The following is a 56,446-nucleotide window of genomic DNA, read 5'->3' as shown; positions in this document are numbered from 1 at the left end:
CAGCGTGATCACTACCACACCAGTGTTGCTACTTCGGAGCCTTTGGAGACTTCTACGGGTCTTACCGCTGTGACACTGGAGTCCAAGCCGGTCGCGCCTATCAAAACTTCTGCGACACCGCGTATGGGGAGCAGTAGTACGAGCAGCCTGCCAGCAGTGTCCTCGACCCGTGTAGTCGGGACGCCTGCACCTGTTGTGGCGAGTAGCAAGCCCACATTATCTGCGACCTCTGCGCCACTGGCAGCGGGAAATTATCTGCAGGTAGCCGCTTTTAGCTCGGCGCAGGCTGCAGATCAGCTCAGTCAAAGATTGAAACTGGAGTTGGGGGAGCAACGTGCTAAAGTCGACCCCGCCGAAGTGAATGGCCAGACGCTTTACCGTGTGAAGATTGGTCCACTGCGTGAGGGTGAGGATGTTTCCTCGCTTTCGGCAGGCCTTGAGGGAATCGGTTTAAGTCAGCCCTACCTTGTGAAGTTGCCTTGAGGCCCACAAGGGCGGTCAGAGTGAAGGTGCTGAAAGCGCTATCACTCTGAGCGTTGCTGGAGGGCTTTCCGGTTAAATTGTTGTTCGTCAGTGAAATCCAAAGACCGAACCTGTCATGTTGAATACAGTACGTACCCTTAGTGCAAGTTTCCTCACCGTTCCTTTGCTGTTTTCCGCCGTGGGAGTGCATGCCGAAACGGTGCCTCTCCCCACTCCTGCGCCTGTCAATCAGGTAATGGTGCCTGCTGCGCCGGACATCGCTGCCAAATCCTATATTCTGATGGAGGCCACAACCGGCCAGATTCTGGTGGCCAGCAACGAGCACGAGCGGCTTCCCCCGGCCAGTCTGACCAAGTTGATGACGGCTTACATTGCTGAGTCAGAGATGGATCGTGGCCGTCTGAAGCCCAATGATCTGGTCAATATCAGCGTTAACGCCTGGAAGACCGGCGGCTCCCGCATGTTCGTTCGTGAGGGGACTCAGGTACCGGTCATGGACCTGATGCGCGGTATCGTCATTCAGTCAGGGAACGATGCCACGGTGGCCATGGCGGAACACATTGCCGGCAGTGAAGATGCGTTTGCTGATCTGATGAACCAGATGGCTCAGCGCCTGGGTATGAAAGATACCCACTTCATGAACCCTACGGGCTTGCCCCATCCCAATCACTACTCCAGCGCTTATGACATGGCAATTCTGGCGCGCGATATCATCCAGAACTACCCCGATCACTACGCCCTGTATGCTGAGAAAGAGTTCACCTACAACAACATCCACCAGCCTAACCGCAACCTGCTGCTGGATCGTGATCCCAGCGTTGACGGCCTGAAAACCGGCCATACCGATGAGGCCGGTTATTGCCTGGTAGCGTCTGCCAAGCGGGATAATACTCGTCTCATCGGCGTGGAGTTTGGAACCGACAGCATTCAGGCTCGCGCCCAGGAAATGCAAAAGCTGCTGGCTTATGGTTACCGCTACTATGAAACTCAGCACCTGTACGATGCTAAACAGTCTCTGCAGAGCCTGCGTATCTGGGGTGGTGATGTTGACCAGCTGTCAGTGGGTCTGGCGACGCCGCTGAATGTGGTTATTCCACGTGGTCAGGGGGCAAATCTGCAGGCCTCTCTGGAAGTGAACCATGCGCTGGAAGCACCGATTGCCGAAGGTGAGCAGATGGGTACTGTCAGCATCAAGCTGGGTGATCAGGTGGTGCGTCAGGTGCCGCTGGTTGCGCTGAATAAAGTTGAAGAGGGTGGCTTCTTCAAGCGTATGAGCGATAGCGTGATCCGTAAGGTTCAGGGCTGGCTGTAACGTATAGAACTGCTCCCCTGACGTAAGGCGTTGCGCCTTTCATGGGGGATGGATTCTGTGTTAACCGTCACAAGTAACTCCCTTCATGCCCTGGCATGAAGGGAGTTATTTTTTTGCCTGATCGAAGGTATCAGCACTGTGTGCTGGCCTTCAGCAGCTGAAGCTGGAATGACGATGAGAGGAGAGTGTCCATGTCGACGGTATACCTCAATGGAGTCTTTATGGCGGCGGAGGAAGCAAAAGTCTCGGTATTTGATCGGGGCTTTCTGTTTGCTGATAGCGTCTATGAGCTAATTCCTGTCGTTGATGGCCAGGGTCTGGAGATGCAGGCCCATCTGCAGCGTTTCGCCACTAGTCTCAAGGCTATCGGCATTACTGTTGAAATGGACTGGCAGAAGCTCTGTCTGCAGCTGGTTGAGCGTAACGGCGGTGGTCATCAGGCAGTCTATCTCCAGGTCTCCCGTGGCAGTGAAGGTCGTCGAAGCATGACCTACAGCGCTGCCATTCAGCCGACGGTGTTTGCCTGTTGTCAGCCCATTCCGGCTCCTCTGGCTAGGCCAGTGGAACAGGTCAATGGCGTCAAAGTGGTGTTGACTGAGGATGTGCGCTGGGGTCGTTGCGACATCAAATCGACCATGCTGTTGCCGAACATACTGGCCCGACAACTGGCGCAGCGCACCGGTGCGGAAGATGCGTTGCTGGTCAAGGAGGGGCTGGTGCTCGAAGGATCGAGCTGCAATCTCTTTATTGTGCGTCATGGAGAGATTGTGACACCGCCGCTCAGTCCCCATATCCTAGGGGGAACGACCCGAAGTCTGTTGCTGCAACTGGCCAGGCAGGCAGCGATGCCTGTCTTTGAAGCGGATATAAGCGTGGCTGAGCTCTGCAGTGCAGATGAGGTGTGGCTTAGCTCCTCGTCGCGCGGTGTGCTGCCAGTGGTTAAAGTGGATGAGCAGTCTGTTGCAAATGGACAACCGGGTCCCGTTTGGGCAAAAATGGCTGCCCTCTATCAGCAGCATACGGGTACCTATACCCAGCCTTGAGTTTCCGGACGCACAGGCTCCGTTATGACGCATCGTATAAGATTCATTAGCAGGACAGACGGCATATGAAAGAAACCGATCCGCAAGCACCAAAGATCGAGTTCCCTTGCCCCAATTACCCCATCAAGGTGATGGGAGATAACGTACCGCACTATAGCCGGGTCGTTATCGAAATTATTGAGCGTCACGCCCCCGGCTTTGATCAGGCCATCATTCGTGAGAGCATCAGCCGTAATGGTCGTTTCGTATCTCTGACCATGGAAATTACCGCTACAGGCACAGCTCAGTTGCAGGCCATGTTTGATGATCTGAAAGGTACTGGGCTGGTGAAAATGGTGCTCTGATGCAGGACAGCGAGAAGACTGAGTCTGCTGTGGAGTTTGTCAGGTCACTGATTGTCCGGGATCTCGGGGTGCAGCCCTATGAGCCGATCTGGAAAGCCATGCAGTGCTTTACCGATCAGCGTGGACCTGAGCAACAGGATGAGATCTGGATCGTTCAGCACGCCCCGGTGTTCACTCAGGGGCAGGCGGGTAAAGCCGAGCACGTCCTGGCTCCAGGCGATATCCCGGTAGTCAATGTGGATCGTGGCGGCCAGGTCACCTATCACGGCCCCGGTCAGCTGGTGTGTTATTTACTGCTCGATTTGCGCCGTAATCATATTGGTGTCAGGGAACTGGTGACACTGATGGAAAACGCGGTAGTGACCGTATTGGGGCAGTATGGTATCAGCTCTTATCCCAAGGCCGATGCGCCTGGCGTCTACGTCGATGGCGACAAGATTTGCTCATTGGGGTTGCGTGTTCGCCGCGGCTGCAGTTTTCATGGCCTGGCACTCAATGTAGACATGGATCTCAGCCCTTTCCAGCGTATCAACCCTTGTGGCTATCAGGGGCTACAGATGACTCAAGTCGTGGCGCATCACCCTGGCATCACAGTGTCCGATGTCTCTGCTGCGCTGCAGAAATACCTGACTGCAAAGTTAGGCTATACTCACACCTCTTTTTACCAGCATCTGGACCACGTTTATGTCTGAGCATGTACAGCCCCTCGTTGCGGAACCCCACACTGCGGCCAGTGACGCTGCCGTAGTTGTTGAACCCAATACTCCCAAGCGGGTTGAACAAGGCGTCAAACTTCGAGGTGCCGATAAGATGGCGCGTATCCCGGTCAAAATCATGCCGACCGAAGAGATGCCGCGTAAGCCTTCCTGGCTGAAGGTTCGTATTCCCGCTTCTCCTGAAGTACAGCGTATCAAGGCCAAACTGCGTCAGCACAAGCTGGCCTCGGTCTGTGAGGAAGCCAGCTGCCCTAACCTGGGTGAGTGCTTTAGCAAGGGCACTGCTACCTTCATGATCATGGGTGAGATCTGTACCCGTCGCTGTCCTTTCTGTGACGTGGCGCACGGGCGTCCCAATGCTCTGAGCAAGGATGAGCCACGCGAACTGGCTGAAGCGATTGCCGATATGGGTCTTCGCTATGTCGTTATCACCTCGGTAGATCGTGATGATCTGCGCGACGGTGGTGCGCAGCATTTTGCTGAATGTATCCGTGAAACCCGTGAGCGCTCACCGAAGATCGAAATCGAAGTGCTGGTGCCTGACTTCCGTGGCCGTATGGATATCGCTCTGGATATTCTTGCTGGCACACCACCCGATGTCTTCAATCACAATATGGAATCGATCCCACGGCTGTATCGGAAGATTCGTCCTGGTTCTGACTACCAGTGGTCATTGACCCTGTTGCAGCGTTACAAGGCGATGCGTCCTGAGGTCAAAACCAAGTCGGGCCTGATGCTGGGGTTGGGTGAGACCAATGAAGAGATCGTCCAGGTACTGAAAGATTTGCGTGCGCACGATGTGGACATGGTTACCATGGGACAATATCTGCAGCCTTCGCGCCATCACTTGCCGGTAGACCGGTTTGTTACGCCGGAAGAGTTTGCTGAGCTTGGGCGCATTGCCGAGGATCTGGGCTTCCTGCATGTTGCCAGCGGCCCTCTGGTTCGCTCCAGTTATCATGCCGATAAGCAGGCACATGGTGAGAAAGTAAGCTGATTCTTACTACCTCCTTCTGTAAAAAAACAAAAGCAGCCCACGGCTTAATGCCAGTCAGTTAAGCCCAACAGCTTGACCTTTTGCGCCCTGAAACGAAAATCCGATGCTTGTTTTGAGCATCGGATTTTTTATGCGACTGTCCCGCGCCTTGGCACTGACTCACGAAGCCGCTTCTACTACTCACGCCCTTGATGAACTGGGGGCGCTGCTTGATCCAGACCTGGTCAGCACCGCACTGGAAACGGCGGGAGTGGCGACCTTACGTAAGCGACGTCTCCCCCTTGAAGCCATGATCTGGTGCGTGATCGCCATGGCGTTGTTTCGCCGGATGTCAGCCTGGGATGCCGCTAGCCGTATGGGCATCATGCTGCCTGGACAGAGGCCATTGGTAGCACCCAGTGCCATCGTGCAAGGTCGGCAACGCTTGGGCAGTGCGGCGGTGCGAGAAGTCTTTTCCCTGACGCAACAACGCTGGCATGCCAGCGCCAATCACCCCACCTGGGCGGGTTTGCGCCTGCTCAGTGTCGATGGCGTGGTCTGGCGCACACCGGATACGGACGACAACCGCAAGCACTATGGCAGTGCCAGTAACCAGCATGGCGATACCGGCTTTCCTCAAGTGCGCATGGTCTGCCAGATGGAACTGACCAGTCACATGCTGGTGAGCAGTGCTTTTGCCGGCTACCACAGCAACGAGATGAAGCTGGCCGAACAACTGATCGACAGCACACCCGATCACTCGCTGACCTTGTTCGACCGTGGCTTCTATTCGCTGGGGCTTCTTCATCGCTGGCAACAAACAGGCACTCAGCGCCATTGGCTACTGCCGCTGCGCAAGGATGCTCAATATGAGGTGCTATACAAGCTGGGACGCCAGGATGCCATCGTCTCGCTAAAGACCTCGCCGCAGGCGCGTAAGCAATGGCCCGAGCTGCCCGACACGCTACAGGCCAGGTTATTAAGCAAGACCATCAAGGGCAAAGTCCGGCAAGTACTGACTTCGATGATCGATCCTCTGCGCTTTCCGCCAGATGACATCGTGGATCTGTACAGCCAGCGTTGGGAAATCGAATTGGGCTATCGAGAAATGAAGCAAGGCATGCTCGCGGGTCACTACACACTGCGCAGTAAAACGCCGGAGATGATTGAACAAGAGCTGTGGGGCGTACTGCTGGGGTACAATCTGCTGCGTTATCAAATGCTGGAAATGAGTCGCCACTGCCCTGGCATCTCCCCCTGCGAAATGAGTTTCACCGCCTGCACCTGGGCGATCCTGGGCTTCTTGAACGGGGTCTCTTTGAATCATCCAGGCAACATCCCTCGCTACCTGGCTGAACTACAGGCTTCGGCCATGCACTACGTCCTGCCTCATCGACGTGAGGAGCGCAGTTACCCGCGGGTGGTCAAGCCCAAGCCGTCCAAGTATCCGACCAGAAATAAAAATGCCAGTCAGCTTAACTGACTGGCATTAGCCCACGGCTGCTTTTGTTTTTTGGCGATGTCCTTTTTAACAAGGTACCGCTGCAGTTTACTGCGGTGGTGGCATGTCACTCTGCGGCGGATGATCGGGGCGGCAGGCCATGACCTTTTCACCCTGAGGCGGTGGTGGCATGTCGTTGCCTGACTGTTGTGGCTGAGGTGGCTGCTGATTTCCCTGACCTTCCTGTGGAGGGCGCATGGGGGGAGCGCTGCTACACACGCCGCTGACAGTTTCACCCTGTCGACCCAGGAATGAACAGGCCTGGCCTTCCTGCTTGCTGGCGCACGCCTCTATTGCCACTTTGGGTATATGAGGGCCTTTGTGATCGTCATTGGCCAGCGCAGCACCCGTGGTGCAACTGCCGAGTACCAACAACAGGGCAGTCAATCTCTGTTGCATTGTCGTGTCCTTGAGTGAGGGGAGTGACTTCCTGTACAAGTGTAGCGGCATTCGGCAAAGGGGAAGGTCAAAGATCTGTCTGGTGAATGTAAAGAGCAGGCCGGGTGCGCAGGCCCTGTCGCAATCATCACGGCAATCTCAGAGCGCGTGCATGGTTGCGGACTCGTGGCAGACAAGGCGAAAGCAGTGAGGCGACGCATTTTACCTGTGGTAGTAGTGTGCCTGAATGGGCATTAGCGGGCTTATCAACGTCATGTGGTCGATGTCTGCGAATCGTGAGTACGTGCTGAACTGACGGCAGGTGCACGGGTAAGCTCTGTCATTGACGGTAGAAAGGTAAGGGCAGGGGATGGCCTGTCAGATGAGATAGCCACAATTCCAGTTCAGTCCAGAACAGGGCGGTCTGCCCTGTCTTACTAAAGACATCCAGTTGCTGAGCCTGTCGCAGCAGAGCCATCAGTAATACCGGGCGGCAACGCTGCGCTGCTTTGCGAAGAGGAATCTGGCGCTGTTGAGGAAATATCCTGGCCTGTCGGCAGGCATTGTCAAAGTTCATACCGTCACGTTGCAGGCGTAGCAGTTGCAGCAGATCACGTAACTCACGAGTTAATGCCCATAACATCAATGTGGGCTCGGCGCCGTCCTGACGTAGGTGTGACAGGATGCGCAGCGTCGCTGGCCAGTCGCCACTGAAAGCAACTCGACACAGATCGTAGACGTCATGACGCGCGTGGTTACCTACCAGATCGAGGATCTGTTCATCATCGATTTCGGCGCCATCACTGACCAGAGCCAGCATATCCAGCTCCTGCATAGCGGCGAGCAGGTTTCCCTCTACTCGTTGTGCCAGGACTTCCACTGCTGCGGTTGTCAGGCGCAGGCCCTTTTGCTTGGCACGTTGAGCCAGCCAGCGAGGGAGCCCCTGAGCATCCATTGGCCAGATTTGTATCAGCACACCGGCCTGCTCGATAGCATTGACCCACTTGGCCTTCATCGCACTGCTGTCGAGTTTGGGTAAGGTAAGCAGTAACACCGTGTCCTGTGGCGGACGTGAGGCGTACTCAAGCAGTGCCTTGCTGCCTTGATCGTTCGGCTTGCCTGACAGCCTGACATCCAGCAGCTTTTGCTCTGCAAACAGAGAGAGGCTATTGGCAGAGGCCAGCACCTGTTCCCAGTTGAAGCCGGACTCCACATGAAAAACCTCCCGGTCACCGAAGCCACGCTTGCGCGCCTGGCTACGGATCTGGTCGGCACATTCCTGCATCAGTAAAGGCTCGTCACCGGTCAGCATATAGACCGGTGACAGACCTTTATCGAGGTGAGAGTCGAGTTGCTCAGCTTTGAGCTTCATGCGGGGCTACTTGTTACTCGCGGGGTTCAACACGGTGTTCCGCTGCACGATAGCGCATCAGCAGCTGATTGAGCAGTTCGCCCAGCATCTCATCGCGTATCTGAGCTTCCTGAGTATCAGAAGCCAGCAGTGTGTCCTGGTTGTAACGATAAGTGCGTTCCAGTCGCAGCTTCTTCGGCACATTAGGCGTGTCAGCCGAGGGGTTGACCAGCTTGTAGGTCAGCGTGGTGGTCAGCAGATATTCAGTTGCAGAGCCATCACTGCCCAACAGACTGCGGTCACGACGCTCGTCCACATACATGATCTGCATGTAGTCGCCGCCATGGTAGCTGCCATCAATACCCAATTGTGTCAGCTTGGCCTGAACCCGTTCTTCCAGAGGGGATTTGGCTTTCACTGGCATCACCAGACCGGTTTCGCCATTCTGGGCGCCACGCAGCTGGAAACCACAACCAGCCAGCCACAGGGCACTCAACAGCACTATCCAAAAACGCATGCTTATCTCCTTGCTTGAAGTGAGCAACGCGCGACATCTGGTCGCGCGTCAAGCCTTGTCTCTGAGGGGCTATCAACCACCCACAACGATGTTGACCAGCTTACCTGGAACAACAATCACCTTGCGGACGGTCTGATCTGCTACGTGGCGCTGTACGTTGTCTTCAGCCAGTGCCAGCTGCTGAATCACGCTGCGCTCGGTATCAGCCGCAATGGTGATCTTGCCACGGGTCTTGCCGTTGACCTGCACTACCATGTCAACAGTAGTACGTACCAGAGCAGCGCTGTCTACCTTGGGCCAAGCGCTGTCGCAGACCGCTTCACTGTGACCCAGATCCAGCCACAGTTGATGGCTGATATGGGGAGTGATGGGAGAAAGCAACTGCACGGCCATAGACAGGGCTTCGTGCTCCACCGCCAGCCCCTGCGCCGAGCTGTCGCTGAATTTGGAGATGGCGTTGCACAGCTCCATCACTGCGGCAATGGCCGTGTTGAAGGTGTGACGGCGATCGATGTCGTCGGTCACTTTCTGAACTGTTTCATGAGCCTTGCGGCGTAGATCACGCTGTTCTTCTGTCAGATTGGCCACATCCAGTGCGCCAGCCTGACCTTTGACGGCATGGTCGTTGACCAGTTTCCACATCCGCTTGAGGAAGCGGTTGGCACCTTCGACGCCGGAATCAGACCACTCCAGTGACAGTTCGGGCGGTGCTGCGAACATCATGAACAGGCGCACGGTGTCGGCACCGAAGCGGTCGATCATGGTTTGTGGATCGATGCCGTTGTTCTTTGACTTGGACATCTTGCTCATGCCGGCAGACAGCACCGGCTCGCCATCACTGTTCAGGGTGGCGCTGACAATATTGCCCTTGTCGTCACGCTTGACGGTGACATCCAGTGGTGAATACCAGTGCTGACCACCTTTCTCATCTTCACGGTAGTAGGTGTCAGCCAGCACCATGCCCTGCGTCAGCAGGTTCTCGAAGGGTTCATCCGAGCTGACCAGGCCCATGTCGCGCATCAGCTTGTGGAAGAAGCGTGAATAGAGCAAGTGCAGGATGGCGTGTTCGATACCGCCGATATACTGGTTGACCGGCGTCCAGTAGTTGGCCTCACCGTCCAGCATGGCGTTATTGCAGTTGCGGCTGGCAAAACGTGCGTAGTACCAGGACGACTCCATAAAGGTGTCGAAGGTATCGGTTTCACGTTCAGCTGCACCACCGCATTTCGGGCAGGTGGTTTCATAGAACGATGGCATTTTCTTGATGGGGGAGCCGACGCCATCAAATTCGATGTCTTCGGGCAACACCACTGGTAACTGTTCTTCCGGAACGGGCACGGCACCACAGCAGGCGCAGTTGATCACCGGAATGGGGGCACCCCAGTAACGCTGACGCGATACGCCCCAGTCACGCAGACGGTAATTGATGGTGACCTTGCCTGCACCCTGTTCTTCGAGGGTGGCGGCGATGGCTTTAAAGGCGATCTCGGAAGTCAGGTCATCGAAATCGGCAGAGTTGATCAGCACGCCTTTTTCAGTCAGCGCTTCCTTGTCGAGATTGACTTCGATCTTGTCATTCTCAGGTTTGATGACCTGAATGATCGGCAGGTTGTATTTTCTGGCAAACTCCCAGTCGCGCTGGTCGTGTGCAGGCACAGACATGACAGCGCCTGAACCGTAGTCCATCAGTACGAAGTTGGCGGTCCAGACCGGAATTTTCTTGCCGGTCAGCGGATGAATAGCCACGAAACCGGTATCGAAGCCTTCTTTCTCCAGCTTCGCCATATCCGCTTCGGCCACCTTCAGATGGCGGCAACGCTCGATATAGGCGGCCAGTTCAGGATTGTGCTCGGCGGCTTTCAGTGCCAGTGGGTGTTGTGAAGCAACCGCCACATAGGTCACGCCGTACAGGGTGTCAGGACGGGTAGTAAATACCGACAGCGGCTCTTCGCCTTCAACCGCGAACTGCAGATCCACCCCTTCGGAGCGACCGATCCAGTTGCGCTGCATGGTTTTGACCTGCTCCGGCCAGCCTTCCATCTTGTCCAGATCAGCCAGCAGCTCATCAGCATAATCAGTAATTTTCAGGAACCACTGGGGGATTTCCTTGCGCTCAACCGGAGCACCAGAGCGCCAGCCTTTGCCATCAATCACCTGTTCGTTGGCCAGTACAGTCTGGTCTACCGGGTCCCAGTTGACTACTGCGTTTTTCTTGTAGACCAGCCCTTTGTCCATCAGCTTGGTGAAGAACCATTGCTCCCAGCGATAGTACTCGGGGTGGCAGGTGGCGATTTCACGCTGCCAGTCGTAGCCAAAGCCAAGACGCTTCAGCTGGTTACGCATGTAATCGATGTTTTCGTAGGTCCACTTGGCGGGAGGAACATTGTTCTTGATAGCTGCGTTTTCAGCAGGCAGACCAAACGCGTCCCAGCCCATAGGTTGCAGCACATTCTTGCCGAGCATGCGTTGATAGCGGGTGATTACGTCACCAATAGTGTAGTTACGCACGTGCCCCATATGCAGTCGGCCGCTGGGGTAGGGGAACATGGACAGGCAGTAGAACTTCTCTTTGCTGTCGTCCTGTGACACTTCAAAGGTTTTGTTGTCTTCCCAGAATCGCTGGGCGGCGGCTTCGATGTCGTGCGGTTGATAGTGTTCGTTCATTCTGCTTGGTATCTGCTGTTCCGGATGGCCGCCAGGTCTGGCCTGGAGCTCGCCGTAGGGTTGACGCCAGTCAGACAGTCGTCAGATTCCGATGCTGTGTCGTGGCTGGGGGTCGCGGATTGGTAAGGCAAGCATTATAACCTAGAGAAACAACTGTGCCACTGCAAGGAGAAGGCGATGTCAGATCAGCAAAATCAAGGGAAACAGGTCTCGCTCTATCAGCGTCTGCTGGCGCGGATGGAGCAGTTGCTGGAAAGTGTGGAGGATCGGTCCTGGAAGGCGATTCAGGACCGGCTTGAAGAGGCCGCCAAACTCGAACTGGCCGCCGAGGATATGACCAAAGATGAGATCGAGCTGCTCAAGGCCTGGGTGCGGCGTGACATTCATTCGATGGCAACCAATGCTGGCTCCTCCCGGGAGGAACTCAAACGCTGGTTACAGTTTGATATAGAGCTGCTGGAGCATCGTACTGCTGACATGCTGCTCAGTCTGGCTGATCGCAGTCAGCTGGACATGCTGGAACTGCAGCATCGTCTTACACTCGAAGATGATGTGTACGTCAGTGGCGAGGTGGCAGCCCCCGGCACCTTTAAATGCAATGAGTGTGGCCATATGCATTGCATGACAGAGGCGGGCAGCATAAAACCCTGTCATGTCTGTAATAATCACTATTTTGTGCGGATCACCCGGCAAGGCTGATCAGTGTCGACAGTCAGAAATCAACGGTAGGTGACAGGCGCAGATCTGGCACTTACCGGGCCAGCCGAATGGATGGTTAGAAAAATTTACGCTTTATATAGAAAATAACGATATTGCATCAGGGTTTAATATTGCCTTTGGCTATATTAGCATCGGTCGCTGTTAAGAAGGTGTTCACGATCTCGCGCCAGACAAGGCGAGAAGAGCTGAGGAAGCGGAGTTTACTTGACGTAAATGAGCAGCCGAAGGTCTTTTCAACGCCGTATAACTGACGCGCAGCAGACCGTGAGCACGTTCCAAGTCTGTCACCGTGGTTGGGACGTCAGTACAGGTCTGCTAGTAGATGAAATCGTTACCCTTGTTTTTCGTCAGTCAGGGACGCCGGGCTCTGCTTATCGGTGGTGGTATGCAGGCAGAGGCCAAGTTGCGCCCCTTGCTGGAAGCGGGCTTCGAGGTTCATCTTGTTGCTGATGTGCTGGTACCCAATGTCGAACGCGCGTTGATGGACGCGGGAGCACATTACGAGATTCGCCACTGGCAGGAGGCGGACCTTGATCAGGCTGATCTGATCATTGCGGCCGATGTCAGCCAGCAGGAAGCTGAGCTGCTTGCTCAGCTGGCCTCGGTACGACATATCCCTATCAACGTTGTGGATCGTCCTTCTCTTTGCTCGGTGACCTTTCCTGCCCGGATTCAGCGTGGTGATGTGCAGCTTGCGGTGGGAACCGCTGGCAAGGCGACGCTGTTAGCTACCATTCTGCGTGAAGAGCTTGAACAGCTGTTACCCGCTGGCCTCGGCGAACTGGCTGAGGCGCTGGCGCAGAGTAAAGATCGATGGCAGGCAGCGTTGCCCAAGGGCGCACCACGACGTGACTGGCTGCGCAGCGTCTGGCAGGAAGCCAAACTGGGCTTGCCGCTGCAGCCGCAGGCGGTAGCGGACTGGTTGCAGCAGCGTCTTCCCGCCGAACGTACTCAGAACGGTATGGTCGTGCTGGTAGGCGCTGGGCCGGGTGACCCTGATCTGCTGACGCTGAAAGCATTGCGCGCACTGCAGCATGCCGATGTCATTATCTATGACCGGCTGGTATCGCCCGCGATTCTCACCATGGCGAGAGCGGATGCCGAACGCATCTATGTCGGCAAGAACAAAGGCCTGCATAGTCTGCCGCAGGATCAGATCAACGCCTTGCTGGTCGAGCAGGCGCAGGCTGGCAAGCTCGTCGTACGACTGAAGGGCGGAGATCCCTTTATCTTTGGTCGCGGAGGCGAGGAGGTTGAGGAGCTGATGGCGGCAGGCATTTCCTGTCAGGTGATACCCGGTATCACTTCAGCATCAGGCTGCTCAGCGTACTGTGGCATTCCCCTTACTCATCGTGATCATGCCCAGAGTGTGACCTTCATTACCGGCCATCTGCAGAACATCAACGGCAATCCTCAGGACAGCGAGTTGAATCTGCCCTGGACGTCATTAGCACGTCCACAGCAGACAGTGGTGTTCTATATGGGGTTGACTGCACTGGGCGCTATAGTCACAGGGCTGCTGAGTGGCGGTATGAGCCAGAGCACACCTGTTGCCCTTATTCAGCAGGGTACCTGCCCGGAACAACAGCTGCTGCTGTCGACACTGGCAGAGGTGGAGGCAGATCTGCAACGCCAGCCACTGGCATCACCGACCCTGATTATTGTTGGCAATGTGGTGACCTGTGCACCTCAGTGGGAGGCAAGAAAAGGCTGAGGGAATACTCAGCCTTCATATTTCGTGGTGCATGCTTTTAGTGAATTTCACCCAGCTTGCGGCGAATGATCAGCACCACGATCAGTGCCAGTACTCCAAGCAGCGCAAATCCACCGATCAGGGGAAGTACGGTACCGTTGAACGCCTGTCCAATCACGATGCCGATAGGGACAGAGACCAGCGTGGACAGGCAGCCTACTACCGCAGCACCCACGCCTGCGATATGGCCCAGTGGTCCCATTGCCAGCGCGTTGAGGTTGCCAAACAGCAGGCCAACACAGAACAGCAGTGGCAGTAAAAAAACCATCAGGACCGACAGAGGCGGCAGCCCTCCCATCATCGCCGATACGACGAAGCAGATCAGACTGATCACTGATACGGCCATCAGTGCATAAGTGGCGATTTTTTGCATGCCAAAACGCACCACCAGGCGTGCATTGGCTACCGAGGCAAGACCAATTGCCAGCGCCAGGGCAGCGAAGACAGCGGGGAAGTGTTCACCCAAGCCGTATTCCACCTGAAACAGCTGTTGTGCCGTATTGAGATAAGCAAGGAAGGCCCCTTGCACGATACCGGTCACCAGAGTGAAGCCGAGCGCCACCGGCGTATGACAGACCTCGCGAATGGCGCGCAGGATATTCCTGAGTGAGAAAGGTTTGCGTCGCTCAGGTGTCAGCGTTTCGGGCTGGCGCAGTTGCAGCCATACCAGCGCAGCAATGGCCATCAACAGCAGCAGTACGAAGATGCCCTGCCATTCGGTAAACAGCAGAATAGCTTGTCCTACCGCAGGTGCCATGGCGGGCACAATGATGAACACGCTCATCACGTAGGACAGCACCTGCGCCATCATGCGTCCTTCAAAGCGGTCACGGATCAGTGCTACGGCGACAATCCGCGGGCCTGAAACGCCCACGCCCTGCAGTAAGCGCCCCAGCAGCATCATGTTGAAGTCAGTCGCAAAGATGGACAGCAGGCTGCCAATGATGAAAAGCCCGTAACCCAGATGAATGGCGGGTTTGCGGCCGATACTGTCAGACAGGGGGCCGTAGATCATTTGGCCAACAGCCATACCAAGCATCAGGATGGAGACAATCAGCTGGTTGCGGTTGGGCTCGTTGACGCCCAGATCGCGACCAATATCGGGCAGGGCGGGCAACATGGCATCAATAGACAGCGCAACCAGAGAAATAATGAACGCCATCAGCACAATAAATTCTTTCGAAGCGCCGTGCTCGTGGCTATTGGAGGAAGTGGAAGAGGACATGCAGTCTCCATGGCACCAGAGCACTGTCTTTGCCCTGGTGAAATTAATGTTCAGATACAGAGGTTCACGATCTCACGATGATCACTGGCCTAAGGCGAGCTGTTCTTTGTCTGGGGGCCGATAGCAGCCAGATTATTTCGGGAAAATAGCGTGCCGCTGTTACCAGCGTGTGGCAGTGTGCCGTGGTCAGTGATTCAGGTCGATATGACGGGTGGGGAACACGCCGTTGCGCCGATCTTCGAAGTACAGCTTCAGCGCATTACTGATGGTCAGAAAGGCCAGCTCGTCCCATGGGATTTCTTCTTCACTGAACAGCCTGACCTCAGTACTTTCAGGGCCTGCAGCATATTCGGGGTGTGGCAACTCGGCCAGATAGAGCATCTGCACCTGATTGATGTGGGGGATACTGGTGATGGTGTAAAGTTCACCCACCTCCACTCTGGCCAGCGCTTCTTCCCAGGTTTCTCTTGCCGCAGCCTGACGTGTTGTTTCGCCGTTTTCCATAAAGCCTGCTGGCAGCGTCCAGTAGCCTTGCCGGGGGGCAATGGCGCGTCGACACAACAGAATCTGCTGCTGCCAGACTGGCAGGGTGCCAGCGATGATACGAGGATTCTGATAGTGAATGGCACCGCAGTGATTGCACATATAGCGCTGACGGTCGTCACCTGGTGGGATCTGGTGGGCGACGGGATGACCGCACTGACTGCAGAAATTCATGCATATTCCTCAAATTCGGGTGCCGGAGGCGTACTTTTGCTCTATAAAACTTAACAGGGAAACCGCTCAGCCATCAGGTAATAGCTTGTTATCCGGATTATCCTGCACTAGAGGCTTTCAGGGCGATGCTGTGATTGGATCCAGTATCGCACTTACCACCGGCCGGGTGATCCGCTAGATTCTAATCATCCGCCGGGTATGGGCAAGGTTTGATCGTCGTTTAACCGTTTTATCGCACCGCACATGTCATCACAACAAAATCAGGGGTTGTGTCAGTGCCTTGTCTTGAAAGTGCGGGCTCGCCGTCTCGCCGATACAGACTGAAGTGCCTGACTCAATAACAATGCCTTTATGATGTGTGGCTGACAGCAGATTGAGAACAGCTTCATGTGGAAAGAGGTGGCTTATCGTTTGAACCGGCATCAGCCGCGTACTCTTGGCCATGGTCGGGCTCAGGCAGGGGTGCTGATCGCCCTGACCAGAGATGAAAAAGTCCCGCACATCATACTGACCCGAAGGGCCTCTACCTTGTCTACTCATGGTGGAGAAGTCGCCTTTCCGGGTGGCAAACGTGACCCTGAAGACAGCAGCCTGGAACAGACCGCACTGCGTGAAGCCTATGAAGAAATTGGACTTGAACCTTCTCAGGTCGAAATTCTGGGACGCTCCGGTCAGGTTATTTCCCGCTGGGGGCTGCAGGTCACTCCGATTGTGGGGCTGGTGCCGAGCAAGTTGCAGTTGTCTCCCAATGAAGGTGAGATTGCCGCGGTGTTCCGTGTGCCTGTGCCGTTCTTTCTGGAAACCCCTCCCTCCCGCATTGACGCCATCGACCTGCGCGGTCTGCGCTCCCATATTCCTTGCTGGCACTATGAGCAGTATGAAATCTGGGGCCTGACAGCCTGTATGCTGGCAGAGTTTCTCAATATCGCCTTTGGTGCCGACTTCCGTCTCTATGAAGGTGCACGCTTTCCACTGCGCTAGCATTGGCAGGTTTTCTGTTGTTACAAGGTAACGTACACTGCGGCCCTCTTTAGCAATGGAGTGATCAAGGTGGGTGGAAAGTTAGCGGGCATATTCACACGATCGGGGACGAGGCTCCTGATCCTTCTGGGGCTGCTGGTACTCAGTCATTCGGCCTCGGCTCATCCCCATGTGTTTATCGACTACAGTCTGCAGGCGCGCGTGCAGGGCACACAGCTGGTTCAGCTGGAAGCCCGAATGGTGCTGGACCCCTTCTCAACCACCAATGTGATGAGTCAGTTCGATCTCAACAGCAATAATCAGCTGGATGAGGATGAAAAGCGGCAAGTGATCGCACTGCTGAACGAGTCCATGGAAAAGACGCATTATTTCTTCTGGATGCTCAAGGATGATGAGCTGGTACCTATGGCTAATATCGTCATTACGGACGCTGCCGTGGAAAACAAAGCTGTGGTTTATCACCTGCTGATCGAGCCAGAAGCGCCGGTACCTCTGACCAGTAAGGTTGAACTCAGCTTTCTGGACCCGGAAAACTATTTTGATCTGGCTCCGACTGAAAAGGGCGCACTTCAGTTTCTTGGCACCACTCCCTGCACGTATGAGGCTATTGACGCCATGGAGGCCGATAAGCGCGATTTGGTGCCGGTTGACTGGATAACCTTCACCTGTAAGGACTCCTGAGATGGCTGTGCACACATGGCAAGGTGGCCGACTTCTGCGTCAGTCAGCGTTTCCGTTTATATTTTCCGGTTGGGTATTTTCGGCTTCTCTGGTGCTGCTGATCGTTGCAGTACTGCCGTCCGAAGTGCTGGCAGCAGGGTTGCGTGAGCAGCTTGCTGCCGATCATTCCTGGTGGGCGGACTGGGTCAACTGGATTCAAAGCACGCAGATTTCCCTGCATCGCAAGATGGTGGCTGCCACTCAGGCACTGATCGAAACCGGTGATGGCTGGCTGCTCTGGGGGCTTTCTTTTGCATACGGCGTTTTTCATGCAGCCGGTCCGGGTCATGGCAAAGCGGTGATCAGTAGTTACCTGCTGGCAGATCGCAGTCGTTGGCGTCAGGGGATGTGGTTATCTGCTGGTGCCGCCATGGTACAGGCGCTGGTTGCGGTGTTGCTGGTAGGGGGACTGGCCGGCGTGCTGGCTCTCTCGGCAAAAGTGACTCAGTATGTTCAGCTGCTGGAGCAGGTCAGCTATCTGGCTATTGCCCTGTTTGGTGTGGTGTTCGCCTGGCGAGTCTGGCGTGGCACTCATCATTGCTGCGGCCATGATCACCATGGCAATCATGCCAGAGGCCATCATCCCAGAGCGCTGGCTCCGTCGCACATAGCAAGGCCTGTGCTTCAACCGCAAACGCTGCGCTTCACTAAGCTGCAACCATTGTCGTCGGCAGAGTCAGGCAACGTCTCTGTAGGCGGATTGTCAGGCACGAACAGTGCTGCCACCCCCACTTCCGCTCAGCCTGATCTGCGTGCACTCTGGCGTCAACGGCTGACCATCGTTACCGCCATTGGTTTGCGTCCCTGCAGCGGTGCGGTGCTGTTACTGGTGTTCTGCCTGTCGCAGCATATCTTCTGGTACGGAGTGTTAGGGGTAGTGCTGATGGCCGTGGGGACCGCACTGACTGTCTGTGTTCTGGCGACGCTGGCAGTATGGGCGCGGGAGGTCGGTTATCGCCTGCTGCGTGAGCGCCCCAGAGGATTAGCGCTGCTTGACCGGTGTTTTGGTTTTACGGCGGCGCTGGTGATGATGCTGATGGGCACAAGCCTGTTTATCGGTACGCTGGCGGCGCCCGGGCTGCTGCGTTGACTCACTGCCCGGTACCGGGTCCCAGCCATGTTGGTGGCTGAAAGGGTGGCAACGGCCAAGGCGCTTCAGTGTCAGCCATCCGCCCTTGAGCGGGCCATGCAGTTGCAGTGCCTCCATGGCATATTCCGAGCAGCTGGGAGTGTAACGGCAGTTATTGCCAAGCAGCGGGCTGATGGTATAGCGGTAGAGCAGCACCAGCCCCTGTAACAGCCACAGCATCAGTTGTCGTGGCCAGCGTAAAACCTGGGCCAGAAAAGAGTTGAGAACAGACACAGCAGCTTCCATCGGTACCGGCGGGGGAAGGCATTATAGCAAGCTTGCTGATCCTTGGATCGTGCTGCCTGTCGCCCTGACGGGTGTCGATGCGTGAGATAGCGAACAGACGCGAGCCGGGTCGGACGGGCGCAGAGAAATGAATATAACCGCAGTGAGAGATCTGAAGTGAACAAGATGGAAGACCAGACCGTTGGGCATTTCTGGTATTTCGGCTATGGCTCGTTAGTGAATGATGAGACGCGGCCACGGGATACGGTGGCGCGGCCTTATCAACTGCACGGCTGGCGCCGCCGCTGGGGGCATCGTCTGTACACACTGGGGCATGGGCATTGCTCGCTCACGGTACGCCCCTGTGACAGTACGTCGTTACTGGGAGTGCTGGTGCAGTCGCCACTGGTGCATCTGCCTGCGCTGGATCAGCGTGAGCATGGTTATGACCGGCTGGGTCTTCATTGTGCCAGTACCACGCTGGGGGAAGAGGCGTTTATCTATCGTTCCCAGCAGGACTTTTACGGCTGGGCCGATGAGGACTACCCGATACTGCAAAGCTATGTCGATGTAGTCGTTCTGGGCTATCTGAACAACTTTGGCGAACAGGCCGCCATCGACTTTATTCGTACCACCGAAGGCTGGGACCGGCCGATTCGTCAGGATCGAGAACAGCCGATCTATCCTCGTGCTGTGGCCTTTCGTCCGGGGCAGCGCGCCATTGTTGATCGCTTGCTGGAGGAGCACGCAGGCTATCGCCCTGTCTGATCAGCGCTTCTGCAGCTGATCTTTCAGTGCTGCAAAGCGGGCCAGCTTTTCTTCGGCAGTAGTCGGCGCAGGCGTGACCTCCTGCTGCTGATGAAAGTTGGCCGAAAACTGCGGCTGGGCTGCATCTGCAGCGGGGGCTGTCCTGACGGGCGCTGGGGCCGTGGCTGACAGCGCGGCAATCTGCTCCTGCTCCTGCTCGCTCCATTCCGTTTCATACAGGGAAGCGGTCAACACCTGTAAAGCGGCCTGCGCCTCTTCAAACTCGTTTTCCTGCCAGCTGACATCTGGACGCACCAGCTTTTTCTCTATCGCCAAGGCAGCTTTGGCAACCTGAACCGGGTCGGGGCGAGGGCCCAGACTGTCTACCCATTTCTGCGCATCGGCGGCGGTCAACGCCATACACCTTTTCTCCTGCAGTCGAACGGTACCGGCAGTGCCGGCGGGATCGGCGATTTTACTGATTCAAACCGCACAAGCCCAGCCAGGATAGAGATCGTTTTATCGCTGGTGCTGTTTCACAGGCGATTCCAGCTGCCTCCATCACGAAAGTGTTCGGCCAGAAACTCAACAAACTGCGTCACCTTACCCGGCACCAGTGCACGATGCAGATACAGGGCGTAGATCCCCATAGCTGGACGGCGTAGCTGGGGTAACAGTTCGACCAGTCGCCCGTCACGGAGGTAAGGCGCTGCCAGAAAGTTGGGTTTGCCAATAATACCCACACCGAGTGCGGCAGCTTCGCAAAGTGCACGACCGTTGTTGCAGGCCAGTTGCCAGGGGTGTAACGGCCTCACCCGCTCTTCACCGGGGCCACGAAGTATTGGCTTGTCGTCACTGCTCAGCAAATAGTGCATAACCTGATGACTGGCCATTTCCTCCAGTGTTGCCGGAGTACCGTACCGGCTCAGATAGGCTGGAGAGGCGTAATAACCAGGGCGCGTTTCCGCCAGACGTCTGGCAATCAGGCTGGAGTCTGCCAGCTCGCCGATGCGGATCGCGACATCCATTCCCCGGTCAATGAGACTGATACGCTCATCACTCAGATGCAGTTCAATTCGTACCTGAGGGTAAACGTGCTGAAAGCGGGCAATAGGTTCCATCAGATACATAACGGCGAAGTCCATTGGCGCGGTAACTTTCAGAACGCCTTGTACCTGACTGCTGTGCTGGCCAACCGAGGCTTCCAGTACCTCGATATCGTTGAGAATCTGCTGGCATTTCAGGTAGTAATCCTGGCCTGCTTCCGTTGCGGTAACTCGCCGTGTGGTGCGGTTTAGCAGCCTGACCTTGAGGTGATCCTCCAGTGCACTGATATGTTTGCTGACCTGTGCAGAAGAGAGGTTCAGATCGCGTGCAGCCTGAGCAAAGCTGGAGTACTCCATGACCTTGCAGAAGCTGTGCATTGCCAGCAGCGTATTCATGTATTAGTTCGTTTTTAGAAAGATTGACTCAATAGTATTGAACTTATTGTCGGTATTTCAATCCAATATACTCGCCATAACTCAGCAAGTGGTGCCGTGAAACAAACTGCTTGCCTGAACCAAGTCTGATGGATCACTCCAGGAGTCAATATGAAATCTGTTCTGAAAGCCTCTGTGTTTGCCCTGACCACCGCCTTTGCTGCCGGTGCCTTCGCTGCTGACTACAACGTCGACCCCGCGCACTCCAGCGTTTCCTTTGTGATTGGTCACCTGGGCGTCAGCCAGACACTGGGCCAGTTCCGCAAGTTCAGTGGTGACTTCAGCTACGACGCTGACAAGCCTGATACCTCCAAAGTCAGCCTGGTTATCGATACCACCAGCATCGACACCAACTACGAGCCCCGTGACAAGCATCTGTCCAGCCCGGACTTTCTGGATGTGAAACAGTTCCCCGAACTGACCTTCAAAAGCACTGCTTACAAAGGTGATGCCAACGGCGGCGAGCTGACCGGTGACATGACTCTGCACGGCGTTACCAAACCCATCACCTTCACTCTGCATAAAGTCGGCGAAGGCAAAGATCCCTGGGGCGGCTACCGTGCTGGTTTTGTGGCTACCACCCAGATCAAGCGCTCTGAATTTGGTATCACCAACTTCATTCCTGGTGTAACCGACGAAACTGACATCACTGTGCGTATCGAAGGCGTACGTAAGTAATCCCTTTCATCTCTCATTTCAGACGGGGATAGTCCATGTACGGTGAGTCACCTTCAATCATCACCATGCTACTGCCAGTGCTGGTCTGGCCGGTACTGGTGGCACTACCGATAGGTATTCTGCTGTGGTTCTGGCGTCCCCGCTGGCAACCTCTGGCGGTCAGTGCCGGTGTCATGATGGGCGTTGTCGGGCTGCATTCCAGCTTCAGTCTGATGCCGCGTCAGGCACTGGACTGGCTGTTCTGGATGAGCCTGCTGCCGGTGGTGGTACTGTTGCTGCGTCGTCTGCAACCCGTGGTGCAAACCCTGGCTGCCATCGTCATGATGGCTGTGGTGGCACTCAGCCTGTGGAAGCGTATGCCGCTGCAGGAAGTGCTGTCGTGGCTGGTGCTGGCAGGAGGTTTGACGCTGTTGCTGCAACTGGGCTGGCAGAAAGTCGCCGGTCTGCGCTGGGTGGAGCTGGGCCTGTTCCTGTCTGGCTCGTTGCTGGCGGTGTCCACCGCTCTGGGTGGATCGGTGCTGGTGGGACAGCTGATCGGTGCTTTGACGGCCGTGCTGACGTCGCTGTGCTGCATCCCGATTCTGCGTGGACAGCGTCCACAGCTGAGTGCTGAGATGACCGCCGTGGTAGTGACATTCCTGTGCGTGCTGGGGGCTTATGCCCACCTCTTTGTTGAGGTGCCTGCACTGGCCATCACCGCCAGCCTGATTATGCCTTTACTGGCTGCATCACAGCTGCGTCGGCCCGGCGTTGCCGTAGTGGTGCTGGCAGTGGGTGTTGCCATCGTTGCCTGGCAGGTCTGGCCACAGGAAATGGCTTACTGACCGGTGACGTCTGGCCTGTTATGGCGAGAGCACTGATTGTGAGAGAAGTAAAAAGGCGGGAGTGTGATCCCGCCTTTTTTATTACTGCGTTACCGCTCTGCCGGCAGGGTCGTGAAGACGATCCCGGCCTGGCAATCAACGACGGTACAGGGTCTGAACCAGATGGTAGCCAAACTGGGTTTTGACCGGGCCGTGTACTTCCAGTACGGCTTCCTTGAATACGACATCATCAAAGGGTTTGACCATCATACCGGGGCGGAACTCGCCCAGATCACCACCCTGCTTGCCTGACGGGCAGGTTGAGTGCTTTTTGGCCAGAGTGGCAAAGTCTTCACCTTTGGCGATACGCTCCTTCAGCTGTTCGGCTTCTTCCTTGCTTTTGACCAGAATATGACGGGCGCTTGCTACGGGCATGGTGTTCTCCTCTCAGTTACAACGGGGAATGTCAATTTGCCCAGCAGGATACCTGCAGCATTCTGGTGAGACAAATCACAGCTGGTGCTCATCACTTCCTTGAGGCAGCATTGGGCCAATATCAACTGTCAGTCCAGAGGTATGCCATGCAGGAGCAAGGTATCTTAATCGGTGGAAGTCTGAGCAGCGGTATGGCTCAGGAAACCCTGCCCGTCCTTCAGTTGAATCCTCGTTATGCCAACCGACATGGTCTGGTCGCCGGTGCGACGGGAACAGGCAAAACCGTCACTATCCAGGGGCTGGCCGAACGCTTTTCCCGCCTGGGAGTCCCGGTATTCGTCGCCGATGTGAAAGGGGATCTGTCCGGTATAGCGGCTCCCGGCAAGCCTCACCCCAAGGTGGCGGAGCGGGTAACCAAGCTGGGCCTGCAGGACTTTCAGTTTGCCGAGTGCCCGGCGGTATTCTGGGACGTCCTTGGGGAGAAGGGCTTTCCGGTACGGGTCAGCCTGTCTGAGCTGGGACCGCAGTTACTGGCCCGGTTGCTGGAACTGAATGACACCCAGGAAGGAGTGCTGACGCAGGCCTTTGAATATGCCGATGACGAAGGCATGTTGATGCTGGACCTCAATGACCTGAAAACCACCCTCAACTATCTGGCCGAGCATAATCCCACTGCAGATCAGGGCTATACTCGCATTGCCAAATCCACGGTCAGTGCCATTCTGCGTCGATTATTACTGCTGGAAAGAGAGGGGGCAGAGCAGTTTTTTGGTGAACCGGCGCTGCAGATTGAGGATTTGATCCGCTGTGATGACAACGGTCAGGGTATCGTCAATGTGCTGGCGGCGGAGAAGCTGATCCAGACACCGCGCATTTACTCCACCTTTCTGCTGTGGCTGCTGTCGGAGCTGTTCGAGAATCTGCCGGAGGTGGGAGATCAGCCCAAGCCCCGGTTTGTATTCTTTTTCGATGAGGCTCATCTGCTGTTCAACGGTGCTCCCAGGGCCTTTGTTGAAAAGGTGGAGCAGGTCGTCAGACTGATTCGCTCCAAGGGCGTCGGCATCTATTTCATCAGCCAGAGCCCCGCGGATATCCCCGATGTGATTCTGGGGCAGCTGGGCAATCGCATTCAGCATGCACTGCGTGCCTATACCCCCAAGGATCAGAAAGCCGTGCGTGTGGCGGCGCAGACCTTTCGCAGCAATCCTGCTCTGGACACGGAAACGGTCATTACCGAGCTGGGGGTGGGCGAGGCGCTGGTGTCGGTGCTGGAGCATGACGGTGTGCCGGGCATGGTGCAGCGTACCCTGATTGCCCCACCGGCGACACAGATTGGACCGCTGGACGATGGCACACGCAAGCAACTGAATGCGCTTGATGCGCTGGCCGGAAAATACGAAACACCTGTCGACCCGCATTCTGCCCATGAAATCCTGCAGCAGAGGATGCACCAGCAGGTGGCTCAGCACGCCACGACAGCCCCGACGAGCACCGCAGGGCGCAGTGCCGGACGGCAACGTGAGTCAGTCGCTGAGTCGTTCATGAAGAGCATTGCCCGGGCCGTGGGCAGCCAGCTGGGGCGACAGATTATTCGCGGTGTATTGGGGTCCATTCTCAAGCGATAGTCAGCACGGGGAGCCACGGCATTGGTCGTGGCTCCCGGCTGCTGCGATCTGCTACAGCAGTACTCAGTATTTGCGGTGGTTGCTGAAGAAGTCGAAGGTCTGAGGCAGGGCGCCGACCCAGGCATTGGTATTGTCGGCATTGGGTACCTTGATCAGCCGCGCATCGACTCCGGCACGGCGGGCCTGGTTGTACAGATCCTCAACCGCATTGGCGGGGGTATAACGGTCCTTTTCGCCCTGAATGTAAAGGGCTGCCACGTGGTTGGCTGCAAGAGCGCTGAAAGGATAGCTGGCGGCAGTGATCGCACCGCTGGCAGGGGCGATCGCGGCCCATTCATTGGGATATTTGGCTGCCAGATGCTGGGCGCCGATGCTGCCCATGCCATAGCCCATCAGATAGACCCGTGAGGCATCAATATTCATTTCCCGTTTGACCTTGGCGAGGGTGCTCATGACGGCCACTTCACTGAGGTAATTGCTTTGCGGGTTGGGGATGGTGATGCCACTCATGCCGTCTTTGGCGGCGAAGGTCTGCACGATAGGGTATGTGCTGCCGTAACCCGCGGTGCTGTCATAGCCCAGCGGGGCGACTACGATATAGCCTTTCTTCTCTGCCAGTTCTGCCAGCTGTCTGGCCATGAACGGACCATTCTCATCGGCACCGCTTGGGTGTAGCACCACGACCAGAGGGAAGGACACACTGCCGTTATAGGTACTGGGTACAAAAGCGCGGTAGCGAGGGCTTTCTGCAACCTGCTTGGCAGCCTGCTGCTCGGGTGTCAGGTTTTGCTGCCCTGCAGTCACCGTCGTGCGCGTCTCTGCTTTGGCTGGCAGCTCCGTCATCTGGCATTTCAGGTCACAGGTACTGCTGCTTTCCGCAGCATAAGCGGTGGTGATGCCGGTGGCCATGATTCCCAGTGTCAAAGCCAACAGCGTCGGACGTATAGACATAACATTGCTCCTTGCACAGCTTGCAGTGAGTAGGTCGGAGGGGGCTGCTCTCATGCAGCGCTCCTGAGCGGACGGCGCATCCTTGTACTACTCGGGCGACCGAATCCAGCGATACTACTACTCACCGGCGTTGTCGAAAAAGACGCTGCCATATACGGACAGCCTTTGCTGACGTGTGTCGGCTCCGTTAACAGGCTGACCGACACAACCGCAGGTGAGTGTTACATGGGGAGCAAGTATAGACGGCTCAAGCTGATGCAACAGCTCGGCACAAAACGTTGGGAGTGGAAAAGGTCCGCTGCGTAATGTGTCAGCGGTTTGCCCGTTGCTTACTTGGTGTGTTGTGCCAGATAACGATCCAGCGCATTGGCAAACTGCTGACGATCATTGGCATTCAGCGTCGCAGGCCCTCCCGTGTGGATGCCGCTGGAGCGCAGGGTTTCCATAAAGTCACGCATGTTGACCCGGGCCCGAACATTCTCCCTGGTATACAACTCACCACGGGGGTTGAGCGCCAGTGCCCCTTTATCGATGACTTCTGCCGCCAGGGGCAGGTCAGCGGTAATGACCAGATCACCTTTCTCCACTCGCTGGACAATTTCATGGTCGGCGACGTCAAACCCTGCCGCGACCTGAATGGCGCGAATAAAGCGCGAGCCGGGGACACGCAGGGGCTGGTTGGCAACCAGTGTCGTTTGTACCTGCTTGCGCTCCGCAGCACGAAACAGGATTTCCTTGATGACATTGGGGCAGGCGTCAGCGTCAACCCAGATAGCCATTGGCAGACCTCGATAGAAACAGGATCAGGGGTGTACTCACGATTTCAGCGGCCTGCTGGCTCGCGCGAGGGTGAATACATTCTGAACGGCGTTAAACAGGGCATTCAGGGTAGCGGATTTGCTGTCCGGCTGCATGGCCAAACTGCGATGGACGCTGAGCTGAATGCATTTGCTGACCGCATGGTCAAAAAGTGCTTGGTGCTGCGCTGCACCTTGGTTAATCTGGCTGACCCGCCAGCCTGTGCTGGCCGCTGTAAATGAAGCGTGACTGTCCGTCAGGATTGCCAATCAAGCTATAGGAGTGCCAATGAAGCCTTCCACCGATCCCCAGTTGCTGGCACAGATGAAGGCTGTAGCCAAGGCGGCTGCCAGCCGGGCCTATATTCCCTACAGTCACTTTCCTGTCGGGGCGGCGCTGTTACTGGCTGATGGCCAGATCGTGCCGGGCTGCAATGTGGAGAATATCTCCTATGGCCTTGGCAACTGTGCCGAGCGTACAGCGATTTTCAGTGCCATTGCTCAGGGCCATGCGCACGCTGAGTTTGTCTCCATGCTGATTTACATGCCGGGCGATACGCTCTATTCACCCTGCGGCGCCTGCCGGCAGGTCATGGTGGAGTTCTTCCCCGGAGAGCGTGAAGTCATCGCCACCTGTGACAGTAATGCCATTCAGGTATGGACCATGGCTGAATTGCTGCCTGCCAGCTTCAGTAGTTTCACAACACCCTGAGCCGTGCAGAAGAAGCCCGCCAGACGGGCTTCAGCTGGCCTGTTTGGGGCGCGGATCGACAGGTTGTTCCTGCTGACGGGTTTTCAGCCAGCCTCTGACCCGCTGTACCAGAAACGCCCAGTCTTCCGCCGGATTGCCGGGGCGCGGTTGCAGGCGAATCTGCTCAAAGGCCAGCTTGCCGTAGCGACGGGCATTGTCGCGGCGCATCTTGGCTTGCAGGTTGTTGCGATCCCCGTGATAAAGATCGAGCACAGGGGCGTCCAGCCCGGCGAGCGTCGCCATGATATCGATCTTGTCGGTATCGCCCGGATCACGCACATCGATCATCACCAGCGTAGACTGGTTATCTCCCTTCCCGGCCAGATAGCGGGCGGCCTGCGCAGCCCCGGTGCCGATGCCCACGACAACAATCTTTTCTGCCCCCTGAGCGCGCAGATAGTCCTCTGCTTTCTGGATACGCTGATTGATCACTTCAACATAGTTCGGCTTGGGCTTTTCTTCTGTTGCCGCTGGCGCTGCGGGGGCCGCAGGTGCCGCCTGCTCGGGCAGTGGCGTCGCGGCCGCCGGCGGTTCTGTTGGTTTGGATTCTGCCGGTGTAGCCTGACCTGCCTGTCCCTGTTCGGCCTGCTTTTTCAGCTCATCGACTGTGCTCAGGACAGGCATGGTGCGTTCCGGAATCACCATGTCAGGCACCGGCGGGATGGCAATACTGAGACTGTCCCAGCCGTAATCGGGTAAGCGCAGACGCAATGCGTGAATCGGGCCGGGCCAGTCAGGATGGGTGCCGTCATCGGGCACAACAATGATTCCGCCCGACAGCAGGGCCGTGTTGTGCGCAACAAACAGACCAAGATACTGATCCGGTGCTTCACCGAGGGTCAGTACCTGCGTAGGAGGATGCTCCTGCTTGGCCAGCGCGGCGATCTGTTCTGTCACTGGGTCCAGCATCACCCGCTGAGCAGGAGCCTGATCGGCAGCAGGAGCACTCCCGCCACTCTGACCATTGGCATCTGTTGCAGGCGGCGTGGTGCTGGCGGGATCGCTGGCCGGTGTGCCTGCCGATTCTGCTCTGACCAGTGCCGACCCTAACACCAGACAAAGCAGGATTGCGCCTGCACCCCCCAGGCTTTTGACGTACAATGACGCCCTGTTCAGCCAGGCTCCCGGCGGCATCGCCGGAGTTGTGTTGCGGGCATGGCGTTTGGCGCGTAAACCAGTCTCCACCTCTACCGTGGCGGTCGGTTGGGTGTTGAGCGCAGCGCAAGTGCGACCAGAGTCTGAGGTATTACCGGCCAGGCGCCGAACATCTGATTTTTGCCAACGAGTCCGAGAAAGAGTGGAACGCCTTACCATGACTGACTACCTGATTGCGCCATCGATTCTCTCTGCTGATTTTGCCCGTCTGGGGGAAGAAGTGGATGCTGTACTGGCTGCGGGCGCGGATATCGTCCACTTCGACGTGATGGACAACCACTACGTGCCTAACCTTACCATCGGACCCATGGTGTGCAAGGCTTTGCGCAACTATGGCATCACCGCGCCCATCGATGCGCATCTGATGGTGAAGCCGGTTGATCGCATCATCGGCGACTTTATCGAAGCGGGCGCTACCTATATCACCTTCCACCCTGAAGCCTCCGAGCATATCGACCGCTCCCTGCAGCTGATCCGCGATGGAGGCTGCAAATCAGGTCTGGTGTTCAACCCGGCCACGCCTCTGCATGTGCTTGAACACGTGCTGGATAAGGTCGACATGATCCTGCTGATGTCGGTTAACCCAGGCTTCGGCGGGCAGAAGTTTATCCCTGGTACGCTGGCCAAACTGCGTCAGGCTCGCCAGTTGATTGATGCATCCGGGCTGCCCATCCGTCTGGAAATCGATGGCGGAGTCGGTGTCGCCAACATCGGTGAAATTGCCGCGGCCGGCGCAGACACTTTCGTGGCGGGTTCTGCCATTTTCAACAGCCCTGATTACAAGGCCACGATTGATGCCATGCGTCTGGAGCTGGCCAAACAGCAAGCCGTGTAACCGAATCCCTGTCCATGGTCTGCCGGGCGTCGGCGCAGATAACGGTGAATTGACCCTGACGCTCGGTGGATAGTTCAATGCTGCTGTTGTGATTACGCTGCGCAGTGGTGATTGCGCTGTGCTGTAGACAGCATTGTCTGAGCTGGATGCTTACCTGTCAGCCACGTGCCGCCAGCACCTGCGGTCGTGGCGTCGTTGCTGAGGTGCGAGGATCAAGGATCATGATTGCCCAGTTGTTTCCGGTCACTGCCTGCCGTGCGGTTCTGTTTGATCTCGATGGCACGCTGGTAGACTCAGTACCTGATCTGGCGGCGGCTGTGGACGGCATGCTGCGCCAGCTGCAACTACCTGAAGCGGGTGAGAGCCAGGTACGCAACTGGGTGGGTAATGGCATGGTCAATCTGATCCAGCGCGCCCTCACCGGCGATATTCACTTTGCTCCTGATCACCCCGCATTACAGCGTTTTGACGAGGCGCTGCCGTTGTTCCAGAGCAGCTACGATGCCAGCAATGGCCAGTTCAGCCGCCTCTATGAGGGCGTTGCTGTTGGTCTGCGGGCACTGCAGCAACAGGGGCTGCGACTGGCCGTCGTTACCAACAAGCCTGAACGCTTCACCCTGCCGCTGCTGGAGCAACTGGGTATCGCTGACTGCTTTAGCGTGATTATCGGCGGCGATACCCTGCCACAACGTAAGCCTGATCCAGCCCCCTTGCTGGAAGCCGCCCGCCGACTGCAGGTGGAGCCTGCTGCCTGCCTGATGGTGGGGGATTCCCGTCATGATATTGAAGCTGCCCGCAATGCCGGTATGAAAGTGGTCGCGGTGCCTTACGGCTATAACCACGGTGATGACATCAGCCTGAGCCAGCCGGATCAGCTGGTCAGTCGGATTGATCAGCTGGTGGCCTGAGTGCCAGTGACCAGCAACTTGTTGAAAATCATGTGGCTAGAGATGTGTAGTGCTTTTGCAGGCAATAGGGAGCCGTTTTATGACACCAGAGACTAAAGCACGCCAACTGATTGACCAAAAGCTGGAGCTGGCGGGCTGGGTCATTCAAGACATGAAGCAGCTCAACCTCGGCGCTGGCGTCGGCGTAGCCGTGCGCGAGTACCCCACTGATACCGGTCCGGCGGATTACGTGCTGTTTGTTAATCGCACGGCGGTAGGCGTGATTGAAGCTAAAAAAGACGCTGCAGGCGAAAACCTCACCGTTACCGAAAGCCAAACAGAGCGCTATGCCACTGCGACGCTAAAATGGCGCAAAGACAGCACGCCACTGCGATTTTTGTTCGAAGCTACCGGCCAGATCATCCGATTTACCGACGGTGCTGACCCCATACCGCGCTCTCGCGAACTTTTTCATTTTTTCAAACCAGAAACACTCGCCACATGGTTAGCGCAGCCCCCCTTACCCAGCGGAGCGATAAATAGCCTGCGCCGTCGCTTGGCCGAACAAATGCCACCGCTACCGGAACGCAACCTGCGCGATTGCCAAATCAGCGCCGTCACCGGTCTGGAAAAATCGCTGGCGCTGAACAAGCCTCGCGCCCTTGTGCATATGGCCACCGGCGCCGGTAAAACCTTTACCGCTATCACTTCTGTGTATCGCCTGCTCAAATTCGGCGGTGCTAAGCGCATTCTCTTTCTCGTGGATACCCGCAATCTCGGCAAGCAGGCCCATCAGGAATTTATGGCCTACACCCCGCCGGATGATGGTCGCAAATTCACTGAACTCTACAACGTACAGCGGCTGGCCTCGCCCAATATTGACCCTCATTCGCAGGTGTGTATCAGCACCATCCAGCGCATGTATTCCATTTTGAGTGGCGAGCCCATTGATGAATCGGCCGAAGATGTGTCACTCAATGAAGTGCAGCAAACCGCCAAGCAGGAAAAGTGGGTGCGCTACAACGCGGCGGTACCGGTGGAAACTTTCGATTTCATCATCATCGACGAATGTCACCGCAGCATTTACAACCTGTGGAAACAGGTGCTCGATTACTTTGATGCCAGCCTGATTGGCCTTACCGCCACCCCCGACAAACGCACCTTCGGCTTTTTTAACGAAAATATCGTTGCCGAATACAGCTACGAAAATTCGGTCGCCGATGGCGTAAACGTCGGTTACGACGTCTACGAAATTGAAACCGAGTTCACCGCCGCAGGCAGCGTGGTCAAACAAGGTTGGTGGGTTGATCATCGGGATCGAGCCACTCGTAAGAAGCGCTGGGGGGAAACGGAGGAGGAAATTGCTTACACAGGTAAAGACCTCGACAAATCGGTGGTCAACCCAAGCCAAATTCGCAACGTCATCCAGGCCATGAAATCCGCAGTGGAAACGCAGATATTTCCGGCGCGTAAAGAAACACCCAAAACCCTGATTTTCGCCAAAACCGACAGCCATGCTGACGACATTATCAACATGGTGCGCGAGGTCTATGGTCAGGGGAATGCCTTCTGCAAAAAGGTCACCTACCGCGCTGAAGAAGATGCCGACAGCATCCTGTCCAGCTTTCGTAACGACTACAACCCGCGCATCGCCGTCACCGTGGATATGATCGCCACCGGCACCGACGTAAAACCGCTGGAAGTGCTGTTGTTTATGCGGGATGTGCGCAGTAAGGGCTATTACGAGCAAATGAAAGGCCGTGGCGTGCGTTCGCTCGATGGCGACAGCCTTAAGCGCGTCAGCAACTCGGCCTCCGGCGCCAAAACCCGCTTTGTGTTGATTGATGCTGTGGGCGTAGAAAAATCCCTGAAAACCGAAAGCCGTCCGCTGGAAAAGAAACCCGGCATCGCCATGAAGGACCTGATGCAAGGTGTGGCCATGGGCAGCCGTGATGATGACACCTTGCTATCGCTGGCCAACCGCTTGGTGCGTCTGGCCAAACAACTGGATGACAAAGCCAAGGCGCGCATTGAAAAAGCCAGCGGCGGTATTCCTGTGGGCGAACTCGGCAAGGGCTTGATTGCCGCGCTCGACCCCGATGCCATTGTGCAAACCGCCTTGGCCACCGCCAAAGCCAAGGGAATTACCCGCAGTGAAGACACCTTACTGCCCGAAGAACTTGCTGCCGCCCGCGCCGAGCGCGTGGCCGCTGCCTGTGCGCCCTTTGACAAACCCGAATTGCGCGATGAAATTGAAAGCGCCCGCCGCGAGCGCGAGCAAATCATCGACCACATCAACCTCGACCAAGTGACCTTTCGCGGCTTTTCCGAACAAGCCGAAGCGCAAGCCAAAGCGGTGATTCAAACCTTTGCTGACTACATCAAACAGCACAAAGACGAAATTGCCGCCCTGGGCTTTTTTTACCAACAACCCTACCAGCGCCGCGCACTCACCTTTGACATGCTCGAAGAACTCCACGAACACCTGAGCAAACCGCCACTCATGCTCACCACCGAGCGCCTGTGGAGCGCCTATGCACGGGTGCAAACCAGCGCCGTCAAAGGCGCCGATAAAAAACGCCAGCTCACCGATTTGGTCAGTTTGGTGCGCTTTGCCTTGGGCCTCGATGGAGAGCAGGGCGAACTCAAACCCTTTGCCGACGAAGTGGATAAACGCTTCCAAGCCTGGATCTTCCGCCACAACGCCCAACGCGGCACCGCCTTTACCCCCGAGCAAACCGAATGGCTGCGGTTGATGAAAGACCATATCGCGAGCAGTTGCTCTATTAGCCGCGACGATTTTGATTACGCCGAACTGGCCGACAAAGGCGGCTTACAAAAAGTCTGGGGCCTGTTTGGTAAGGAGTTGGATACTTTGATAAATGAAATGAATGGGGAGTTGGTGGCGTGAGTGAGTTTAACTTGCCACTAGGTTGGACTGAAACAACACTGGGCAACACTTTAATTTCAGTTATTGGAGGCGGTACGCCATCTCGCAAAGTGCCAGCCTACTTCGATGGGCATATACCTTGGTTTACCGTCAAAGATATGAAGGCATTGAGGCCTAATGATGCCGAGGAGCATATTTCTGAAGAAGCCATTGCAGACAGTGCCACGAACCTCATTCCGGCAAACACATTAATTGTTGCTACACGCATTGCCCTCGGTAGGGCGATACGTCCTACTGTGGCGTGCGCAATTAACCAAGATTTAAAAGCTCTTGTGCTTGGTAATGGGATCAGTTCAGATTTTCTACTTTATTGGGTTGGTGCTAACCAGCGAGTGATTCAAGACTTAGGTTCAGGCACAACTGTGAGCGGTATTCGACTAGAAGCATTGCATGGGCTTCCCTTGCATCTACCGCCAGCCGCCGAACAAACCCGCATCGTCGCCAAACTCGAAGAACTACTCTCCGACCTCGATGCCGGTGTAGCCGAACTCAAAGCTGCGCAACAGAAGCTGGGGCAATACCGGCAATCACTGCTGAAAGCCGCTGTGGAAGGCGCGCTTACTGCTGAGTGGCGAGCCAACAACTCGCCAAAGGAAACCGGCGCGCAACTGCTCGAGCGCATATTGACCGAGCGCCGCGCCCGCTGGGAAGCCAAACAGCTCGCCAAGTTTAAAGAACAAAGCAAAAAGCCCCCTAAAGACTGGCAAAAGAAATACCCTGAGCCGGTGCAGCCGGATACCAGCGACTTACCGGAATTGCCGGAGGGATGGGTTTGGGCGAGCCTGGATCAACTAGTGGCTGAGTCGTCTTACGGTACGTCTGTGAAGTGCAGCTACGAAAGCAATGGTATTCCCGTGCTGCGTATCCCAAACGTAAGTGGTGGAAGCCTTGATCTTCGAGACATGAAATTCTCGAATGTTGATTTAAGTCTGGATAAAGATGCCCCTCTAGCTATTGGCGATGTTCTTGTAATCAGAACCAACGGCAGTATTGGACTGGTGGGGCGCGCGGCAGCAGTGGTTACCGACCTACCAGCACCACATTACTTCGCATCCTATCTGCTGCGGTTGCGTTGTGTCGAAACAACTTGTGTTCACCGTTGGATCTTGGCTGTACTCACGGCCCATACTGGGCGCCGATGGTTAGAGGCTAGGGCTGCGTCGTCCGCTGGCCAGCACAACATTAGTCTTTCCACACTACTAACAATGCCGATACCACTTCCACCTACTACTGAGCAATCTATCGTTCTGGCTGAATTTGAAGCCGGCAACGAAGTAATCAAGCGCCAAGACGAAGCGACGAATTTGTCTCTCGAACAATCCAGCGCCCAACGCCAAAATATCCTCCGTGCCGCCTTTGCGAGTGAATTAGTGCCGCAAGACCCAAATGACGAGCCAGCAAGTGTGCTGCTTGAGCGTATCCGTGCCGAGCGGGCTGCCAAGGAGTCGGTGAAAAAAACGCGTGGGCGTAAAACTAAACGCAGTATTAGATCGGAGTAACTTATGAAAATTGAATCCATTAGGTTACAGAACTTTAAGGCGTTTAAAGATGTGCATCTGAGGGATATTCCATCTTTCATGGTGGTGGTGGGGGCTAATGGCTCCGGCAAATCTACCTTATTCGATGTGTTTGGTTTTTTGCATGACTGCCTCAAGGGTAATGTTCGGCAGGCCTTGGATAAACGTGGCCGGTTTGCAGAAGTATTAAGTCGCGGTTGCGACCCCAAGACAGATTCCATACTGATTGAGCTGCAATACCGCATGGAAATTACCGGAATTGAGCGTTTGGTAACCTACTCGTTAGAAATTGGTGAAAAAAATAATATGCCGGTTGTCCTCAGGGAATTGCTGAGGTACAAGCGGGGGCGTCATGGCAGCCCGTATCACTTTCTCGATTTTTCATGTGGAGAAGGTTACGCCATCATAAACGAGGAAGATTTCAATAAATCGGATGAAGCCCTCGAACGAGAAACACAACAGGTTGCCCCAGATACACTGGCTATTAAGGGGCTTGGACAATTTGAACGATTTAAAGCAGCCAATGCGTTTCGCCGGCTAATTGAAAACTGGCATGTTTCTGACTTCCATATCAGTGCGGCACGTGGGCGTAAAGACGCAGCAGGAGAAACCGAGCATTTATCAGAGTCTGGCGAAAACCTGCCGTTGGTGGCGCGCTACCTTCACGAGCAACACACATCGGTCTTTAAACGTATCTTAGCCACCATGGCGCGACGTGTACCGGGCGTGTCGTCTGTGGAACCCAAGTTAATGGACGATGGCTACCTGACGCTGCGGTTTCAGGATGGCTCTTTTAAAACACCGTTTTTAGATCGTTATGTGTCTGATGGCACAATCAAAATGTTTGCTTACTTGGTGCTGTTGTATGACCCAAAACCACACCCTTTACTGTGTGTAGAAGAGCCAGAAAACCAGCTCTATCCCCGACTCATGACAGAGCTGGCTGAAGAATTTCGAAGCTATGCCAATCGCGGCGGGCAGGTGTTTGTCTCCACCCACTCACCCGACTTTTTAAATGCGTTAGAAATAGAAGAAGTTTGCTGGCTGGTCAAACAACAGGGTTGTACCGAGATTCGCCGCGCCAAGGACAATAAACAAATCGCCGCTTATATCGCCGAGGGTGATCAACTGGGTTATTTGTGGAAACAAGGCTTTTTTGATGGGGTAGATCCGCAATGAAGGAGCTGGTTTTTTTGCTCGAAGAACCCTCCGCCAAGGCCATGCTGGAATCCTTGTTACCGAGAATGCTGAGCGCCGAAATCAGCGTGCGATGTATTCCCTTTGAGGGCAAGCAAGATCTGGAAAAACAGCTGACGCGCAAGATACGCGCTTATCAAAACCCGGAGGCGCGATTCATTGTGTTGCGTGATCTGGATAGTCACCCTGACTGCTTGGCGGTGAAAAACAAATTGCTCGAACTGTGTGTTGAATCCGGCAAGGCGGCTCAATGCATCGTTCGTATTGCCTGCAAGGAGTTGGAGACTTTCTATCTGGCGGATTTACAGGCTGTGGAGGAGGCTCTTCAAATAAAGGGGTTGGCGAAGCAGCAGCAAGTTAAAAAGTTTCGAGCCCCTGATAATTTAGGTAGCCCTAGCGTTGAATTAAAAAAATTAACTAGCCAACGCTATGAAAAAGTCGCCGGTTCACGAGAGATCGGCAAGCTCTTGAACCTAGAAAATGAACGATCACCCAGTTTCCGCAATTTGATTGGCGCAATCCGACGCCTGGAAAACGAACTCATTAACGAGCAAGCATGAATACATCGACCCTAGTCCAGAAAGTCTGGAACTTCTGCCATACACTACGCGACGACGGTGTGGGCTATGGTGATTATCTGGAACAACTCACCTACCTGCTGTTTCTAAAGTTGGCGCATGAATATGCGCAGGAGCCTTATAACCGCGATACCCATATTCCTGATGGGTATGACTGGCCTAACCTTACTTCCAAAGTTGGTGAGCCCTTAGAGCGCCAGTATTTTCGAACGCTCAATAAACTGGGTAGTGAAGACGGTATGCTAGGTGCCATTTTCTTCAAGGCACAAAATAAAATTCAAGACCCCGCCAAGCTTTCAAGGCTAGTGCAGCTCATTGATGCGGAAAGCTGGATAAGCCTCGGTGCTGACACTAAAGGGGATTTGTACGAGGGACTTTTGCAGAAAAACGCAGAAGACACCAAAAGTGGTGCCGGGCAGTACTTTACCCCACGCGCAATCATTGAAGCCATGGTTGCTTGTATAAGACCAGAGCCAATGAAAACCATAGCCGACCCCGCTTGCGGTACTGGCGGCTTCTTTCTAGGAGCATACAACTGGCTAACCCGCCCTGGCTCCAATCTCGATAAACGCCAAAAAGCATTCCTTCGCGATAAGACCTTCCACGGCAATGAAATTGTGCCTAATACACGCCGCATGTGCTTAATGAACTTGTTCTTGCACAATATTGGCGAGTTGGACGGGGAGCCCTCCGTCGAACGCTCAGATGCGCTTATCTCCGAGCCAAAGCTAAAAGTGGATTACGTGCTGGCTAACCCGCCTTTCGGTAAAAAAAGCAGCATGACCATCACCAATGAAGAAGGTGAGGAAGATAAAGAGACGCTCACCTACGAGCGACAAGATTTCTGGGAAACCACCTCGAACAAACAGCTTAATTTTCTACAGCACATCGTCAGCATGCTTAAAGTCGACGGCAAAGCAGCGGTAGTGCTGCCGGATAACGTGCTATTTGAAGGAGGGGCTGGTGAAAAAATCCGCCGCAAGCTGCTGGAGAACTGCGATGTGCACACCATTTTGCGTTTGCCAACAGGTATCTTTTACGCGCAAGGCGTGAAGGCCAACGTGGTGTTCTTCGATGCTAAGCCCAAAGACGGACAAATCCATACCAAGGGGATTTGGTTCTACGATTTGCGCACCAACAAGCACTTCACCCTGAAGACGCGCACGCTCAAGTTGGATGACTTGAAGGATTTCGTGGCGTGCTATAACTCGGAAAACCGTCACGAGCGCCAAGCTACGGAGCGCTTCAAATTCTTCAGCTACGAAGAGCTGATGGCACGGGATAAGGCCAGTCTGGACATCTTTTGGCTGAAAGACGAAAGCCTGGACAACCTTGATGAGTTGCCTCCACCGGATGTGCTGCAGCAGGAAATTATTGAGCATCTTGAGGCTGCATTGGCAGCATTTAGAGAGGTGGCCATCGGTCTTCCGAGACATGCCAGGGATCACTAAGAGGATGTTAACTGCCGTTTTGAAACGGATTTCTTAGCGTTATGTCGTGTTGCCCTGCGCGCAGTGCTGATATAGCCTTGAGGCCTTTGTTTTCAAGGCCTCGCGAACCTGAAGTTATATCGAAACAGGTTATATCGACATAACTGTTGTCGTGTTCCTGTCTGGGTAACAGGCGAGGTGAACGGTGGATAGTCAGAGCGTGAACACGTTCTTAGCAATAACGACTGTGGATACTCAACAGCAACGGCTGTAGATCGTAAGCAGTAACGAGTTGGCTGGTCGGATTTGCCATGATTTTGATGATTGATAACTACGACTCCTTCACCTACAACCTGGTGCAGTATTTGGGGGAGCTGGGAGCCGAAGTGAAGGTGGCGCGCAATGACGCCATCAGCATCGCCGAGATTGAAGCCATGGCACCAGACCAGCTGATGATTTCCCCCGGCCCTTGCACCCCTAATGAAGCGGGTATCTCCCTCGAAGCCATTCGCTACTTTGCTGGCCGTCTTCCTGTGCTGGGCGTGTGCCTGGGGCACCAGAGCATTGGCCAGGTGTTTGGTGGTCAGGTCATCCGCGCCGGTCAGGTTATGCATGGCAAGACCTCACCGGTGCATCATCACCATCTGGGCGTGTTTGCCGGGCTCAGTAATCCGCTGCGCTGCACTCGTTATCATTCTCTGGTGATCGACAAGCACAGCTTGCCCGATTGTCTGGAGGTGACCGCCTGGACTGAACTGCCGGACGGTCAGATGGAAGAAATTATGGGTGTTCGCCATAAACAGCTGGACGTCGAGGGGGTACAATTCCATCCCGAGTCCATCATGACTGAACAGGGCCATGCACTGTTGGCCAACTTTCTGAAGCGTTGAGAGGCCCCGCCATGAATATGCAGCAAGCCATCCGTCTGGTGATGGACAAACAGGACTTTACCACCGAGCAGATGCAGGAGCTGATGGCCCTGATCATGACCGGTGAGGCGACCCACGCACAGATTGGTGGCTTCCTGGTGGGGTTGAGCATGAAAGGGGAAACGGTGGGGGAGATTGCTGGTGCCGCCATGACCATGCGCAGTCTGGCCACCCAGGTCCATGTTGAAGGGCCGCACTTGATCGATACCTGCGGTACCGGTGGCGATGGCGCCCATATCTTCAACGTATCCACGGCCAGTTCTTTTGTCGTTGCCGCCGCTGGTGGCAAGGTCGCCAAGCATGGTAACCGTGCGGCTTCCTCTTCCAGTGGTAGTGCCGACGTACTGGAGGCCGCTGGCCTCAATCTGGCACTGCGCCCTGAGCAGGTGGTGGAGTGCATCGACAAACTGGGCGTAGGCTTTATGTTTGCCCCGGCTCACCACAGCGCCATGAAGCATGCCATTGGCCCGCGTCGGGAAATGGGTGTGCGTACCATCTTCAATTTGCTCGGCCCCTTGACCAATCCGGCACTGACCCCAAATCAGGTGTTGGGTGTGTTCAGCCATCGCTGGTTGCGCCCCATGGCTGAAGTGCTGAAGCAGCTGGGTTCCAGTCATGTGCTGGTGGTGCATGCTGCCGATGGTCTGGATGAAATCAGCGTGGCCTCCGATACCTTTGTCGCCGAACTGCGTGATGGCGAGGTGTTCGAGTACCAGATTCGCCCGGAGCAGTTTGGAATTGCCCGCAGTCCGCTGAATGAGCTGGCGGTAGATAATCCACAGGCCAGTCTGGCACTTGTGAAAGCTGCACTGGCAGGCGAGGGTGGCAGTGCCACCGATATCGTGCGTCTTAATGCTGGCGCCGCTATTTACGCCGCCGATCTGGTTGACAGCCTGCAGGCCGGTATCGACAAGGCCACCGATGTGATCGCCAGCGGTGCCGCTCTGGCCAAGCTGGAAGAGTTAGCAAAATTCAGTCAGTCCCTGGCAGGGAAATAATGACGTGCCCTTGTGCTGTTGAGGCCGATGCCCGGCACAAGGTTGATGTCAGTAGGAGAAAGATTAATGAGTAGTTGTGCCCCCACCGTCCTGCGCCGCATTCTCAACCGTAAAGCCGAAGAAGTGGCCGAGCGCAGCCGCTCGGTCTCCATCGCTGATCTGGAAGCCATGGCCCGTGAGCAGTCGGCTCCGCGTGGTTTTCACGCCAGCATGCAGGCGCGGATTGCCAAGGGCGATCCTGCGGTGATTGCCGAGGTGAAGAAGGCGTCTCCCAGCAAGGGTCTGCTGCGTGCTGATTTTGATCCTGTGGCCATTGCGCAGTCTTATGAACAAGGCGGTGCTGCCTGTCTGTCCGTGCTGACCGACCGTGATTTCTTTCAGGGCCATGAGGACTATCTGAAAGCTGCTCATGGTGCTTGCAGTCTGCCGGTGATTCGCAAGGATTTCCTGATGGACCCGTACCACATCACCGAAGCTCGTGCTATTAGCGCGGATTGCGTGCTGCTGATCGTCGCGGCACTGGAGTTCAGTCTGATGCGTGATCTGCATGATCAGGCCCGTGATCTGGGCATGGATGTGCTGGTCGAAGTGCACGACGAGGTTGAGCTTGAACAGGCATTGCAACTGAGCACGCCGCTACTGGGTATCAACAACCGCAACCTGCATACCTTTGAAGTCAGTCTGGATAATACCTATCGCCTGCTGGCACAGATTCCGGCGGACAAGCTGGTGGTCACCGAGAGTGGCATTCACAGCCGCGAAGATGTGGTCGCCATGCGCGAGCATGATGTACATGCCTTCCTGGTCGGCGAAGCTTTCATGCGCGCAGCGGAGCCCGGTGAGCAGCTGCGGTCACTGTTCTTTTAAGTGCATGTGCTCTGAGACAGTGAACAGAATCTGAAGTTTCTACCCCGGGTTTCCCGGTACTGCCTGTTGCTGTGCTTGCCGTGAGCCAGCAGGAAGCCAGGGGGACAACGCTTTACCCTTTGAGTGCTTTTAGGAGTTGAAATGAAATCGGTGGTGAAATGGCAAGGTAAAGTTCACTTTGTCGCAGAGACCGATAGCGGTCACCAGATCAATATTGATGGTGCACCTTCTATCGGTGGAGAAAACAAGGGCGCACGCCCGATGGAGCTGATTCTGGCAGGTCTGGGTGGATGCTCATCCATCGATGTCATCACCATGCTGCAGAAGTCGCGTCAGGACGTGACGGACTGCCGCGTTGAGATTGCAGCGGAACGTGCTGATGCGGTGCCGGCAGTGTTTACCAAAATCAATATGCACTTTGTGGTCACCGGCCGTGGTCTGAAGGAGTCCCACGTCAAACGTGCGGTGTCGCTGTCAGCAGAGAAATATTGCTCAGTGTCGATCATGCTGAGCAATGGTGATGTGGAAATTACCCACAGCCACGAAATTATCGAAGCCTGAGAGACATTAACCCTCTCTTTGCTGACGCTACTCACTCTGCGCTGCAGATACTCATTAGCAACAACGCCCCGCTGGTCGGGGCGTTGTTGTTTCTTCTTCCCGGTATTTCATCTGCCCGGAATATATTGCGTCCGTCTGCTAAAACGCTGGCCGTCAGGCCGCGCCGGGCTGTGCATGGGCTGTTACCGGCCGGTCATCCACTGGCAGATGGATCACCATGGCCATCAGTCCAAGAGCGATGGAGATCCCCCACATCAGATCAAAGCTGCCTGTCATATCCATCAGCGTGCCGCCCAGCCAGGCACCAAAGAAAGCACCAATCTGATGCGACAGCATGACCACACCAAACAGAGTCGCCATATAGGTCGAGCCAAAAATCTGTGCCAGCGTGCCGGTGGTGAGCGGCACGGTAGAAAGCCACAGAAAACCGATGGCGGCTGTGAACATCAGCACTACCACCGGCGTTTTCGGCGCCATCCAGAACAGCAGGATGACCAGTGCCCGCAGGCCATAGATCGCTGACAATAACCACTTCGGACGGTAACGTGCACCGAGGAAACCTGCCGTCAGCGAGCCAAAGATATTGAACAGGCCAATCATGGCCAGACCGTGAGCCGAGACTTCACTGGACATACCACAGAGGCTGATATAGGTCGGCAGATGGGTAGCGATAAAGGCAACATGGAAGCCACAGACAAAAAAGCCCAGATTGAGCAGCCAGTAACCTTTGTGTTCACCCGCCTGCTGCACCGCCTGACGCAGCGACATGCCGGCCGCAGGTTGTGCCGGACGGCCCTTCAGCTGCGTGGCGCAGGGAAGAATCAGCAGCGCCATCAGTGCCACCAGCAACAGCGCTTCCTGCCAGCCAAAATGGCGGTTCAGGCTGTCCATGATGGGAGCCATCAGAAACTGACCCACTGATCCCCCGGCGGAGGCCAGACCCAGTGCCCGTGAGCGTTGCTCTGGAGGAAACGCGCGGCCTACCGCGCTGAGCACCAGTGGGAAGGTCGTTGCACCGACACCCAGACCGAGAATCAGACCCAGATTGAGGTTCAGTTGCCAGGCGGTAGTAACGTAGGTGGTCAGCACCAGCCCGCCGGCATAAATCAGCGCCCCCAGCGCCAGTACCCGCGCAGTCCCGAAGCGATCAGCCAGCATGCCTGCCAGTGGCGACGCCACACCCCAGATCAGATTTTGGATGGCAAAGGCCAGACCCATGGCTGACAGGCTGAGGGTGGGCATGGTCAGCATATCGGGGATCAGCAGACTCATGGTCTGCCGGATGCCCAGGTTCAACGCCAGAATCAGACTGCCTGCGGCCAGCACCAGCCAGGGCAGTCGGGAGGAAGAAGTAGACATGGGGCAGGACTCCCAGATGGGCCTTCAAGTCGGACTGAACACTATAGGAGACGCAGCTCAGCGCTGCCAATGAGCAAAATTGCTGACTTGCATCATCAGACGTAATAGCAGCGGCACGCATCGTGCTGATGGGGTGTCGAACGGTGCGGATGAGTGATGGTTTTTTATTCAGGCTTGAACTGCCTGAATAAGCTCTTTACACTGCCTGCCCTATAGCGACCGCCTGCTGGGCGCGTCAATTACTTGTCGGGGTGCCGTGAACAACGGCTGAGATGATACCCGTGAACCTGATCCAGTTCGTACTGGCGTAGGAAACAAGCAAGTCTGGTGCAAGTGAGTGGCCAACTCCGGGTGTCTGCTGATACCTCATCCCGCACCGGCTCCTGTTCTCCCTCCTGAGTATTGAAACTGCTGATCAGACTGGTCGGCAGTCGTGTCTGCATGTACCGGTTCTGATAGTGGTTTTTACGCTCGGGGACGATGTCAGCCATTGGGTTTTGTACGCGGGTCTTCTACCTCTTTACCAGCGACGGCTGGAAAGGCAACAAGGTGAGGCCTGGTGACCACTTCTTCTCTTTCGACTTCGGACAGCCCGATATCTCCTGCCGCGCAGGAGAGTCATCGTCATCACATCGCGCAGGCCCTGACCATCGCAGGCTCGGATTCAGGTGGTGGGGCAGGCATTCAGGCTGATCTTAAGACGTTCTCTGCGCTCGGTGTGTACGGTGCGTCGGTCATTTCAGGCCTGACGGCACAGAATACGCAGGGCGTACACGGGCTGTTTGAAGTCAGTGCCGACTTTGTCCGTCAGCAGCTGCAGGTTGTGCTTGATGATTTGCGCATCGCGGCCTGCAAGACCGGGATGCTGGCAAGGGCTGACATCATTGCCGCGGTGGCTGATGAATTGCGTGGCCGGGCCATATCTCTGGTAGTGGATCCGGTAATGATTGCTAAAAGTGGTCATGCCCTGCTGGCGCCTGAAGCCATCGATAACCTCTGCCGCCTGTTGCTGCCGCTTGCCACGCTGGTCACTCCCAACCTGCCCGAAGCGGCTGCCATGACAGGCCTGCCCGAAGCCGTTGACGAGGCCGGCATGCAGCGTCTGGGCGAACGTCTGCTGGCCATGGGGGCTAAGGGCGTGCTGATTAAAGGCGGGCATCTGCCCGGCGACTGCGATGCGGTGGACTGGCTGTTCACTCCGTCACAGTCCTGTCGTCTGGTCAGCCCTCGTATCGCGACCCGCCATACTCATGGCACCGGCTGCACCCTGTCTGCTGCCATCACTGCGGGTCTGGCTTGTGGGTTGCCATTAGCAGAGGCGGTGACGCAGGCCAAGGCCTATCTGGATCATGCCCTGAGAGCTGCAGATCAGTTGCAGGTAGGCAACGGGCTGGGCCCGGTACATCATTTTCATCACTGGTGGTCAGAGGATTCTGCCGGCAGTGCTTCCATCACTATGACTGATAATCAACCCTAGCACCGCCGTGAGGATCCCAGGCCTCGCGCGCTGTTGCGCCGGGCACAGGATCTGGCCGAGAGAACAACAGAAAAGGACAGAGCCATGCTTGAACATCATCTGAGTCAGCGCGCCAAGGTCGACGATGCGGCCGTGCAGCCGTTTCCCGCTTCACAAAAAATCTATATTCAGGGATCACGGGAAGACATCCGTGTACCGATGCGGGAAATAACTCTGACTCCCACACCTGCGCAGTTTGGTGCTGAAGAGAATCCACCGGTACGGGTATATGACACCTCTGGTCCTTACACTGATCCCGCGGTACAGATCGATGTCCGTAAGGGGCTGCCTCATCTGCGTGCCAACTGGATTGAAGAGCGTCAGGACACTGAGCTGCTGACCAGTCTGACATCGGAGTACGGTCGTCGTCGTGCCAATGATCCCAGTCTGGATGCACTGCGTTTTGAGCTGAAGCACCATCCCCGTCGTGCCAAAGCCGGTCAGAATGTCAGCCAGCTACACTATGCCCGCCGGGGCATCATTACGCCGGAAATGGAATTCATCGCTATTCGCGAAAATATGAAGCTGCAGCTGGCCAGAGAAAATGCCCTGCTGCAGACGCAGGCTCCCGGTCATTCCTGGGGTGCCAATATTCCACAGGACATCACCCCTGAGTTCGTGCGTGAGGAAGTGGCCCGTGGCCGCGCTGTTATTCCGGCCAATATCAATCACCCTGAGCTGGAGCCGATGATTATTGGCCGTAACTTTCTGGTGAAGATTAACGGCAATATCGGTAATTCGGCGGTCACCTCTTCCATTGAGGAAGAAGTGGAAAAAATGACCTGGGGCATTCGCTGGGGTGCGGATACCATCATGGATCTGTCGACGGGCAAGCACATTCATGAAACCCGCGAGTGGATTCTGCGTAACAGCCCGGTGCCCATCGGCACGGTGCCGATCTATCAGGCGCTGGAGAAGGTCGGTGGCATCGCCGAAGAGCTGACCTGGGAACTGTTCCGCGACACCCTGATCGAGCAGGCCGAGCAGGGCGTGGACTACTTCACCATTCATGCTGGTGTGCTACTGCGTTATGTACCGATGACGGCCAAACGGATGACCGGCATCGTATCTCGTGGTGGTTCCATCATGGCCAAGTGGTGTCTGGCACATCACAAGGAAAACTTCCTCTACACCCACTTTGAAGATATCTGCGAGATTATGAAGGCCTACGATGTGTCCTTCTCTCTGGGTGACGGCCTGCGTCCCGGTTCGGTCTACGATGCCAATGATGAGGCACAGTTTGCCGAGTTGCGTACCCTGGGTGAGCTGACCAAAATTGCCTGGAAGCACGACGTGCAGACTATCATCGAGGGGCCGGGTCATGTGCCGATGCACAAGATTCAGGAGAATATGACCGAGCAGCTGAAGCATTGTGATGAAGCACCGTTCTACACCCTTGGCCCACTGACCACTGACATTGCCCCTGGCTATGACCACATTACTTCAGGCATTGGCGCCGCGATGATCGGCTGGTATGGCTGTGCCATGTTGTGCTACGTCACGCCCAAGGAGCATCTGGGTCTGCCGAATAAAGACGATGTCAAAACCGGCATCATCACCTACAAGATTGCCGCCCATGCTGCCGATCTGGCCAAAGGCCATCCGGGCGCGCAAATTCGTGATAATGCGCTGTCCAAGGCGCGTTTTGAGTTCCGCTGGGATGATCAGTTCAATCTGGCGCTGGACCCCGATACCGCCAAGGCTTTCCACGATGAAACCCTGCCCAAGGAGTCAGCCAAGGTGGCGCATTTCTGCTCCATGTGTGGCCCCAAGTTCTGCTCCATGAAGATCAGTCAGGAAGTCCGCGAGCTGGATGATCAGCAGGTTGCTGAAATCAATGCACTGGCGGAGGAAGGCATGCAGAGCAAGTCTGAGGAGTTCCGCGAGCAGGGGCAGGAGTTGTACCACCGCGTCTAACAGGCTGTTCAGCTGAAAAACACAAAAGCAGGTCGATGACCTGCTTTTGTCGTTTCTGCCTTTGCCTCTTCCCTATGGCTCAGGGTGTGAAGGTTGTTAACTGCGGCCAAACAGCCCGACGGTCCGTAGTGTGGCGCCGGATTTCACGCCCAGTGCGTCGGCGGTCTGCTGATTGATAGTGATGATGCCCTGACCGAGCGCGTCGGTATGAGCCATACAGCAGCGGAAATCAGCCAGCGACAGGGTGGCCAGCAGACTCAGCTCGCCACGGCCACTGGTTTCTCCCACCTGCACTTTGACATAACGACTTTCGCGGATGGCCCGTATGTCCTGCACTCGTGCTTCCAGCGTCGGGCCTGCATCGAAAATATCCACATAGTTGTTGTAGCGGAATCCTTCGCTTTCCAGCAGGCGACGGGCGGGCGTGGTGTGCTCATGGGTTTGGCCAATGGCTGCCTGAGCGGCACTGGGTAACAGGTGGGTATAGATGGTGTGTTTGGGCATCAGCTCGGCGATAAAGCCTTTGTCCTTGGCTGACAGCTGATCCGCCTGGGCAAAGTCCATCGAGAAGAAAGTACGACCCAACCCTTCCCAGAAGGGGGAAACGCCGTCTTCACTGAAGCCGCGCATTTCAGCGATGACGCTGTGATAGAAGCGCTCCGGGTGCTCCGCCATAAACATAAAACGTGACTTGGAAAGCAGGTGGCCGTTTTTGCCCTGACGATACTCAGGGTCGAGGAACAGGGTGCAGAGTTCGGAGTAACCGGTGTGGTTGTTATTGAGGGTCAGGGTTTCATGACGGGTGTAGACATTCAGTTCGCGTGAGGCATGCACCTGTACGCCGACATGATAGGTGTACCAGGGGTCATGCAGGCCCACCGCAGCCTCAATTGCGCAGATACCGACCACTCTCCCCTGTGACAGATCTTCCATGACGAAGACATAGCTGGCCTCACCGTCGCGGCTTTGCTCAATGAATGCGGCCAGGCCATTCTCGATCTTGGCGCTGATCTGCTGGTCGTCGTCCTGCAGGGAGGTGAAGCCTGGGCCGGTTTTTCTGGCCAGCTCATGCAGGGCGTCGCGGTCTTCAGCCTGGATCGGGCGTACTACCATCATGGACTCGGTATCCTCTTGTCGAACCTGCACTCATTATTATGCAAAGGCTGCAGTTGCGACAGGCAGCGACTGTTGCTCAGGCGACGCGTATTTTACTGCGCTCGCTGCCTGTGCTGTTTGGCTGCTAAGTACAGCGGGGAGCTATCGCCCCGTGCGGTTGCTGGCTGTGTACCAGCCCCTGATGATGACGCTGGCGGCCATGTTGATCTTATATAAACCCTATTCGTTTAAAGGAATATGGTTAGAAGACCTTGTTTGTATACATTTGAAATAGCCCTGCCTACACTTCTGCCCTCTTTGTATTTCCTGTGAACCTGTTAATGATGTGCTGCTTTACGCAGCGACAGGTTCCTGGCTCTCCCGCTGACTGTTTTCGTCTGGCTGCCGTGACCCTGCCAGGGCGTGCTGTAGCTGCGGGGTTACCGCGAGGATCACATGGTGCCTAGCTCCAACGCCCACTCAGCATCCGGTCAGGCGGATGCGTTGCGCATACGTGGCCTGACCAAGGCATTTGCTGCCCATCAGGTACTCAAAGGTATTGATCTGGATTTGCCCGCCGGTCGGGTAACCGCGCTGATGGGCGCCAACGGTGCCGGTAAATCAACACTGGTACGCATTCTTTCCGGCGTACATCAGGCAGATCAGGGTTCTCTCAGCTGGGGTAGGCAGCCTGTCAGTCTGCATTCACCCGCCGCTGCCGTCAGTGCCGGTGTCGTCACCGTCCACCAGATTATCAATGACAACGTCGTACAAACCCTCAGTGTGGCAGATAACCTGCTGCTGGATCGCCTTTGCGCGGGCTCGATAGCACCACTGCTGTCCGAACGTCGCATGCATGAGCAGGCGCAGCCACTGGCGGATGCTGTTGGTCTGCAGGTGGATCTGTCAACGCCTGTGGCGCAGCTGTCTCAGGCGGACAAGCAGCGTGTTGCCATTGCCCGGGCAATGGCGCACAAGCCGCGTATGCTGATTCTTGACGAGCCCACTTCCAGCCTGTCGGACGCCGAGGCCGAGCGTCTGTTCCAGCTGGTGGAGCAGTTGCGTGCGCAGGGCACCGGGATTCTCTATATCACTCACCGGCTGAATGATATCCGTCGTCTGGCTGATCGTATCGCCGCCCTGCGTGATGGCGTGATCGTCGATGAGCAAGATAGTGATCCTGATGTCGGGCGTGCTGTACAGGCCATGCTTGGCCATGCGGTGGGGGAGGTCGGGCACACTGTGCGTCGCGAGCAGCAGCAGGTGGCCCGCTTTGAGCAGGCCCGGCTGAGTGCTTCTGCCCGTCCTTTTGACCTGTCGTTACGGCGCGGAGAAATCACCGTGCTGACGGGGCTGCTGTCGAGCGGTGCCAACAAGGTGCTGGAGGCGCTGTACGGCCTGACTCCGTTACAGGCAGGCGCCATGCGCCTCAATGATCAGCCCTGGCAGCCTGCGTCACCGGCAGCGGCCATTGCCGGGGGCGTATTCATGGTGCAGGAGGAGCGTGGCAATAACGGCGTGATCCCCTCCTTTTCTATTCTGCATAACCTGACCCTGCCGTTTTTGCGTCAGATTGGTCTGCCTGCACTCTGGTCATCCCGACCTGAGCGTGAGCATGGTGAACGTGTGCTGGCACAGACCGGTACGGTCTATCAGCACGCCGATCAGCAACTGACTAAGCTGTCAGGGGGCAACCAGCAGAAAGTCATGCTGGCACGCTGGCTTCAGATGCCCTGTGAAGTGCTGTTGCTGGCAGAACCATTTCAGGGCGTCGATATTGGCGCGCGCCGGGATATTGCCCGTTTGCTGCGAGACAGCAGTGACCAGCGCGCCACTCTGGTGCTGTGCACCGATCTGGAAGAAGCCCTTGAGCTGGCAGACCGTCTGCTGGTGTTCAACCACGATCATCTGGTGGGTGAGCACTGGCTTGATGAGCTGGATATCGAGATGGTCATTCGCCAGATTTCAGCCCTTCCCCAATCCGCCTGACCGACGAGACCGAGGAGTAACTATGTCTGGTTCTGTTTCCCTGTCGCCACGGCAAGTGGCGTTCAAGTATGGCCTGCTGGTGTTGCTGGCCGCCATGCTGGTGCTGTTCAGCAGCCTTGAACCGGCTTTTGCCAGTATGCGCAATGCTTTCATCATTCTGCAGTCTGTCGCTATCGTCGCCATTCTGGCACTGGGGGTGACCACCACACTGGCGGTGGACGGGTTTGATCTTTCCATCGGCGCTACGGCGGCCACCGCCATGATGACGGCCTCCTATGTGCTGGTGGTGCTGGATGGCGGAACGGCCATGGCTATTCTGGCAGCCCTGGCCGTGGGCGTTGTGGTAGGGATGATCAACGGCTTTCTCACCGTCCATATGCGTATTCCTGATCTGCTGGCCACGCTGGGCATGATGTTCTTGCTGCTGGGGCTGCAACTTATTCCCACTGAAGGGCGTTCTATTGCTACCGGGATGAATCTGGCCGATGGCAGTGTGGCCACGGGGCGTTTTACCGCTGCCTTTTTACAGCTGGGTCGGGAAAAGGTAGCGGGCGTGGTGCCGGTGCCGGTCATCATTATGGCCGTACTGGCACTGCTGAGCTGGTTGCTGCTGGAGCGCAGCCGTTTTGGTCGGGTGTTTTATGCCATTGGTGGTAATCGCACGGCGGCCCATCTGGCCGGTGCGGCCGTGGCCCGCTATCGCTATCTGGCTTATGTGATGTCCGGAGTGTATGCCGCCATTGGTGGCATCCTGCTGGCGGCACGGGTAGGGCGCGGCGATGTCAGTTCGGGCAACAGCCTGCTGATGGATGCGGTGGCGGCGGCACTGGTGGGCTTTGCTGTACTGGGGGCGGCACGGCCCAATGCGCTGGGCTCCGTGATGGGGGCACTGTTCGTCGGTGTGCTGCTCAACGGCCTGACCATGCTCAATGCGCCGTACTATGCACAGGACTTTATTAAGGGCGCCGTGCTGGTACTGGCGCTGATGTTTACCTTTGGCCTGGCACAGCGACGCTGACGTCAGGGTCTGTGTGCTACTGAAAATAAGAGACGACTGAGAACCTGCCTCCATGACGCTGCATCGCGCCTGTTGATATGCGCGCTGTCCGGCAGAGTGAGTGAGGGCAGGATCCCGAATCGAAAAGGAGATAGTCGATGACGCGTTTTAAACATGCTCTCAATCTGAAAGGCATATTGCAGGGGGCGCTGCTGGGGGCACTGGCGTATACCGGTGCGGCCCAGGCAGAGCTGCCTGCTGCGTTGCAGGTGACGGCAAAGAAAGTGGCGCTGGTGCGCTACATTTCGCAGGGAGATTTTTTCGAGGCCTATCTGGCAGGGGTAAAGGCACAGGCGGCGGCACTGGGATTTGAACTGCAGGTGCTGGATGCCCGTCAGGATGCTGCCCGTCACCGTGACATGATTGATCAGGCCATTAACAGTGGCGTCGATGGCATCATTCTGCAGCACGGTTTTACCGACAGCGTCAAGGATAAAGCCGAAGAGGCGGTCAAGGCGGGTATCAAGGTCGTGGCGTTTGACGTGGATGCGCAGAATGAAGCCATTCCGCAGATCGAGCAGTCTGATTTCGAACTGGCACGCCTTACTCTCAGTCAGGCGATGAAGGACAACGGCGAGAGCATGAATGTGGGTTATGTCTATGTGCCCGGTTTCCCCCCGCTGGAACGTCGAGATGAAGTTTTCTCGCAGTTCAAGACCATGCACTCCGGTATCAAGGAAGTGGCCCGCTTTGGTACGGTCAACAACCCCATTGCCAACTCCGTTGCCGATCAGGCCGCTGCGGTGCTGCGCGCGCATCCCGATATCAACGTGATCTTTGCTCCCTTTGATGAGTTTGCCAAAGGCGCCAAGATTGCGCTGGAAGAGGCCGGTATTGCCGATGCGGTCAAAATCTACAGTGCGGATGTCTCTACCGCAGATATTCAGGCCATGCGTGAGCCGGGCAGCCCGTGGGTAGCGACGGCGGCGACCAACCCGACTGTTGTGGGGGAGGTCAGTGTGCGGGCTCTGGCAATGTTGCTGGCGGGGGAGAATGTTGAGCACAAGCTGGTCGTTCCGCCAACGCTGATTACGCAGCAGGAGCTGAGCGACAAGGACATCAACAATATGCAGGATCTGCAAAGCAAGCTGCCAAGCTTCGCCCATGCCGATGTCGCCATGCCCACCTGGATGCCAGCCCCTAAACTGGCCAACTGAGCAGGCGCTTTCGTCAGTCCTCTCCGGAAAGGTGGCTTTTAGCCACCTTTCTGCATTTCAGCGTGGGGCTATGGGCATAAGCAGTATCCCTTCGTCCTGTCTGGTAACCCACGGCCACCTCTGGTGCCTTGCTGTCTGTCGATACAACCCCATCCATAGAAAGAGCCTGCCTTGTGAACCTGCAGGCTTTATGACGTGTAAAGAATAACGATCGAAGGAGATGACTTATGCAAGCGCTGCAAACGCAGAATTTGTTTTGCCCCTATTGCGGTGAAGAAATTGATGTGACGGTAGATTGCTCAGTAGAGGAGCAGGAATACGTCGAGGATTGCTCGGTGTGCTGCAGCCCGATCCTGCTCAATATTGTTATTGAAGACGGCGAGCAGATCTCTGTCAGTGCCAGTCGGGAGAATGGCTGATAACAGGATTGGCTGCGTGCCGGCCTCCCGCGTTGAATACGTAGGAATACACTTTCAGGGCGATCAGACTCCGCTTTCTAAACGCATTTCGCCATGATTGTCGCTGGTTATCCAGATCATAAAAGTGTGGCACAGGGCTTTCGCTACAAGCCCTGTGCTGTTGGATGGTTTAGCCGAGGTAGCCAAACTGCCGGGGTAGCCACAGCACGCTGTCCGGTACGATCACCATAAACAGCAGCGCCAGCAGGATGACCCCGATAAAAGGCCAGATCTCGCGGATGATGTCCTTCAGCGGTATACCGGTAACACCATTGATCACGAACAGCAGCACTCCGTAGGGTGGAGTGATCAGGCCCAGCATGATGTTAATGGTGATGATCACCCCGAAATGAACCAGGTCGATACCCAGCTCTCTGGCGGCGGGCAGGAACAGCGGCACGACGATCAGCAGCAGTGTGGTGGCATCGAACAGACAGCCCAGCAGCAGAAACAGCACGTTGATCAGCAGCAGAAACAGCAGCGGTGACATCTGAATATGCGCCAGATGAGCCGCGACAATATTGGGAATGTTTTCGTTGGCAACCACGTAGTTGAACACCAGTGCGGAAGCGATGATCAGACCGACCACGGAGGTTGAGCGCGCACCATCTTTGACCAGTGTTATGAATTCCCTGAGGGTCAGAGATCGGTAGAACACCGCAGCCAGCAGCAGTGCATAGGCAGCGGCCACAGCGGCGGCCTCGGTCGGTGTGACAGCACCGCCGTAGATACCGGCCAGCAGAATCACGGGCAGCAAAAGCGCCGGGAAGGCACGCCCGGTAATGCGCGGTATGGCTTTCAATGGCACAGCTTCGTCACGAGGGAAGTCCCGGCGCCGTGCCGTCCAGGCGTTCAGCACCATCATGACGGCCGCCAGTATCAGGCCCGGCAGAATTCCTCCCAGAAACAGATAACCGATGGACGTGTCGGACACCAGAGCGTACAGAATCATCGGAATGGAAGGCGGGATGATAGGCCCTATGACGCTGGATGCTGCCGTGACGGCCGCAGCGTAACCCGCTGGATAGCGGTCATGCTTGCACATCATTTCAATAATGACCCGACCCAGACCGGCCGCATCGGCAATAGCGGAGCCGGACATGCCGGAGAAAATAAGACTGGCAACCACATTGACCTGCGCCAGCCCGCCACGGAATCGACCCACAATGGCGACGCAAAACTCCAGCAGACGGTCGCTCACCGTTCCCGCATTCATGAAGTTGGCCGCGAGGATAAACAGGGGGACTGCCAGTAGCACATAAGAGTTGAACAGCCCATTGAGGCTTTGCTCAGCCAGCAGGCCTACGTCCTGTCCGGTGGCAAACAGGTAACCGATAGCACTGACCATCATCGCCAGTGCGATGGGGGCACCAATTGCCCCAAGAACAAAGAACGCACCAAGCGCCAGGATAAAAGCACTGCTCATTTGCTCATCACCTCGTGCTGGTCAGAAGAGGAAAGCTTATCGGGGCCAGCCGTCGGTACTGGTGGCTTGGCTGGTCTTGCTACTGGTCGCTGCCTGATCAGACTGATAAGCCGGAGCAGGGAGCGCAGTGTGACGGCCAGCAGGAAGACCGGGAAAATCGCATACACGTAACTCAGAGGGATCTGCGTGATAGGTGCGCTTTCAATCTGCATGAAGTCGACATAATCCACGACGGTCGGCAATGCCGAGCCAAATCCCACCATCAGGCAAAGACTGCCGATGATCATGAATATTCGGCGCTTCGCTGGAGACACGGCCTCTGACAGCATGCTGAACGTAACGTGCTCAGACTCTTGCAGCAAAAACGCCGCAGTCCAGAACACCAGCCAGATATAAAGGATCAGGCAGACTTCGATGGTCCAGCCCAGTGGATGATTCAGCACATAGCGAGTGAAGACCTGAAGCAGGAAAATGCTGAACATGGCAAGGAACAGCATCACCGCAACGGCTTCTGCTATGCGCTTACCCAACGCGAGGATAGAGCGCATGGCAGAGGGTCTCTTACTGAATGGCGTTGATCTGATCGACAACCCCGGCAGGCCAGGACTTGGCAATCTCGGATGATTTGTACATTTCCTGTACATGCTGGCGGAAGGCATTGACATCGGGCTCGTAGACTTTCAGGCCCTGATCACGGAAGAACTGCACAAGCTTCTGCTCATCAGCAATGCGACCTGCGTTGTTGAAGGCGACGGCTTTGGCGGCGGCTTCCTGCACATGCTGTTTCTGTTCATCGGTGAGCTTGTCGTAAGTCTTCATCGACATGGACAGGAATATCGCATCGACCAGGTGATTGGTCAGGACGATCTGCTTGGTCACTTCATAGAACTTGGCTGCCTGGACGGTTGGCAGTGGGTTGTCCTGCCCATCTACCGCGCCTGTCTGCAGGGCGGTATACACCTCGCCAAATGCCAGAGGGACAGGGTTGGCTCCCAGCGCCTGACCAAGGAATTGCCATTCTTTCGAGCCGGGCATGCGCAACTTCTCACCTGCCAGATCAGCAGGCGTCCTGATTTCCTTATCATCCCGAAGATTCAGCTCACGACTGCCCAGATAGCCGACATCGAGGATTTTGATGTGCATCTTTTCCTCGACCATCTTGTAGAACTGCTGCCCCAGTGGTGAGTGGAACACGTGCTGCTGATGCTCCGGGCTGCGAATCAGGTAACCCGCGGTAAAAACGGACCATTCAGGAATCTGCTTGCTGATGTCTTGTGCAGAGATCATGGCCATATCGAGGTTGCCACGCTGCATGGCAGCAGGTTCTGTCCCTTGTTTGAACAGGCTGGCGTTCAGGAAAATATTGACGTCGAACTGGCCGGGAGAAGTCTTATCCAGCTCATCTTTGAATACGGTCAGCATGCGCGCATGCCAGTCCGACTCGACCGCCGGTGAAGATATGCGGATTTTCAGTGGGTCGGCGACAGCTGTGGTACTGAGGCTGATGGCGGCAGCGCCCAAAATAAACCCGGACAAAACGGGAAGAGCTTTGTTGTGCATAGTGCTTACCTGATTATTTTTGTTGGTAATGCTGTTCAAGCGGCCTGATCACTATAGTCCGTCGAGCAGCCGTTTGGCTAACATGCAGCGATATGTGATGTACAGGCTAATTGTATAACTAACATGTTAGTGATATACAAGTAATAAATTCACTTAACTCAAGAACGGACCTGTCCACCATGAGCCAAACTAACAACAATAAATTTGGTGTTTCTGCCGCCCTGACCACGCCTTTTCTGGCTGATGGTCAGGTTGATAAATCACTGCTGCTGCGCCATGTCCAACGACTGCTGCAACAGGGTTGTGCCAGCGTCACACTATTCGGCACCACGGGAGAAGGGCCTGCACTTGGCATGCGTGAGAAAGCCGAGGTCGTAGACTTCCTGCTGCAGCAGGGCGTTGCTGCCAGCAAGCTCGTACTCGGTGTGCTGGCGGTGTCTCACGAAGAAGTGCTGGATATGTTTGCCTTGGGGCAGCATATAGGTTGCCGTCGCTTTCTGCTCGCCCCCCCTTTCTACTTTAAAGGCGTTGATGAGCAGGGCTTGCTGCAGTGGTTCTCTGAGGTTTTATCAGCAGTACAGTCGCAGCAACCAGAAGTGATTCTGTACCACATTCCCCAGTTAACAGCGGTGCCGCTGTCGGTATCGCTGATACAGCAGTTGAAGCAGGCATTTCCGGCACTGGTCTATGGTGTAAAAGATTCTGCAGGGGACTGGTCCAACTCCAAGGCACTGCTTGAACATTTTCCTGATTTGGCGATCATGATCGGCGATGAGCGTCTGCTTGAAGATGCTGTGCGTCTGGGGGCAAGTGGCACGATCAGCGGTATCGCTAACTTTCGCGCTGACTGGTTGATCGATGTCGTTGCGGGCCAGCCTGCTCATCCAGGGCTGACGCCGCTGGTCAATGAAGTGCTGTGCTATCCGGTTATTCCGGCGGTAAAAGCACTTGTTGCCGCGACATATGATGAGGCGCAATGGCTGGGCTGCCGTACTCCGTTACTAGCGCTGAGTGACGACGCTCGGATGCGTCTGGTTGATCATTGCCAGTCGTTCCTGCCTGCGAAGTAGTTCAGGTGTGTGCATAGAGTGAGTCAGGCAGCCTGAGCTCCGTCCTGAAGTGGATGGCTCAACGCTGCCAATGGTTTATTAAGGAGTTTTTATATGGCGAAAGCGTCCGGTGCCAGAGGTGAACGTACCCTACGTCATCAGGCGTACGACACTTTTACCGAGCGCTTGCTGGCTCAGGAGATATCTCCTGGGCAGTTCATTTCACAACGAGAGCTGGTTGAGCTGACACGCATGCCTCTGGGAGCAATCAGGGAGTTGATTCCGAGGCTGGAGGCTGATGGCTTAATTCGTACTATTCCGCAACGTGGAATGCAGATTGCGCATATTGATCTCGAGTTGATCCGCAATGCTTTTCAGCTACGGTTGATGATTGAGCGAGAAGCTGCACGTATTTTCGTGCAGACCGCGTCGGACCAGCAGATTGAAGATCTGTATCAGCAACATCTGCACATACAGCAAGAGGCCAGCACCGGTGTGGTCTCCCGAGAACTGCTGCAGCGTGCCCAGAGTATCGACTGGGGGATGCATGACATGATGGTGGATCATCTCCAGAATGAGCTGGTCTCGAACGTCTATCGGGTCAACTCCATCAAGATTCGTTTAATCCGTCAGGAGCGCATCGGTATACTTCCAGAATTGGTGGCATCGGTAATGGAAGAGCATCTGAAAATCATCGCCGCTTTTCAGGCTAGAGATGAGGAGCAGGCTGTAAGGTTGATTACCGAACATATAGAGCACTCCCGTGCTCGTGCCTTAAAAGTGTAAGGCTCGGTGCTTTCAAGATCTTAAGCGCTTATCACGCTTTCCTGCCTGTTATGACGATCTGCGAGCGTAGTAAAACAAAGGTATTGACAGCCTCGCGGAAGTGCCTATAATGCGCCCCCACTGAAGACGCAGCGACACGCTGAGTGCTTC

At 55.9% G+C, this 56,446-nt stretch carries 54 protein-coding genes and 1 riboswitch (1 of these 55 only partly in view); of the genes, 36 read left to right on the top strand and 18 right to left on the bottom strand.

Annotated elements, in window-relative coordinates:
• From QCD60_RS04790 to QCD60_RS04760, 7 genes are all read left to right on the top strand, one after another.
• Positions 1 to 483, top strand: the 3' end of a protein-coding gene (locus QCD60_RS04790; RefSeq protein WP_279782922.1) for a septal ring lytic transglycosylase RlpA family protein. Its footprint begins 546 nt before the window's first position; the window shows 483 of its 1,029 coding nt (coding positions 547-1,029); the start codon falls outside the window, past its left edge; it ends in the stop codon at positions 481 to 483.
• A gap of 115 nt (positions 484 to 598) precedes the next feature.
• Positions 599 to 1,795: a D-alanyl-D-alanine carboxypeptidase family protein gene (locus QCD60_RS04785; RefSeq protein ID WP_324767218.1), complete on the top strand. Its 1,197-nt coding sequence runs from the start codon at positions 599 to 601 to the stop codon at positions 1,793 to 1,795.
• A 191-nt stretch (positions 1,796 to 1,986) separates the two neighbouring features.
• A complete protein-coding gene (locus tag QCD60_RS04780) occupies positions 1,987 to 2,838 on the top strand; it encodes a D-amino acid aminotransferase (protein ID WP_279782920.1) in 852 nt (283 codons plus the stop codon).
• A gap of 65 nt (positions 2,839 to 2,903) precedes the next feature.
• Positions 2,904 to 3,182, top strand: a complete 279-nt coding sequence (locus QCD60_RS04775; RefSeq protein ID WP_279782918.1) for a DUF493 family protein — start codon at positions 2,904 to 2,906, stop codon at positions 3,180 to 3,182.
• Entirely contained in the window at positions 3,182 to 3,874 is a 693-nt protein-coding gene (gene lipB, locus QCD60_RS04770; protein ID WP_279782916.1) for a lipoyl(octanoyl) transferase LipB, read from the top strand. Before QCD60_RS04775 ends, lipB begins: the two co-directional genes overlap by 1 nt.
• Before the next feature lie 118 nt (positions 3,875 to 3,992).
• Positions 3,993 to 4,895: a lipoyl synthase gene (lipA, locus tag QCD60_RS04765; protein WP_279787880.1), complete on the top strand. Its 903-nt coding sequence runs from the start codon at positions 3,993 to 3,995 to the stop codon at positions 4,893 to 4,895.
• A gap of 130 nt (positions 4,896 to 5,025) precedes the next feature.
• Positions 5,026 to 6,357, top strand: coding sequence for an IS4 family transposase (locus tag QCD60_RS04760; protein WP_279782914.1), 1,332 nt, complete (start codon positions 5,026 to 5,028; stop codon positions 6,355 to 6,357).
• Positions 6,358 to 6,423: 66 nt separating this feature from the next.
• On the opposite strand, the gene QCD60_RS04755 is transcribed toward QCD60_RS04760, so the two are convergent.
• The 4 genes from QCD60_RS04755 to leuS all read right to left on the bottom strand — a co-directional run bounded on the left by QCD60_RS04755 (position 6,424) and on the right by leuS (position 11,285).
• Positions 6,424 to 6,774 (bottom strand): hypothetical protein, encoded by a 351-nt coding sequence (locus QCD60_RS04755; RefSeq protein ID WP_279782912.1) that lies wholly within the window; start codon positions 6,772 to 6,774, stop codon positions 6,424 to 6,426.
• 319 nt (positions 6,775 to 7,093) lie between these two features.
• A complete protein-coding gene (gene holA, locus QCD60_RS04750; protein WP_279782910.1) occupies positions 7,094 to 8,125 on the bottom strand; it encodes a DNA polymerase III subunit delta in 1,032 nt (343 codons plus the stop codon).
• Positions 8,126 to 8,138: 13 nt separating this feature from the next.
• The gene (gene lptE, locus QCD60_RS04745; protein WP_104151928.1) at positions 8,139 to 8,621 is read right to left on the bottom strand and encodes an LPS assembly lipoprotein LptE; all 483 of its coding nucleotides are present in this window, start codon (positions 8,619 to 8,621) and stop codon (positions 8,139 to 8,141) included.
• Positions 8,622 to 8,693: 72 nt separating this feature from the next.
• Positions 8,694 to 11,285, bottom strand: coding sequence for a leucine--tRNA ligase (gene leuS / locus QCD60_RS04740; protein ID WP_279782907.1), 2,592 nt, complete (start codon positions 11,283 to 11,285; stop codon positions 8,694 to 8,696).
• 177 nt (positions 11,286 to 11,462) lie between these two features.
• Between leuS and QCD60_RS04735 the strand changes: the two genes are divergently transcribed.
• Both QCD60_RS04735 and cysG read left to right on the top strand, forming a co-directional pair.
• Positions 11,463 to 11,984, top strand: a complete 522-nt coding sequence (locus QCD60_RS04735; RefSeq protein WP_110188175.1) for a zinc ribbon-containing protein — start codon at positions 11,463 to 11,465, stop codon at positions 11,982 to 11,984.
• A gap of 343 nt (positions 11,985 to 12,327) precedes the next feature.
• Positions 12,328 to 13,719 (top strand): siroheme synthase CysG, encoded by a 1,392-nt coding sequence (gene cysG, locus QCD60_RS04730; RefSeq protein WP_279782904.1) that lies wholly within the window; start codon positions 12,328 to 12,330, stop codon positions 13,717 to 13,719.
• 37 nt (positions 13,720 to 13,756) lie between these two features.
• Here cysG and QCD60_RS04725 read toward each other — a convergent pair whose 3' ends face one another.
• Together QCD60_RS04725 and QCD60_RS04720 are read right to left on the bottom strand one after the other, a co-directional pair.
• The gene (locus QCD60_RS04725) at positions 13,757 to 14,983 is read right to left on the bottom strand and encodes a multidrug effflux MFS transporter (RefSeq protein WP_279782902.1); all 1,227 of its coding nucleotides are present in this window, start codon (positions 14,981 to 14,983) and stop codon (positions 13,757 to 13,759) included.
• 186 nt (positions 14,984 to 15,169) lie between these two features.
• Positions 15,170 to 15,700 (bottom strand): NUDIX hydrolase, encoded by a 531-nt coding sequence (locus QCD60_RS04720; RefSeq protein WP_104151923.1) that lies wholly within the window; start codon positions 15,698 to 15,700, stop codon positions 15,170 to 15,172.
• Positions 15,701 to 16,087: 387 nt separating this feature from the next.
• On the opposite strand from QCD60_RS04720, the gene QCD60_RS04715 reads away from it, so the two are divergent.
• The 3 genes from QCD60_RS04715 (at position 16,088) to QCD60_RS04705 (ending at position 18,491) form a co-directional block, all read left to right on the top strand.
• A complete protein-coding gene (locus tag QCD60_RS04715) occupies positions 16,088 to 16,681 on the top strand; it encodes a CoA pyrophosphatase (RefSeq protein ID WP_279782899.1) in 594 nt (197 codons plus the stop codon).
• Positions 16,682 to 16,750: 69 nt separating this feature from the next.
• Complete coding sequence (locus QCD60_RS04710) at positions 16,751 to 17,362, top strand: DUF1007 family protein (protein WP_279782897.1); 612 nt, start codon at positions 16,751 to 16,753, stop codon at positions 17,360 to 17,362.
• Between the two features lies 1 nt (position 17,363).
• Positions 17,364 to 18,491 carry a hypothetical protein gene (locus tag QCD60_RS04705; RefSeq protein WP_279782895.1) on the top strand — a complete coding sequence of 376 codons (1,128 nt, stop codon included), beginning with the start codon at positions 17,364 to 17,366 and terminating at the stop codon, positions 18,489 to 18,491.
• Here the strand turns inward: QCD60_RS04705 and yidD are convergent.
• Positions 18,384 to 18,764, bottom strand: coding sequence for a membrane protein insertion efficiency factor YidD (gene yidD / locus QCD60_RS04700; protein WP_279782893.1), 381 nt, complete (start codon positions 18,762 to 18,764; stop codon positions 18,384 to 18,386). The genes QCD60_RS04705 and yidD overlap by 108 nt on opposite strands.
• A 177-nt stretch (positions 18,765 to 18,941) precedes the next feature.
• On the opposite strand from yidD, the gene QCD60_RS04695 reads away from it, so the two are divergent.
• Positions 18,942 to 19,523, top strand: a complete 582-nt coding sequence (locus tag QCD60_RS04695; protein WP_279782891.1) for a gamma-glutamylcyclotransferase — start codon at positions 18,942 to 18,944, stop codon at positions 19,521 to 19,523.
• On the opposite strand, the gene QCD60_RS04690 is transcribed toward QCD60_RS04695, so the two are convergent.
• Both QCD60_RS04690 and QCD60_RS04685 read right to left on the bottom strand, forming a co-directional pair.
• A complete protein-coding gene (locus QCD60_RS04690) occupies positions 19,524 to 19,922 on the bottom strand; it encodes a hypothetical protein (RefSeq protein WP_279782889.1) in 399 nt (132 codons plus the stop codon). It abuts the gene before it with no gap.
• Between the two features lie 116 nt (positions 19,923 to 20,038).
• On the bottom strand, positions 20,039 to 20,944 hold the full coding sequence (locus tag QCD60_RS04685) for a LysR family transcriptional regulator (RefSeq protein WP_279782887.1): 906 nt from the start codon (positions 20,942 to 20,944) through the stop codon (positions 20,039 to 20,041).
• A 150-nt stretch (positions 20,945 to 21,094) separates the two neighbouring features.
• On the opposite strand from QCD60_RS04685, the gene QCD60_RS04680 reads away from it, so the two are divergent.
• On the top strand, positions 21,095 to 21,661 hold the full coding sequence (locus QCD60_RS04680; protein ID WP_104151915.1) for a YceI family protein: 567 nt from the start codon (positions 21,095 to 21,097) through the stop codon (positions 21,659 to 21,661).
• A 35-nt stretch (positions 21,662 to 21,696) separates the two neighbouring features.
• Positions 21,697 to 22,485: a hypothetical protein gene (locus tag QCD60_RS04675; RefSeq protein ID WP_279782884.1), complete on the top strand. Its 789-nt coding sequence runs from the start codon at positions 21,697 to 21,699 to the stop codon at positions 22,483 to 22,485.
• Between the two features lie 135 nt (positions 22,486 to 22,620).
• Here QCD60_RS04675 and QCD60_RS04670 read toward each other — a convergent pair whose 3' ends face one another.
• Entirely contained in the window at positions 22,621 to 22,899 is a 279-nt protein-coding gene (locus QCD60_RS04670; protein WP_279782882.1) for a peptidylprolyl isomerase, read from the bottom strand.
• A gap of 146 nt (positions 22,900 to 23,045) precedes the next feature.
• Between QCD60_RS04670 and QCD60_RS04665 the strand changes: the two genes are divergently transcribed.
• Complete coding sequence (locus tag QCD60_RS04665; RefSeq protein WP_279782880.1) at positions 23,046 to 24,524, top strand: helicase HerA-like domain-containing protein; 1,479 nt, start codon at positions 23,046 to 23,048, stop codon at positions 24,522 to 24,524.
• 63 nt (positions 24,525 to 24,587) lie between these two features.
• Here the strand turns inward: QCD60_RS04665 and QCD60_RS04660 are convergent, their stop codons facing one another.
• Together QCD60_RS04660 and QCD60_RS04655 are read right to left on the bottom strand one after the other, a co-directional pair.
• On the bottom strand, positions 24,588 to 25,475 hold the full coding sequence (locus tag QCD60_RS04660; protein ID WP_279782878.1) for a dienelactone hydrolase family protein: 888 nt from the start codon (positions 25,473 to 25,475) through the stop codon (positions 24,588 to 24,590).
• Between the two features lie 329 nt (positions 25,476 to 25,804).
• Positions 25,805 to 26,254 carry a YaiI/YqxD family protein gene (locus QCD60_RS04655; protein ID WP_279782876.1) on the bottom strand — a complete coding sequence of 150 codons (450 nt, stop codon included), beginning with the start codon at positions 26,252 to 26,254 and terminating at the stop codon, positions 25,805 to 25,807.
• Between the two features lie 307 nt (positions 26,255 to 26,561).
• On the opposite strand from QCD60_RS04655, the gene QCD60_RS04650 reads away from it, so the two are divergent.
• Positions 26,562 to 26,984, top strand: coding sequence for a cytidine deaminase (locus QCD60_RS04650; protein ID WP_279782875.1), 423 nt, complete (start codon positions 26,562 to 26,564; stop codon positions 26,982 to 26,984).
• A gap of 30 nt (positions 26,985 to 27,014) precedes the next feature.
• On the opposite strand, the gene QCD60_RS04645 is transcribed toward QCD60_RS04650, so the two are convergent.
• Positions 27,015 to 28,208, bottom strand: coding sequence for a DUF3530 family protein (locus tag QCD60_RS04645; RefSeq protein ID WP_279782873.1), 1,194 nt, complete (start codon positions 28,206 to 28,208; stop codon positions 27,015 to 27,017).
• A gap of 127 nt (positions 28,209 to 28,335) precedes the next feature.
• On the opposite strand from QCD60_RS04645, the gene rpe reads away from it, so the two are divergent.
• The 11 genes from rpe (at position 28,336) to QCD60_RS04590 (ending at position 40,927) form a co-directional block, all read left to right on the top strand.
• Positions 28,336 to 29,013 carry a ribulose-phosphate 3-epimerase gene (gene rpe / locus QCD60_RS04640; RefSeq protein ID WP_279782871.1) on the top strand — a complete coding sequence of 226 codons (678 nt, stop codon included), beginning with the start codon at positions 28,336 to 28,338 and terminating at the stop codon, positions 29,011 to 29,013.
• Positions 29,014 to 29,234: 221 nt separating this feature from the next.
• Positions 29,235 to 29,921 (top strand): phosphoglycolate phosphatase, encoded by a 687-nt coding sequence (locus tag QCD60_RS04635; protein ID WP_104151907.1) that lies wholly within the window; start codon positions 29,235 to 29,237, stop codon positions 29,919 to 29,921.
• A gap of 79 nt (positions 29,922 to 30,000) precedes the next feature.
• Positions 30,001 to 32,811: a type I restriction-modification enzyme R subunit C-terminal domain-containing protein gene (locus QCD60_RS04630; protein ID WP_279782868.1), complete on the top strand. Its 2,811-nt coding sequence runs from the start codon at positions 30,001 to 30,003 to the stop codon at positions 32,809 to 32,811.
• Entirely contained in the window at positions 32,808 to 34,349 is a 1,542-nt protein-coding gene (locus tag QCD60_RS04625) for a restriction endonuclease subunit S (RefSeq protein WP_279782866.1), read from the top strand. The genes QCD60_RS04630 and QCD60_RS04625 overlap by 4 nt, the downstream gene beginning before the upstream one ends.
• A gap of 3 nt (positions 34,350 to 34,352) precedes the next feature.
• Entirely contained in the window at positions 34,353 to 35,546 is a 1,194-nt protein-coding gene (locus QCD60_RS04620; protein ID WP_279782864.1) for an AAA family ATPase, read from the top strand.
• The gene (locus tag QCD60_RS04615) at positions 35,543 to 36,124 is read left to right on the top strand and encodes a DUF4276 family protein (RefSeq protein ID WP_279782862.1); all 582 of its coding nucleotides are present in this window, start codon (positions 35,543 to 35,545) and stop codon (positions 36,122 to 36,124) included. The genes QCD60_RS04620 and QCD60_RS04615 overlap by 4 nt, the downstream gene beginning before the upstream one ends.
• Positions 36,121 to 37,593, top strand: coding sequence for a class I SAM-dependent DNA methyltransferase (locus tag QCD60_RS04610; protein ID WP_279782860.1), 1,473 nt, complete (start codon positions 36,121 to 36,123; stop codon positions 37,591 to 37,593). Before QCD60_RS04615 ends, QCD60_RS04610 begins: the two co-directional genes overlap by 4 nt.
• Before the next feature lie 290 nt (positions 37,594 to 37,883).
• Positions 37,884 to 38,462: an aminodeoxychorismate/anthranilate synthase component II gene (locus tag QCD60_RS04605; protein WP_104151906.1), complete on the top strand. Its 579-nt coding sequence runs from the start codon at positions 37,884 to 37,886 to the stop codon at positions 38,460 to 38,462.
• Positions 38,463 to 38,473: 11 nt separating this feature from the next.
• Positions 38,474 to 39,499, top strand: a complete 1,026-nt coding sequence (gene trpD, locus QCD60_RS04600) for an anthranilate phosphoribosyltransferase (RefSeq protein WP_104151905.1) — start codon at positions 38,474 to 38,476, stop codon at positions 39,497 to 39,499.
• A 66-nt stretch (positions 39,500 to 39,565) separates the two neighbouring features.
• Positions 39,566 to 40,366, top strand: a complete 801-nt coding sequence (trpC, locus tag QCD60_RS04595) for an indole-3-glycerol phosphate synthase TrpC (RefSeq protein ID WP_279782856.1) — start codon at positions 39,566 to 39,568, stop codon at positions 40,364 to 40,366.
• Between the two features lie 141 nt (positions 40,367 to 40,507).
• Positions 40,508 to 40,927 (top strand): OsmC family protein, encoded by a 420-nt coding sequence (locus QCD60_RS04590; RefSeq protein ID WP_104151903.1) that lies wholly within the window; start codon positions 40,508 to 40,510, stop codon positions 40,925 to 40,927.
• Between the two features lie 153 nt (positions 40,928 to 41,080).
• Here QCD60_RS04590 and QCD60_RS04585 read toward each other — a convergent pair whose 3' ends face one another.
• The gene (locus tag QCD60_RS04585) at positions 41,081 to 42,286 is read right to left on the bottom strand and encodes an MFS transporter (protein WP_279782851.1); all 1,206 of its coding nucleotides are present in this window, start codon (positions 42,284 to 42,286) and stop codon (positions 41,081 to 41,083) included.
• A gap of 237 nt (positions 42,287 to 42,523) precedes the next feature.
• Positions 42,524 to 42,617, top strand: a riboswitch (TPP riboswitch).
• A gap of 228 nt (positions 42,618 to 42,845) precedes the next feature.
• Here QCD60_RS04585 and thiD point away from each other — a divergent pair.
• Together thiD and thiC are read left to right on the top strand one after the other, a co-directional pair.
• A complete protein-coding gene (gene thiD / locus QCD60_RS04580) occupies positions 42,846 to 43,763 on the top strand; it encodes a bifunctional hydroxymethylpyrimidine kinase/phosphomethylpyrimidine kinase (RefSeq protein ID WP_279782849.1) in 918 nt (305 codons plus the stop codon).
• An 84-nt stretch (positions 43,764 to 43,847) separates the two neighbouring features.
• The gene (thiC, locus tag QCD60_RS04575) at positions 43,848 to 45,719 is read left to right on the top strand and encodes a phosphomethylpyrimidine synthase ThiC (RefSeq protein ID WP_279782846.1); all 1,872 of its coding nucleotides are present in this window, start codon (positions 43,848 to 43,850) and stop codon (positions 45,717 to 45,719) included.
• A 96-nt stretch (positions 45,720 to 45,815) separates the two neighbouring features.
• Here thiC and astA read toward each other — a convergent pair whose 3' ends face one another.
• Positions 45,816 to 46,835, bottom strand: coding sequence for an arginine N-succinyltransferase (astA, locus tag QCD60_RS04570; RefSeq protein ID WP_279782844.1), 1,020 nt, complete (start codon positions 46,833 to 46,835; stop codon positions 45,816 to 45,818).
• A gap of 435 nt (positions 46,836 to 47,270) precedes the next feature.
• Here astA and QCD60_RS04565 point away from each other — a divergent pair, with 435 nt between their 5' ends.
• The 4 genes from QCD60_RS04565 to QCD60_RS04550 all read left to right on the top strand — a co-directional run bounded on the left by QCD60_RS04565 (position 47,271) and on the right by QCD60_RS04550 (position 51,436).
• Complete coding sequence (locus QCD60_RS04565; protein ID WP_279782841.1) at positions 47,271 to 48,803, top strand: sugar ABC transporter ATP-binding protein; 1,533 nt, start codon at positions 47,271 to 47,273, stop codon at positions 48,801 to 48,803.
• A gap of 22 nt (positions 48,804 to 48,825) precedes the next feature.
• Complete coding sequence (locus QCD60_RS04560; RefSeq protein WP_279782840.1) at positions 48,826 to 49,821, top strand: ABC transporter permease; 996 nt, start codon at positions 48,826 to 48,828, stop codon at positions 49,819 to 49,821.
• A 137-nt stretch (positions 49,822 to 49,958) separates the two neighbouring features.
• The gene (locus tag QCD60_RS04555) at positions 49,959 to 51,017 is read left to right on the top strand and encodes a substrate-binding domain-containing protein (RefSeq protein ID WP_279782838.1); all 1,059 of its coding nucleotides are present in this window, start codon (positions 49,959 to 49,961) and stop codon (positions 51,015 to 51,017) included.
• A 227-nt stretch (positions 51,018 to 51,244) separates the two neighbouring features.
• Positions 51,245 to 51,436, top strand: a complete 192-nt coding sequence (locus tag QCD60_RS04550) for a CPXCG motif-containing cysteine-rich protein (RefSeq protein WP_279782836.1) — start codon at positions 51,245 to 51,247, stop codon at positions 51,434 to 51,436.
• A gap of 169 nt (positions 51,437 to 51,605) precedes the next feature.
• On the opposite strand, the gene QCD60_RS04545 is transcribed toward QCD60_RS04550, so the two are convergent.
• From QCD60_RS04545 to QCD60_RS04535, 3 genes are read right to left on the bottom strand one after another with little or no spacing between them, the layout of a single operon-like run.
• Positions 51,606 to 52,901, bottom strand: a complete 1,296-nt coding sequence (locus QCD60_RS04545) for a TRAP transporter large permease (protein WP_279782833.1) — start codon at positions 52,899 to 52,901, stop codon at positions 51,606 to 51,608.
• Positions 52,898 to 53,449 carry a TRAP transporter small permease gene (locus QCD60_RS04540; protein WP_279782831.1) on the bottom strand — a complete coding sequence of 184 codons (552 nt, stop codon included), beginning with the start codon at positions 53,447 to 53,449 and terminating at the stop codon, positions 52,898 to 52,900. Before QCD60_RS04540 ends, QCD60_RS04545 begins: the two co-directional genes overlap by 4 nt.
• Before the next feature lie 13 nt (positions 53,450 to 53,462).
• Complete coding sequence (locus tag QCD60_RS04535) at positions 53,463 to 54,461, bottom strand: sialic acid TRAP transporter substrate-binding protein SiaP (RefSeq protein ID WP_279782829.1); 999 nt, start codon at positions 54,459 to 54,461, stop codon at positions 53,463 to 53,465.
• Positions 54,462 to 54,640: 179 nt separating this feature from the next.
• Here QCD60_RS04535 and QCD60_RS04530 point away from each other — a divergent pair, with 179 nt between their 5' ends.
• Positions 54,641 to 55,531, top strand: coding sequence for a dihydrodipicolinate synthase family protein (locus QCD60_RS04530; RefSeq protein ID WP_279782827.1), 891 nt, complete (start codon positions 54,641 to 54,643; stop codon positions 55,529 to 55,531).
• A 93-nt stretch (positions 55,532 to 55,624) separates the two neighbouring features.
• Positions 55,625 to 56,296 carry a GntR family transcriptional regulator gene (locus QCD60_RS04525; protein ID WP_279782825.1) on the top strand — a complete coding sequence of 224 codons (672 nt, stop codon included), beginning with the start codon at positions 55,625 to 55,627 and terminating at the stop codon, positions 56,294 to 56,296.
• Positions 56,297 to 56,446 lie beyond the last annotated feature (150 nt).

The sequence above is a fragment of the Pokkaliibacter sp. MBI-7 genome, assembly GCF_029846635.1.
GTDB lineage: Bacteria > Pseudomonadota > Gammaproteobacteria > Pseudomonadales > Balneatricaceae > Pokkaliibacter.
Note: the sequence above shows the minus strand (reverse complement) of the source record. Positions and strands in the feature narration are given on the sequence as shown.

Bases quoted from the DNA above. Each gene is read 5' to 3' on its own strand.
- thiC (WP_279782846.1), top strand. From the start codon at position 43,848: ATGCTTGAACATCATCTGAGTCAGCGCGCCAAGGTCGACGATGCGGCC.
- QCD60_RS04555 (WP_279782838.1), top strand. From the start codon at position 49,959: ATGACGCGTTTTAAACATGCTCTCAATCTGAAAGGCATATTGCAGGGG.
- QCD60_RS04685 (WP_279782887.1), bottom strand. From the start codon at position 20,944: ATGAATACGCTGCTGGCAATGCACAGCTTCTGCAAGGTCATGGAGTAC.
- QCD60_RS04720 (WP_104151923.1), bottom strand. From the start codon at position 15,700: ATGAATTTCTGCAGTCAGTGCGGTCATCCCGTCGCCCACCAGATCCCA.
- trpC (WP_279782856.1), top strand. From the start codon at position 39,566: ATGAGTAGTTGTGCCCCCACCGTCCTGCGCCGCATTCTCAACCGTAAA.
- QCD60_RS04670 (WP_279782882.1), bottom strand. From the start codon at position 22,899: ATGCCCGTAGCAAGCGCCCGTCATATTCTGGTCAAAAGCAAGGAAGAA.
- cysG (WP_279782904.1), top strand. From the start codon at position 12,328: ATGAAATCGTTACCCTTGTTTTTCGTCAGTCAGGGACGCCGGGCTCTG.
- QCD60_RS04650 (WP_279782875.1), top strand. From the start codon at position 26,562: ATGAAGCCTTCCACCGATCCCCAGTTGCTGGCACAGATGAAGGCTGTA.
- holA (WP_279782910.1), bottom strand. From the start codon at position 8,125: ATGAAGCTCAAAGCTGAGCAACTCGACTCTCACCTCGATAAAGGTCTG.
- QCD60_RS04560 (WP_279782840.1), top strand. From the start codon at position 48,826: ATGTCTGGTTCTGTTTCCCTGTCGCCACGGCAAGTGGCGTTCAAGTAT.
- QCD60_RS04675 (WP_279782884.1), top strand. From the start codon at position 21,697: ATGTACGGTGAGTCACCTTCAATCATCACCATGCTACTGCCAGTGCTG.
- QCD60_RS04565 (WP_279782841.1), top strand. From the start codon at position 47,271: ATGGTGCCTAGCTCCAACGCCCACTCAGCATCCGGTCAGGCGGATGCG.
- QCD60_RS04590 (WP_104151903.1), top strand. From the start codon at position 40,508: ATGAAATCGGTGGTGAAATGGCAAGGTAAAGTTCACTTTGTCGCAGAG.
- QCD60_RS04605 (WP_104151906.1), top strand. From the start codon at position 37,884: ATGATTTTGATGATTGATAACTACGACTCCTTCACCTACAACCTGGTG.
- QCD60_RS04735 (WP_110188175.1), top strand. From the start codon at position 11,463: ATGTCAGATCAGCAAAATCAAGGGAAACAGGTCTCGCTCTATCAGCGT.
- QCD60_RS04695 (WP_279782891.1), top strand. From the start codon at position 18,942: ATGGAAGACCAGACCGTTGGGCATTTCTGGTATTTCGGCTATGGCTCG.
- lipA (WP_279787880.1), top strand. From the start codon at position 3,993: ATGGCGCGTATCCCGGTCAAAATCATGCCGACCGAAGAGATGCCGCGT.
- trpD (WP_104151905.1), top strand. From the start codon at position 38,474: ATGAATATGCAGCAAGCCATCCGTCTGGTGATGGACAAACAGGACTTT.
- QCD60_RS04630 (WP_279782868.1), top strand. From the start codon at position 30,001: ATGACACCAGAGACTAAAGCACGCCAACTGATTGACCAAAAGCTGGAG.
- QCD60_RS04620 (WP_279782864.1), top strand. From the start codon at position 34,353: ATGAAAATTGAATCCATTAGGTTACAGAACTTTAAGGCGTTTAAAGAT.
- QCD60_RS04610 (WP_279782860.1), top strand. From the start codon at position 36,121: ATGAATACATCGACCCTAGTCCAGAAAGTCTGGAACTTCTGCCATACA.
- QCD60_RS04655 (WP_279782876.1), bottom strand. From the start codon at position 26,254: ATGGCTATCTGGGTTGACGCTGACGCCTGCCCCAATGTCATCAAGGAA.
- QCD60_RS04535 (WP_279782829.1), bottom strand. From the start codon at position 54,461: ATGCACAACAAAGCTCTTCCCGTTTTGTCCGGGTTTATTTTGGGCGCT.
- QCD60_RS04550 (WP_279782836.1), top strand. From the start codon at position 51,245: ATGCAAGCGCTGCAAACGCAGAATTTGTTTTGCCCCTATTGCGGTGAA.
- QCD60_RS04725 (WP_279782902.1), bottom strand. From the start codon at position 14,983: ATGTCCTCTTCCACTTCCTCCAATAGCCACGAGCACGGCGCTTCGAAA.
- rpe (WP_279782871.1), top strand. From the start codon at position 28,336: ATGACTGACTACCTGATTGCGCCATCGATTCTCTCTGCTGATTTTGCC.
- QCD60_RS04780 (WP_279782920.1), top strand. From the start codon at position 1,987: ATGTCGACGGTATACCTCAATGGAGTCTTTATGGCGGCGGAGGAAGCA.
- QCD60_RS04545 (WP_279782833.1), bottom strand. From the start codon at position 52,901: ATGAGCAGTGCTTTTATCCTGGCGCTTGGTGCGTTCTTTGTTCTTGGG.
- QCD60_RS04705 (WP_279782895.1), top strand. From the start codon at position 17,364: ATGGCTGTGCACACATGGCAAGGTGGCCGACTTCTGCGTCAGTCAGCG.
- QCD60_RS04540 (WP_279782831.1), bottom strand. From the start codon at position 53,449: ATGCGCTCTATCCTCGCGTTGGGTAAGCGCATAGCAGAAGCCGTTGCG.
- astA (WP_279782844.1), bottom strand. From the start codon at position 46,835: ATGATGGTAGTACGCCCGATCCAGGCTGAAGACCGCGACGCCCTGCAT.
- QCD60_RS04680 (WP_104151915.1), top strand. From the start codon at position 21,095: ATGAAATCTGTTCTGAAAGCCTCTGTGTTTGCCCTGACCACCGCCTTT.
- QCD60_RS04785 (WP_324767218.1), top strand. From the start codon at position 599: ATGTTGAATACAGTACGTACCCTTAGTGCAAGTTTCCTCACCGTTCCT.
- QCD60_RS04760 (WP_279782914.1), top strand. From the start codon at position 5,026: ATGCGACTGTCCCGCGCCTTGGCACTGACTCACGAAGCCGCTTCTACT.
- QCD60_RS04715 (WP_279782899.1), top strand. From the start codon at position 16,088: ATGTGGAAAGAGGTGGCTTATCGTTTGAACCGGCATCAGCCGCGTACT.
- QCD60_RS04615 (WP_279782862.1), top strand. From the start codon at position 35,543: ATGAAGGAGCTGGTTTTTTTGCTCGAAGAACCCTCCGCCAAGGCCATG.
- lptE (WP_104151928.1), bottom strand. From the start codon at position 8,621: ATGCGTTTTTGGATAGTGCTGTTGAGTGCCCTGTGGCTGGCTGGTTGT.
- QCD60_RS04665 (WP_279782880.1), top strand. From the start codon at position 23,046: ATGCAGGAGCAAGGTATCTTAATCGGTGGAAGTCTGAGCAGCGGTATG.
- leuS (WP_279782907.1), bottom strand. From the start codon at position 11,285: ATGAACGAACACTATCAACCGCACGACATCGAAGCCGCCGCCCAGCGA.
- QCD60_RS04755 (WP_279782912.1), bottom strand. From the start codon at position 6,774: ATGCAACAGAGATTGACTGCCCTGTTGTTGGTACTCGGCAGTTGCACC.
- QCD60_RS04775 (WP_279782918.1), top strand. From the start codon at position 2,904: ATGAAAGAAACCGATCCGCAAGCACCAAAGATCGAGTTCCCTTGCCCC.
- QCD60_RS04635 (WP_104151907.1), top strand. From the start codon at position 29,235: ATGATTGCCCAGTTGTTTCCGGTCACTGCCTGCCGTGCGGTTCTGTTT.
- QCD60_RS04525 (WP_279782825.1), top strand. From the start codon at position 55,625: ATGGCGAAAGCGTCCGGTGCCAGAGGTGAACGTACCCTACGTCATCAG.
- QCD60_RS04530 (WP_279782827.1), top strand. From the start codon at position 54,641: ATGAGCCAAACTAACAACAATAAATTTGGTGTTTCTGCCGCCCTGACC.
- QCD60_RS04660 (WP_279782878.1), bottom strand. From the start codon at position 25,475: ATGTCTATACGTCCGACGCTGTTGGCTTTGACACTGGGAATCATGGCC.
- QCD60_RS04690 (WP_279782889.1), bottom strand. From the start codon at position 19,922: ATGGCGTTGACCGCCGCCGATGCGCAGAAATGGGTAGACAGTCTGGGC.
- QCD60_RS04585 (WP_279782851.1), bottom strand. From the start codon at position 42,286: ATGTCTACTTCTTCCTCCCGACTGCCCTGGCTGGTGCTGGCCGCAGGC.
- lipB (WP_279782916.1), top strand. From the start codon at position 3,182: ATGCAGGACAGCGAGAAGACTGAGTCTGCTGTGGAGTTTGTCAGGTCA.